The sequence below is a fragment of the Streptomyces sp. SID11385 genome, assembly GCF_010548245.1.
Taxonomy (GTDB): Bacteria; Actinomycetota; Actinomycetes; order Streptomycetales; family Streptomycetaceae; genus Streptomyces.
In genome coordinates, this window is the sequence record NZ_JAAGLR010000592.1 from 1 (window position 1) to 46,228 (window position 46,228).

Annotated in this window: 44 protein-coding genes, 5 tRNA genes and 1 pseudogene; 12 read left to right on the forward strand and 38 right to left on the reverse strand. The window is 72.2% G+C overall.

Annotated elements, in window-relative coordinates; genetic code table 11:
* The 7 genes and pseudogenes from G3I42_RS17825 to rpsD form a co-directional block, all read right to left on the reverse strand.
* Positions 1 to 522, reverse strand: a pseudogene (locus G3I42_RS17825) (shikimate dehydrogenase); the annotation flags it as partial.
* On the reverse strand, positions 500 to 2,425 hold the full coding sequence (gene mltG, locus G3I42_RS17830) for an endolytic transglycosylase MltG (protein ID WP_164287144.1): 1,926 nt from the start codon (positions 2,423 to 2,425) through the stop codon (positions 500 to 502). The pseudogene G3I42_RS17825 and the gene mltG, both read right to left, overlap by 23 nt.
* Before the next feature lie 176 nt (positions 2,426 to 2,601).
* Positions 2,602 to 3,066, reverse strand: coding sequence for a Holliday junction resolvase RuvX (gene ruvX, locus G3I42_RS17835; protein ID WP_164287146.1), 465 nt, complete (start codon positions 3,064 to 3,066; stop codon positions 2,602 to 2,604).
* Positions 3,067 to 3,071: 5 nt separating this feature from the next.
* Positions 3,072 to 5,741 (reverse strand): alanine--tRNA ligase, encoded by a 2,670-nt coding sequence (gene alaS / locus G3I42_RS17840; RefSeq protein WP_164287148.1) that lies wholly within the window; start codon positions 5,739 to 5,741, stop codon positions 3,072 to 3,074.
* Entirely contained in the window at positions 5,741 to 6,127 is a 387-nt protein-coding gene (locus tag G3I42_RS17845) for a hypothetical protein (protein WP_164287150.1), read from the reverse strand. Before G3I42_RS17845 ends, alaS begins: the two co-directional genes overlap by 1 nt.
* A gap of 43 nt (positions 6,128 to 6,170) precedes the next feature.
* On the reverse strand, positions 6,171 to 6,590 hold the full coding sequence (locus G3I42_RS17850; protein ID WP_343244577.1) for a DUF948 domain-containing protein: 420 nt from the start codon (positions 6,588 to 6,590) through the stop codon (positions 6,171 to 6,173).
* Between the two features lie 235 nt (positions 6,591 to 6,825).
* Entirely contained in the window at positions 6,826 to 7,440 is a 615-nt protein-coding gene (rpsD, locus tag G3I42_RS17855; RefSeq protein ID WP_007829289.1) for a 30S ribosomal protein S4, read from the reverse strand.
* Between the two features lie 245 nt (positions 7,441 to 7,685).
* On the opposite strand from rpsD, the gene G3I42_RS17860 reads away from it, so the two are divergent.
* Positions 7,686 to 8,444, forward strand: coding sequence for a DUF2470 domain-containing protein (locus tag G3I42_RS17860; protein WP_164287152.1), 759 nt, complete (start codon positions 7,686 to 7,688; stop codon positions 8,442 to 8,444).
* A gap of 97 nt (positions 8,445 to 8,541) precedes the next feature.
* Here the strand turns inward: G3I42_RS17860 and G3I42_RS17865 are convergent, their stop codons facing one another.
* The 5 genes from G3I42_RS17865 to G3I42_RS17885 all read right to left on the reverse strand — a co-directional run bounded on the left by G3I42_RS17865 (position 8,542) and on the right by G3I42_RS17885 (position 13,374).
* On the reverse strand, positions 8,542 to 9,003 hold the full coding sequence (locus G3I42_RS17865; RefSeq protein ID WP_164287154.1) for an SRPBCC family protein: 462 nt from the start codon (positions 9,001 to 9,003) through the stop codon (positions 8,542 to 8,544).
* A gap of 5 nt (positions 9,004 to 9,008) precedes the next feature.
* On the reverse strand, positions 9,009 to 10,364 hold the full coding sequence (locus G3I42_RS17870) for a replication-associated recombination protein A (RefSeq protein WP_164287156.1): 1,356 nt from the start codon (positions 10,362 to 10,364) through the stop codon (positions 9,009 to 9,011).
* A gap of 77 nt (positions 10,365 to 10,441) precedes the next feature.
* Positions 10,442 to 11,080 (reverse strand): vitamin K epoxide reductase family protein, encoded by a 639-nt coding sequence (locus G3I42_RS17875; protein WP_164287217.1) that lies wholly within the window; start codon positions 11,078 to 11,080, stop codon positions 10,442 to 10,444.
* A gap of 305 nt (positions 11,081 to 11,385) precedes the next feature.
* Positions 11,386 to 12,648 carry a histidine--tRNA ligase gene (gene hisS / locus G3I42_RS17880; RefSeq protein ID WP_164287157.1) on the reverse strand — a complete coding sequence of 421 codons (1,263 nt, stop codon included), beginning with the start codon at positions 12,646 to 12,648 and terminating at the stop codon, positions 11,386 to 11,388.
* A 12-nt stretch (positions 12,649 to 12,660) separates the two neighbouring features.
* Positions 12,661 to 13,374 (reverse strand): MBL fold metallo-hydrolase, encoded by a 714-nt coding sequence (locus G3I42_RS17885; RefSeq protein WP_164287159.1) that lies wholly within the window; start codon positions 13,372 to 13,374, stop codon positions 12,661 to 12,663.
* Between the two features lie 164 nt (positions 13,375 to 13,538).
* On the opposite strand from G3I42_RS17885, the gene G3I42_RS17890 reads away from it, so the two are divergent.
* Positions 13,539 to 14,384 carry a peptidylprolyl isomerase gene (locus G3I42_RS17890; protein WP_164287161.1) on the forward strand — a complete coding sequence of 282 codons (846 nt, stop codon included), beginning with the start codon at positions 13,539 to 13,541 and terminating at the stop codon, positions 14,382 to 14,384.
* Positions 14,385 to 14,538: 154 nt separating this feature from the next.
* A complete protein-coding gene (locus G3I42_RS17895; protein WP_164287163.1) occupies positions 14,539 to 15,768 on the forward strand; it encodes a DUF349 domain-containing protein in 1,230 nt (409 codons plus the stop codon).
* 66 nt (positions 15,769 to 15,834) lie between these two features.
* Here G3I42_RS17895 and G3I42_RS17900 read toward each other — a convergent pair whose 3' ends face one another.
* The 15 genes from G3I42_RS17900 to pgsA form a co-directional block, all read right to left on the reverse strand.
* On the reverse strand, positions 15,835 to 18,297 hold the full coding sequence (locus G3I42_RS17900; RefSeq protein WP_164287165.1) for a bifunctional (p)ppGpp synthetase/guanosine-3',5'-bis(diphosphate) 3'-pyrophosphohydrolase: 2,463 nt from the start codon (positions 18,295 to 18,297) through the stop codon (positions 15,835 to 15,837).
* A 309-nt stretch (positions 18,298 to 18,606) separates the two neighbouring features.
* Positions 18,607 to 19,146, reverse strand: coding sequence for an adenine phosphoribosyltransferase (locus G3I42_RS17905; RefSeq protein ID WP_164287167.1), 540 nt, complete (start codon positions 19,144 to 19,146; stop codon positions 18,607 to 18,609).
* Positions 19,143 to 20,264 carry a protein translocase subunit SecF gene (secF, locus tag G3I42_RS17910; RefSeq protein ID WP_164287169.1) on the reverse strand — a complete coding sequence of 374 codons (1,122 nt, stop codon included), beginning with the start codon at positions 20,262 to 20,264 and terminating at the stop codon, positions 19,143 to 19,145. The genes G3I42_RS17905 and secF overlap by 4 nt, the downstream gene beginning before the upstream one ends.
* A gap of 1 nt (position 20,265) precedes the next feature.
* The gene (gene secD, locus G3I42_RS17915) at positions 20,266 to 21,975 is read right to left on the reverse strand and encodes a protein translocase subunit SecD (RefSeq protein WP_239096526.1); all 1,710 of its coding nucleotides are present in this window, start codon (positions 21,973 to 21,975) and stop codon (positions 20,266 to 20,268) included.
* A 319-nt stretch (positions 21,976 to 22,294) separates the two neighbouring features.
* Positions 22,295 to 22,759: a preprotein translocase subunit YajC gene (gene yajC, locus G3I42_RS17920; RefSeq protein WP_164287173.1), complete on the reverse strand. Its 465-nt coding sequence runs from the start codon at positions 22,757 to 22,759 to the stop codon at positions 22,295 to 22,297.
* A 206-nt stretch (positions 22,760 to 22,965) separates the two neighbouring features.
* Complete coding sequence (gene ruvB, locus G3I42_RS17925; protein WP_164287175.1) at positions 22,966 to 24,036, reverse strand: Holliday junction branch migration DNA helicase RuvB; 1,071 nt, start codon at positions 24,034 to 24,036, stop codon at positions 22,966 to 22,968.
* A 174-nt stretch (positions 24,037 to 24,210) separates the two neighbouring features.
* Complete coding sequence (gene ruvA / locus G3I42_RS17930; RefSeq protein ID WP_164287177.1) at positions 24,211 to 24,831, reverse strand: Holliday junction branch migration protein RuvA; 621 nt, start codon at positions 24,829 to 24,831, stop codon at positions 24,211 to 24,213.
* A gap of 52 nt (positions 24,832 to 24,883) precedes the next feature.
* The gene (gene ruvC, locus G3I42_RS17935; protein WP_164287179.1) at positions 24,884 to 25,438 is read right to left on the reverse strand and encodes a crossover junction endodeoxyribonuclease RuvC; all 555 of its coding nucleotides are present in this window, start codon (positions 25,436 to 25,438) and stop codon (positions 24,884 to 24,886) included.
* Between the two features lie 146 nt (positions 25,439 to 25,584).
* Positions 25,585 to 26,337 (reverse strand): YebC/PmpR family DNA-binding transcriptional regulator, encoded by a 753-nt coding sequence (locus G3I42_RS17940; protein ID WP_164287181.1) that lies wholly within the window; start codon positions 26,335 to 26,337, stop codon positions 25,585 to 25,587.
* A gap of 48 nt (positions 26,338 to 26,385) precedes the next feature.
* On the reverse strand, positions 26,386 to 27,006 hold the full coding sequence (gene pdxT, locus G3I42_RS17945) for a pyridoxal 5'-phosphate synthase glutaminase subunit PdxT (RefSeq protein ID WP_164287183.1): 621 nt from the start codon (positions 27,004 to 27,006) through the stop codon (positions 26,386 to 26,388).
* A complete protein-coding gene (pdxS, locus tag G3I42_RS17950; RefSeq protein WP_164287185.1) occupies positions 26,996 to 27,901 on the reverse strand; it encodes a pyridoxal 5'-phosphate synthase lyase subunit PdxS in 906 nt (301 codons plus the stop codon). The genes pdxT and pdxS overlap by 11 nt, the downstream gene beginning before the upstream one ends.
* 163 nt (positions 27,902 to 28,064) lie before the next feature.
* Positions 28,065 to 28,610, reverse strand: a complete 546-nt coding sequence (locus G3I42_RS17955) for a LemA family protein (RefSeq protein WP_164287187.1) — start codon at positions 28,608 to 28,610, stop codon at positions 28,065 to 28,067.
* A 100-nt stretch (positions 28,611 to 28,710) separates the two neighbouring features.
* Complete coding sequence (locus G3I42_RS17960) at positions 28,711 to 29,871, reverse strand: glycosyltransferase family 4 protein (protein ID WP_164287189.1); 1,161 nt, start codon at positions 29,869 to 29,871, stop codon at positions 28,711 to 28,713.
* Positions 29,868 to 30,851 carry a phosphatidylinositol mannoside acyltransferase gene (locus G3I42_RS17965; RefSeq protein WP_164287219.1) on the reverse strand — a complete coding sequence of 328 codons (984 nt, stop codon included), beginning with the start codon at positions 30,849 to 30,851 and terminating at the stop codon, positions 29,868 to 29,870. The genes G3I42_RS17960 and G3I42_RS17965 overlap by 4 nt, the downstream gene beginning before the upstream one ends.
* Before the next feature lie 29 nt (positions 30,852 to 30,880).
* Positions 30,881 to 31,552, reverse strand: a complete 672-nt coding sequence (gene pgsA, locus G3I42_RS17970) for a phosphatidylinositol phosphate synthase (RefSeq protein ID WP_164287191.1) — start codon at positions 31,550 to 31,552, stop codon at positions 30,881 to 30,883.
* Between the two features lie 323 nt (positions 31,553 to 31,875).
* On the opposite strand from pgsA, the gene G3I42_RS17975 reads away from it, so the two are divergent.
* Positions 31,876 to 33,525: a hypothetical protein gene (locus tag G3I42_RS17975; RefSeq protein ID WP_164287193.1), complete on the forward strand. Its 1,650-nt coding sequence runs from the start codon at positions 31,876 to 31,878 to the stop codon at positions 33,523 to 33,525.
* Positions 33,526 to 33,568: 43 nt separating this feature from the next.
* Here G3I42_RS17975 and G3I42_RS17980 read toward each other — a convergent pair whose 3' ends face one another.
* Positions 33,569 to 34,138 carry an HIT domain-containing protein gene (locus G3I42_RS17980; RefSeq protein ID WP_203606953.1) on the reverse strand — a complete coding sequence of 190 codons (570 nt, stop codon included), beginning with the start codon at positions 34,136 to 34,138 and terminating at the stop codon, positions 33,569 to 33,571.
* Between the two features lie 67 nt (positions 34,139 to 34,205).
* On the opposite strand from G3I42_RS17980, the gene G3I42_RS17985 reads away from it, so the two are divergent.
* The gene (locus G3I42_RS17985; protein WP_343244578.1) at positions 34,206 to 34,859 is read left to right on the forward strand and encodes a potassium channel family protein; all 654 of its coding nucleotides are present in this window, start codon (positions 34,206 to 34,208) and stop codon (positions 34,857 to 34,859) included.
* A 54-nt stretch (positions 34,860 to 34,913) separates the two neighbouring features.
* On the opposite strand, the gene thrS is transcribed toward G3I42_RS17985, so the two are convergent.
* Positions 34,914 to 36,890 carry a threonine--tRNA ligase gene (gene thrS / locus G3I42_RS17990; protein ID WP_164287198.1) on the reverse strand — a complete coding sequence of 659 codons (1,977 nt, stop codon included), beginning with the start codon at positions 36,888 to 36,890 and terminating at the stop codon, positions 34,914 to 34,916.
* Between the two features lie 285 nt (positions 36,891 to 37,175).
* On the opposite strand from thrS, the gene G3I42_RS17995 reads away from it, so the two are divergent.
* Positions 37,176 to 37,895 (forward strand): 3'-5' exonuclease, encoded by a 720-nt coding sequence (locus G3I42_RS17995; RefSeq protein WP_164287200.1) that lies wholly within the window; start codon positions 37,176 to 37,178, stop codon positions 37,893 to 37,895.
* Positions 37,896 to 37,948: 53 nt separating this feature from the next.
* Here G3I42_RS17995 and G3I42_RS18000 read toward each other — a convergent pair.
* The 4 genes from G3I42_RS18000 to G3I42_RS18015 form a co-directional block, all read right to left on the reverse strand.
* A tRNA-Val gene (locus tag G3I42_RS18000) sits at positions 37,949 to 38,020 on the reverse strand.
* A 38-nt stretch (positions 38,021 to 38,058) separates the two neighbouring features.
* Entirely contained in the window at positions 38,059 to 38,559 is a 501-nt protein-coding gene (locus G3I42_RS18005; protein ID WP_164287201.1) for an SRPBCC family protein, read from the reverse strand.
* Between the two features lie 178 nt (positions 38,560 to 38,737).
* Positions 38,738 to 38,809, reverse strand: a tRNA-Val gene (locus tag G3I42_RS18010).
* Positions 38,810 to 38,881: 72 nt separating this feature from the next.
* The gene (locus G3I42_RS18015; protein ID WP_203606955.1) at positions 38,882 to 39,331 is read right to left on the reverse strand and encodes a TIGR02611 family protein; all 450 of its coding nucleotides are present in this window, start codon (positions 39,329 to 39,331) and stop codon (positions 38,882 to 38,884) included.
* A gap of 228 nt (positions 39,332 to 39,559) precedes the next feature.
* Between G3I42_RS18015 and G3I42_RS18020 the strand changes: the two genes are divergently transcribed.
* Together G3I42_RS18020 and G3I42_RS18025 are read left to right on the forward strand one after the other, a co-directional pair.
* Positions 39,560 to 39,973, forward strand: coding sequence for an SsgA family sporulation/cell division regulator (locus tag G3I42_RS18020; protein ID WP_003959770.1), 414 nt, complete (start codon positions 39,560 to 39,562; stop codon positions 39,971 to 39,973).
* Between the two features lie 246 nt (positions 39,974 to 40,219).
* The gene (locus G3I42_RS18025) at positions 40,220 to 40,795 is read left to right on the forward strand and encodes a CGNR zinc finger domain-containing protein (protein ID WP_164287203.1); all 576 of its coding nucleotides are present in this window, start codon (positions 40,220 to 40,222) and stop codon (positions 40,793 to 40,795) included.
* 129 nt (positions 40,796 to 40,924) lie between these two features.
* Here the strand turns inward: G3I42_RS18025 and G3I42_RS18030 are convergent, their stop codons facing one another.
* Together G3I42_RS18030 and G3I42_RS18035 are read right to left on the reverse strand one after the other, a co-directional pair.
* Entirely contained in the window at positions 40,925 to 41,266 is a 342-nt protein-coding gene (locus G3I42_RS18030; RefSeq protein WP_164287143.1) for a hypothetical protein, read from the reverse strand.
* 192 nt (positions 41,267 to 41,458) lie between these two features.
* Entirely contained in the window at positions 41,459 to 41,926 is a 468-nt protein-coding gene (locus G3I42_RS18035) for a hypothetical protein (protein WP_164287205.1), read from the reverse strand.
* A gap of 302 nt (positions 41,927 to 42,228) precedes the next feature.
* Between G3I42_RS18035 and G3I42_RS18040 the strand changes: the two genes are divergently transcribed.
* The gene (locus G3I42_RS18040) at positions 42,229 to 42,750 is read left to right on the forward strand and encodes a DsbA family protein (protein WP_164287207.1); all 522 of its coding nucleotides are present in this window, start codon (positions 42,229 to 42,231) and stop codon (positions 42,748 to 42,750) included.
* Between the two features lie 104 nt (positions 42,751 to 42,854).
* Here the strand turns inward: G3I42_RS18040 and G3I42_RS18045 are convergent, their stop codons facing one another.
* From G3I42_RS18045 to G3I42_RS18055, 3 genes are read right to left on the reverse strand one after another with little or no spacing between them, the layout of a single operon-like run.
* Positions 42,855 to 43,676, reverse strand: coding sequence for a GNAT family N-acetyltransferase (locus G3I42_RS18045; RefSeq protein WP_164287209.1), 822 nt, complete (start codon positions 43,674 to 43,676; stop codon positions 42,855 to 42,857).
* Between the two features lie 43 nt (positions 43,677 to 43,719).
* Positions 43,720 to 44,553, reverse strand: coding sequence for an aminodeoxychorismate lyase (locus G3I42_RS18050; protein ID WP_164287211.1), 834 nt, complete (start codon positions 44,551 to 44,553; stop codon positions 43,720 to 43,722).
* Positions 44,550 to 45,689, reverse strand: coding sequence for a chorismate-binding protein (locus G3I42_RS18055; RefSeq protein WP_164287213.1), 1,140 nt, complete (start codon positions 45,687 to 45,689; stop codon positions 44,550 to 44,552). The genes G3I42_RS18050 and G3I42_RS18055 overlap by 4 nt, the downstream gene beginning before the upstream one ends.
* A 180-nt stretch (positions 45,690 to 45,869) precedes the next feature.
* On the opposite strand from G3I42_RS18055, the gene G3I42_RS18060 reads away from it, so the two are divergent.
* From G3I42_RS18060 to G3I42_RS18070, 3 genes are all read left to right on the forward strand, one after another.
* Positions 45,870 to 45,942 (forward strand) — tRNA-Gly (locus G3I42_RS18060).
* Between the two features lie 36 nt (positions 45,943 to 45,978).
* Positions 45,979 to 46,052, forward strand: a tRNA-Cys gene (locus tag G3I42_RS18065).
* 1 nt (position 46,053) lies between these two features.
* Positions 46,054 to 46,125: transfer RNA gene (locus tag G3I42_RS18070), tRNA-Val, on the forward strand.
* The last annotated feature ends 103 nt before the right edge of the window (positions 46,126 to 46,228 follow it).

Sequence of the window (46,228 nt, forward strand, 5' to 3'; positions counted from 1 at the left end):
TCCCCAGCCGCGCATCTCGGCGGCGCGCGCCGCGCTGCGCACGTAGGCGACGACCTCGCCGTCGCAGACGCGCGCGAGCGCGGCGAGCGCAGAGGAGGCGGTGGCGCCCGCGCCGAGGATCGCGGCGCCGGGGACGCGCGTGACGCCGCGCTCGGCGAGCGCCGCGAGCAGCCCCGGGATGTCGGTGTTGTCACCGCTGCGGCTGCCGTCGGCCTCGAAGACGACCGTGTTGACGGCGTCCACCGAGGCCGCGGTGTCGCTGATCCGGTCGAGCAGCGGCAGCACGGCCCGTTTGAGCGGCATGGTCAGCGAGAGCCCGGCCCACTCGGGCCCGAGCCCTTCGACGAAGCCGGGCAGGGCGGCCTCGCCGGTCTCGATCCGCTCGTACGTCCAGCCGCGCAGGCCGAGCGCGCGGTAGGCGGCGAGGTGGAGCTGCGGGGAGAGCGAGTGCGCGACGGGCGAGCCGAGCACGGCGGCGCGGCGCGCTTCCCCCGGGTGGTCATCGCCCGGCGTCGGACGCATTGAACTTGGCCTCCAGCTTCTTGAACTCCGGCAGCGTCTTGGCGAACTGGGTGTCTTCCTTGCCGTCCACGGCGACGAAGTACAGCCAGCCGTCCTTCGTCGGGTTGAGGGCGGCGGCGAACGCCTCTTCGCCGGGATTTCCGATCGGCCCGGGCGGCAGGCCCTTGTGGTAATAGGTGTTGTACGGGTCGGGATCGCTGTTGATCTCTCTCGTGGAGATCTTGATCTCACTGCGCCCGGTGAGGTAGTTGTAGGTCGAATCGAACTGGATCTTGCCGTTCGTCTCGGTGTTGCCCGGCTTGAGCCTGTTGTAGATGACCTCCGCCATCTTGCGGAAGTCGTCGTGCGTCTTGCCCTCCGCGTTGACCATGCTCGCGACCGTGACGAGATCGAGCGGACTGTCGAGGTCGAGTTTCTTGGCCTGCCCGACGACGTCGATCTTCTCGTACTGCTTATTGGCCTGGGCGATCATTTTCCGGAGCACGTCCGCAGGCTTCTGGCCCTTGCTGACGGAATACGTCGAAGGATAGAGAAAACCCTCCAGCGGGTCCTTTATGTCCTTGTCGTCATTGGCCCACTTCGGCAGCCCGAGCTTTTTGCTGTCGCTCTTCGCGACGTCGGCCGTGGTGCCCTTCTTGAGGCCGAGGCGGCCGTCGATCTGGGCGTAGATCCAGGAGTTGCGGTACCCCTCGGGAATGACGAGGGTTTTGCGGCTCTTGGGGTCCAGCATGAGTTCCACGGCGCTTTTGCCGGACATGCCCTTGTGGAGGGTGTAGAAGCCGGACTGGAGCGTCGTGCCCTTGTCGCTCGCCTTCTGCGCCGCCGTGAACGCCTCGACGCTCTTCACGACGCCCTTGTCCTTGAGCAGGTTGCCCATCGCGATGCCGCTGGACCCGTCGGGGACCTCGACCACGACGGTGCCGCTGCCCTCGCCCGCGTAGTCCGGCGGCGGACCGAAGCGGTCCTGGTAGAGCCCGTAGCCGTAGTACGCGGCCCCGCCGCCTCCGCCGACCAGGACGACGGCGACCACGAGGCAGGCGCAGCCGCCCCGGCGCTTCTTCGGGGTCTCGCCGCCGCGCCGCCCCGTGCGTCCGTTCCCTTCGCCGTCCTCGTCGTCCTCGTCGTCGGCGAGGTCGTCGCGGTCGTCGTCGCGGCCCTTGGTCCGGCGTCCGGTGGCGCGGCCCGCGTCGCCGTCGCTCGCGAAGAAGGGGTGCTCGGGCTCGTCTGGGTCGGGGTCCCACTCCCCGCGCTCGGGCGCGGGGGCGGGGGCCTGCTCCTGGACCTGCGGGTCCTGGGGTGCCTGGGTCCGCGGTGCCTGGGGTCCGCGGTCGCCCGGCGGCTGCGGCGGCGGGTACGCCTCGGGGGTCGCGTAGGGGTCCTGGGCCTGGGGATAGGCGGGCTGCGGCACCGCGCCGTAGGGGTCATGGGGGTCGGCCCCGTAGGGCACCTGCTGCTGCCCGGTGTCCCAGCCGTTGCCGTAGGACTGCGGTCCCTGCTGCTGCGGGTAGCCCTGCTGCTCGTACCCCTGCGGCTGGACGGGCTGCTGCGGCTGGCCCGGGTAGCCGGGCTGCCCGCCGTACTGCTGCTGCTCGTAGCCCTGCTGCTGCCCGTACGTCTGCTGTTCGTAGCCCTGCGGGGGCTGCTGCTGCCCCTGGGGGTCTTGCTGTCCGTACCCCGCCTGCGGATACTGCTGCCCGTAGCCCTGCTGGGGTGCTTGCGGGATCGGCCGGCCCCAGGCGTCGTACTGCTGCTGAGGCTGGGGCGGAGTGGGCTGCTGCGGGGGATACTGCTGTCCCTCGGGGCCGTAGGGGGGCTGCTCCTGCTGCCCCCAGCCCTGGTCCCCGTACAAGGGGTCCTCCGGGTGCCAGGGCTCCTGGCCCTGGCCACGCCCATACTCAGTCATCGGTCCCCTAGGGCCTGTCCGACAGTGACGCCGCGTCCAGGGTCCCGAGACACGGAACCGGGCGGCCGCGGAACGGAGTCCCGGCGGTCGCCCGGTGGCGTCTTCACGGTCTCCGTCCCCGCTGTGCGTCCGCTGTTCGAATGCGAGCGCACCGCGGGAACGTTACCGTACCGCCATCAGCCCGAGGCCACGACGTCTTCCCCCGGGGGCAGCCCCGTGCGCTGTTCGGATTCGAGCGCGGTCTGAAGGATGATGACCGCTGCTGCCTGATCGATGACGGACCTGCCCTTTTTGGTGTTGACGCCCGAGGCCCGCAGGCCCTGACCGGCTGTCACCGTGGTCATCCGCTCATCGACCAATCTCACCGGAACGGGCGCGACCAGCTGAGCCAGGCCGCCCGCGAAGGCGCGTACCTTCTTGGCGGCCGGGCCCTCGCCGCCGCGCAGCGAACGCGGCAGCCCGACGACCAGCTCGATCGGCTCGTACTCCGCCACGAGCGCCTTGATCCTGCGCTGCGCGGCGGGCACGTCCCGGCCGGGGACGGTCTCGACCGGGGTCGCGAGAATCCCGTCGGGGTCGCAGGAGGCGACCCCGATCCGGGCGTCCCCGACGTCGATCGCGAGGCGGCGTCCTCGTCGCATCGGCGTCAGGCCGTCTCGGTGACGAGCCGCTCGACGGCGGCCACCGCCTCGGCCACGGCCTCGGGGTTCTGCCCGCCGCCCTGCGCCACGTCCGGCTTGCCGCCGCCCCCGCCGCCGAGCGTCTTGGCGGCGGTACGGACCAGGTCACCGGCCTTGAAGCCGCGCTCGCGCGCCGCCTCGTTGGTCGCGACGACGGTGACCGGGCGCCCGCCCGTGACGGCGAAGAGCGCGACGACCGCCGGGCGGTCGCCGGGGATGCGGCCCCGCACGTCGAGGACGAGCTTGCGCAGGTCGTCGGCGGTCGTGCCGTCGGGGACCTGCCCGGTCACGAGCGCGGTCCCGTGCACGTCCTTGGCGCCCGCGGCGAGCCCGGCGGCGGCCTGGAGCACCTTCTCGGCGCGGAACTTCTCGATCTCCTTCTCGGCGTCCTTGAGCTTGCCGAGCATGCCCGCGATCTTCTCGGGCAGTTCCTCGGGACGGCCCTTGACCAGCTCCTGGAGCTGCGAGACGACCGTGTGCTCCCGGGCGAGGAAGTTGTACGCGTCGACGCCGACGAGCGCCTCGATACGGCGCACGCCCGAGCCGATGGAGGACTCGCCGAGCAGCTTCACGAGGCCGAGCTGGGCGGTGTTGCGCACGTGCGTGCCGCCGCACAGCTCCTTGGAGAAGTCCCCGATCGTCACGACGCGGACCCGCTCGCCGTACTTCTCGCCGAACTCGGCGATGGCGCCCTGCTTCTTCGCCTCGTCGAGGGACATGACCTCGGCCTGGACGTCCATCTCGTGCGCGAGGACCTCGTTGATGCGCTGCTCGACATCCGTCATGACGGCGGTCGGGACGGCCGCCGGGGAGCCGAAGTCGAAGCGGAAGCGGCCGGGCTGGTTCTCGGAACCGGCCTGGGCGGCGGTCGGGCCGAGCGCGTCGCGCAGCGCCTGGTGGGTCAGGTGGGTCGCCGAGTGGGCGCGCGCGATGGCGCGGCGGCGGCCCTGGTCGATCGCGGCCCACACGGGGGCGTCGACGGTGACCTCGCCGACCTGGACGCGGCCCTTGTGGACGTGCACCCCGGGGACGGGCTTCTGCACGTCGCGGATCTCGACGATCGCGCCGTTGTCGAGCCGGATGCGGCCGGTGTCGCCGATCTGGCCGCCGCCCTCGGCGTAGAAGGGGGTGCGGTCGAGGACGACCTCGACCTCGTCGCCCTCGCTCGCCGCGGGCGAGGGGACGCCGTCGACGAGCAGGCCGACGATGCGGGCCTCGCCTTCGAGCTGGACGTAGCCGGTGAAGTCGGTGGCGCCCGCCGCGTCGGCGATCTCGCGGTAGGCGTGCAGGTCGGCGTGGCCGGTCTTCTTCGCCTGCGAGTCGGCCTTGGCGCGCTCGCGCTGTTCCTTCATGAGCCGCCGGAAGCCGTCCTCGTCCACGGAGAGGCCCTGTTCGGCGGCCATCTCCAGGGTGAGGTCGATCGGGAAGCCCCACGTGTCGTGGAGGAGGAACGCCTTGTCGCCGGGGAGCACGGTCGAGCCGGTCGCGCGGGTCTCGGTGACGGCGGTGTCGAGGATGTTCGTGCCGGCCTTGAGGGTCTTGAGGAAGGCGGCCTCCTCGGCGAGCGCGACGGTCTCGATGCGCTTGCGGTCGGTGATCAGCTCGGGGTACTGCTCGCCCATCGTGTCGATCACGACGTCCACGAGGTCCTGGACGACGGGTTCGGTGGCGCCGAGCAGGCGCATGTTGCGGATGGCGCGGCGCATGATGCGGCGCAGCACGTAGCCGCGGCCCTCGTTGCCGGGGGTGACGCCGTCGCCGATGAGCATGACGGAGGTGCGCATGTGGTCGGAGACGACGCGCAGCGAGACGTCGCTCGCGCCCGCCGCGCCGTAGGCGACGCCGGTCAGCTCGGTGGCCTTGTCGATGACGACGCGCAGGGTGTCCGTCTCGTACATGTTGTGGACGCCCTGGAGGATCATCGCGAGGCGTTCCAGGCCGAGGCCGGTGTCGATGTTCTGGCTCGGGAGGTCGCCGAGGATCTCGAAGTCGTCCTTGCCGCGCCCGGCGCCGCGCTCGAACTGCATGAAGACCAGGTTCCAGATCTCCACGTAGCGCTCGTCGTTGACGGCCGGGCCGCCCTCGACGCCGAACTCGGGGCCGCGGTCGTAGTTGATCTCGGAGCAGGGGCCGCAGGGTCCGGGGACGCCCATGGACCAGAAGTTGTCGGCCTTGCCGAGGCGCTGGATGCGCTCGGCGGGGACGCCGACGACGTCGCGCCAGATCTGCTCGGCCTCGTCGTCGTCCTGGTAGACGGTGATCCACAGCCGCTCGGCCTCCAGGCCGAAGCCGCCGTCGGCGACGGAGGAGGTCAGCAGCTCCCACGCGTACTTGATGGCCCCTTCCTTGAAGTAGTCGCCGAAGGAGAAGTTCCCGCACATCTGGAAGAAGGTCCCGTGCCGGGTGGTCTTGCCGACCTCCTCGATGTCGGGCGTGCGCACGCACTTCTGCACGCTCGTGGCGCGCGGGGCGGGCGGCTTGACCTCGCCGAGGAAGTACGGCTTGAAGGGGACCATGCCCGCGGGGACGAGCAGCAGCGTCGGGTCGTCCGCGATCAGCGACGCCGACGGCACGACCTTGTGCCCGCGCTCCTCGAAGAAGCGCAGCCAGCGGCGGCGGATTTCAGCCGACTCCATCAGTGGTCCTCATTCCGGTTGTTCGGGGTGGTGGGGTGCGGGTGCTTCGGGTCCCCGGGGCGTCCGGGGTCCGCGGGCTCGACGCGGCCCTCGATGACACGGGCGGCACCGCGCCCTGCCTCGAGTGCGGGGCGGCGCGGGGCGGGAAGGGCGGGCGGCTCGCTCGTGAGGCCGAGTGCCTCGTCGAGTTCGGCCTCGCGCACGGCCATGCCGTCGCGCACGTCGGCGGCGAAGGCGCGGAGCCTGCCGCCGGCTTCGACGGCGCGGTCCGCGGCCTGGGCCACGAGGGACTCGGGGGCCAGTTTGCGGAGCTTGGCGTGCGCCTTGGAGGTGGCCCAGACCCCCGCGGCCGCTCCGGCGGTGAACCAGAACGTACGGCGGAACATCGCGGCAGCGGTCCTTCCGGTGGTGGTACGGGGCGGGCGGGCGTCAGTCGCCCTTGCGCCGGGGGCGGCGCCTGCCCTTGACGGTGCGGCCGACGACGGTGCGCGGCGGCGGTGGTTCGGCGCGGCGGCCGAGGGCGCGGCGCACTCCGTAGCCGAAGGCCGCGACCTTGACGAGGGGGCCGCCGAAGGTGGAGGCGACGGTGGTGGAGAGCGCGGAGGCGTTCGAGGTGACTTCCTGGACGTCCGAGGCGATCGCGTCGACCCGGTCGAGCTGGGTCTGCGCCGAGCGCACGGTCGCGGAGGCGTCCGTGAGCAAGGGGACGGCCTGCTCGGTGACTTCGGCGACCATCTTCGTCGTGGCCCTGAGCGTCTGCGCGAGCCGCGCGAGCGCGACCGCGAGGAAGGAGACGAGAATCGCCCAGAACACGGCCACCAGGAGCCCTGCCACCTCTCCTCCGGACACTGCGCACCGCTCCTTCCGCTCGTTCGTGCGACGCGTTCGCGCGAGCGCACAGTCGTGGCACCGAGCCTATCGCGACGCGGGGTCGCTCCCGTCCGCCCGGCCCCGCGCCCCTCCCCTCGCGCGGGCGGACGCGGGGGCCGGGCGCGAACGCGAGCGGCCCGCTCCCCCGGCCGTGCGGACACGGCGGGGAGGCGGGCCGGAGTGCTGCGCGCTGCGCGGCGATCCCGGGGGATCGTCAGCGGGCGTAGTACTCGACGACGAGCTGCTCGTCGCAGATGACCGGGATTTCCTTGCGGTTCGGGTCGCGGTCCAGGCGGAAGGCGAGGGCCTTCAGGTTGACCTGGAGGTAGCGCGGGGTCTCGCCGTCCGTGTCGTAGCCACCCTCACGGGCGACCTGGAACGGGTGCTTCGAGCGGCTGCGCTCGCGGACCATCACGACGTCGTCGGGACGGACACGGAAGGAGGGCTTGTCGACCTTCGTGCCGTTGACCTCGATGTGGCCGTGGACGACCATCTGGCGGGCCTGGTAGATGGTGCGGGCGATGCCCGAACGCAGGACCAGGGCGTCGAGGCGACGCTCCAGCTCGATGACCAGGGCCTCGCCGGTCTTGCCCTCGGCCTTGCGGGCGCGGTCGTAGGCGCGGGCCATCTGGCGCTCGGAGATGTCGTACTGCGCGCGCAGACGCTGCTTCTCCAGCAGACGGACCTTGTAGTCGCTGTTCTGCTTGCGGCCACGGCCGTGCTCACCCGGCGGGTAGGGACGGGCCTCGAAGTACTTGACGGCCTTCGGCGTCAGCGCGATGCCGAGCGCACGGGACTTCTTGACCTTGGGACGCGACTGGTTAGGCACGTTCTCCAGACCTCCGAAATAGGTTAGGTTAGGCTCACCTTACTCAAGGAGATCGCATGTCTCGCCCTGGGAACACCACGCGCATCACGAACGCCCGTCGCGCTCGAAAAGGCGACGCATCGACGGAGGTCCGATCAGATCGTGGTCAGCCGCGTCCCCGCCCTGACAGCCACGGCGGCCAGGACGCCCACGACGGAAGTCCTGAGGGGGACTCCCAAGGGGAAAGGGGGCTTGAATCCACCCGGATGCCGTCAGCAGCCGAGCGCACACGAACTCTCGTACAGGGTACATGCTCGGCGGTGCTGCTCCTGCCGGGCCCCGAGGCCGCCGGCTCGCTCCCGCTCGTGCCCGAACTGCGCACCGTGACGGCCGAGGGCGACATCCACCTCGTCTACTCCGCCACGGCCCCCGTCGTACGGGCCGCCTCGCGCGCCCGCGGCGACGAACTGCCCGTCGTCCTGGAGCTGACCGACGTCGCTCCCGTCTCGGTCCCCCACCGGGTACGGGGCCGGGCCTGGGTCTCCGGCTGGCTCACCCGGCTGCCCGACGACGCGCCCGAGGCCCACGCGGTCGCGGGACCGGCCGGGCCCGGAGGCCCCGCGTGGGCCACGCTGCGCCTGGAGCCGTACGAGATCCGCGTGGACGACCTGTGGGACGTCGCCCGCGTCGAGATCGAGGAGTTCGCCGCCGCCGCGCCCGACCCGCTGCGCGCGTACGAGGCCGAACTCCTCCAGCACCTGCACGCCGCGCACGCGCCCCAGGTGCGGCAGCTGCGCGGCCTGCTCGGCGAGCGGGCCGCGGCCGACTGCCCCGCGGTGGTGCCGCTCGCGCTCGACCGCTTCGGGCTGCGGGTGCGCTTCACCGGCGTGCGCTGCTTCGACGCGCGCTTCGACTTCCCCGAGCCGGTCGCCGACGTGCACGGGCTGCGCCGCGCGATGGCCGCGCTCTTCGACGCGGCGGAGGACTTCGCCGCCGCGGACGACTCCGACAAGCCCCGCGGCTGAGCGACGCCTCAGGAGCCCGTGCGGACGGGACCACGGCCTCGGGGAGGAGCCGCCGTCCGAGGGGGGACGGGCCGGAGGCCGGACGAGTGGGTACGGCTCAGGCCCGCCCGCGCTCCGCCGCCTCGCGCACGTACACGTTGCGCGCCCGGATCAGCCGGGGCATGTACCGCCCGAGCGCGACCCGTTCGGCGATCCGGCCGAGCGGTCCGAGGGGCGCGGCGAAGTCGACGACGTCCCGCATGACGGTGCCGCCCGCGCCGTCCGGCGCGAAGTGGTGGGCGTGGTGCCAGCGCGCGAAGGGGCCGCGCACCTGCTCGTCCACGAAGTACCCGGGCCGCTCGTACGCGCTGATCCGTGAGGTCATCCGCCAGCGCACGCCGTAGTGCCGGGCCCGCCAGGTCACGGTGTCCCCCGGGCCCATGCGCCCGGACGTCACCCCCGCGACGGCCCGTTCACCCGATCCGGCCATGGACGCCTGGTGCAGATCGACGTCGAGCGAGACGTCGAAGACCACTTCGGGCGGCGCCGCGATCCGGGTCGTCAGCTCGAAGTGCTCCACCGCCGCTACTCCCGTGTCCCGCGCAGGCGCTCCCGCACCATTTCCACGACGTCCGCGTACCGCGCCTCGGTGCCGTACCGCGTCGGCGTGTAGTACTGCCGGTCCTTGAGCGCGTCCGGGGCGTACTGCTGGGCGGCGATCGCGCCCGGGACGTCGTGCGGGTACACGTACCCCTGTGCGTGGCCGAGTTTCTGGGCGCCCTTGTAGTGGCCGTCGCGCAGGTGCGGCGGGACGGGCCCCGCGAGGCCCTTGCGGACGTCTTCGAGCGCGGCGCCGATCGCGAGGGTCGCCGCGTTGGACTTGGGCGCGAGCGCGAGCGCGATGGTCGCGTGGCTGAGGGTGAGCGCGGCCTCGGGGAAGCCGATCATGGCGACGGCCTGCGCGGCGGCGACGGCGGTGGGGAGCGCGGTCGGGTCGGCCAGCCCGATGTCCTCGCTCGCGGAGATCATGAGGCGCCGGGCGATGAAGCGCGGGTCCTCGCCGGCCTCGATCATGCGTGCCAGGTAGTGCAGCGCCGCGTCCACGTCCGAGCCGCGGATCGACTTGATGAGGGCGCTCGCGACGTCGTAGTGCTGGTCGCCGTCGCGGTCGTACTTCAGCGCCGCCTTGTTGACCGTCTCCTCCAGGGTCTGGAGGGTGATCGCGGGCTCCTTCTTGGCGAGCGCGGCCCCGGCACCCGCCTCCAGAGCGGTCAGCGCGCGGCGCGCGTCCCCTCCGGCGACCCGCAGCAGGTGCTCCTCGGCGTCGTCGGGGAGCGTGACCGCTCCCTTGAGCCCCCGCTCGTCGGTGAGCGCGCGGCGCAGCAGGGCACGGATGTCCTCATCCGTGAGCGGTTCGAGGGTCAGGAGCAGGGAGCGCGACAGGAGCGGGGAGATCACGGAGAAGTACGGGTTCTCCGTCGTCGCCGCGATGAGGGTGACCCAGCGGTTCTCGACGGCGGGCAGCAGGGAGTCCTGCTGGGCCTTGCTGAAGCGGTGGATCTCGTCGAGGAAGAGGACCGTGTCCTTGCCGTAGCCGCCGCTCGCCCTGCGGGCGCCGTCGATGACCGTGCGCACCTCCTTGACCCCGGCGGTGATCGCGGACAGTTCGACGAAGCGGGCGTTGGTCGCCTTGCTGACGACGTACGCGAGCGTCGTCTTGCCCGTCCCCGGCGGGCCCCACAGGATCACCGAGGAGGCACCGGCCGGGCCGCCGTTCGCCTCGCCCACGAGCCGCCGCAGCGGGGAGCCCGCCCCGAGCAGGTGCTGCTGGCCGACCACCTCGTCCAGGGTGCGCGGGCGCATCCGGACGGCGAGCGGGCTGTTGCTCGGGTCCTTCTCCTGGCGCTCTTCGGCGGCGGCGGTGAACAAGTCGGGTTCCACGCCGAAAGCCTAAAGGACGGCACCGACAACGCGTCGCGCGCGCTCGGCACCGTCCTCACCAGGCCGTACGGACCGGCTCAGCTGGTCCAGAAGTCCCACCAGCGCAGCAGGATGAGCAGGCCGATGATCCCGAGGTGCAGGACCGGCAGCACCCAGGGGAACTCGCCGAAGAAGCCGCGCGCCCAGCGGGGGGCCGGAAGGTAGCCGTTGCGGACGTTGTGCGCGGTGACGTACCAGAACATGATGATCGTCGCGACCCAGGCGAGGCAGCACCACAGGCACAGGGCGTTGATGTTGTACAGCGACTGGTACTGGAGCCAGGTGACGAAGCCGGCGCCGAAGAGCGTGCCGAAGTTGAAGGTGAGCCAGTACCAGCGCGGCATCCGGGCCCCGGCGAGCAGGGTCATGCCGACGCAGATCACCACGGAGTACGTGGCGAGCCCGAGCATCGGGTTCGGGAAGCCGAAGGCCGCCGCCTGCTCGCTCTTCATGACGCTGCCGCAGGAGACGACCGGGTTAAGGCTGCACCCGGGGGTGAAGCTCGGGTCCTCCAGGAGCTTGAACTTGTCGAGCGTGATGACCCAGGCGGCGAGCAGGCCCGCCGCGCCCGTGAGCACCAGCATCACGGCGAAGGCACGCGAAGCGCCGAGCCGGGAGACCGGGCCCTCGGGGTGCCGGGGGTCGTGCTCGTGGCCGAGCTCGTCGCTGACTTCCATCGTGTCGCTCATCACGCCGTTTCCGTCGCTCGGTTGCTGGGGGCCTCTGCATTGTGCCCCACCCGCCTGAGAACGGGAGGGCCCAAAGGGGTACCGGAAACGCCACCGCCCCGCCGGACAGCCCGAGTTCACCCCCGCCGCACGTGAGGCAATCCACTCCGGCGAGTGGTTTCGGAGGTCGCCCGTTGACGGATACGGGCAGGTACGGGACGGATACGCGCCGCAGGCGCACGGGACGGGGCGGCACCCCGGCCGTGCCCCGCCGGCGTACCGCCCGTACCGTCGCTCCCCGCTCGGCCCAGCGGTCAGCCCAGCAGGCGCTGGATCTCCGCGACCGCCTGTGCGAGCGGCACCGCGTGCTGCTCGCCGGACTCCAGGTCCTTGAGCTGGACGCTGCCGTCGACGAGGTCCCGCTCGCCCGCGATGAGGGCGAGGCGGGCGCCCGAGCGGTTCGCGCTCTTCATCGCGCCCTTCAGGCCGCGACCGCCGAAGGAGAGGTCGGTCGCGATCCCGGCCCGGCGCAGCTCGGTGACCTTCTCGAAGAGCACCCGGCGGGCGGCCTCGCCGAGCGGGATCGCGTACACGCTGGTGACGGGCGGGAGGTCGAGCGTGACGCCCTCGGCCTCCAGGGCGAGGACCGTGCGGTCCACGCCGAGCGCCCAGCCGACCGAGGGCAGCGCGGGCCCGCCGAGCATCTCGGAGAGCCCGTCGTAGCGCCCGCCGCCGCCGACGGCCGACTGCGAACCGAGGCCGTCGTGGACGAACTCGAAGGTGGTGCGGGTGTAGTAGTCGAGACCCCGGACGAGCTTCGGGTCGTCCTCGTAGGCGACGCCCGCGCCGTCCAGGAGCGCGCGGACCTCCTCGTGGTACGCCTTGCAGGCGTCGCACAGGTAGTCGGCGAGGAGCGGGGCCCCGGTGAGCTGGTCCTGGACCTCGGCGCGCTTGTCGTCGAGGACGCGCAGCGGGTTGATCTCGACGCGGCGGCGGGTCTCCTCGTCGAGGTCCAGGGCGCGCAGGAAGTCCTGGAGCGCCGCGCGGTAGACGGGGCGGCAGGTGGTGTCGCCCAGCGAGTTGAGCAGGATGCGGTGCCCCGTGAGCCCGAGCGAGCGGTACGCCTGGTCGGCCAGGATGATCAGCTCGGCGTCGAGCAGCGGGTCCTCGGCGCCGATCGCCTCCGCGCCGACCTGCGAGAAGTGGCGGTAACGGCCCTTCTGCGGGCGCTCGTAGCGGTACTGCGAGCCCGAGTACCAGACCTTGACGGGCAGGTTCCCCGTCTTGTGGAGGTTCGACTCCAGGACCGCGCGCAGCACGGCGGCCGTGCCCTCGGGGCGCAGCGCCAGTTCGTCGCCGCCCTTGGTCGTGAAGACGTACATCTCCTTGCTCACGATGTCGGTGGACTCACCGACACCGCGCGCGAAGAGCCGTACGTCCTCGAATCCGGGCGTCTCGATGTAGCCGTATCCCGCGTCCCGCAGCGGGGCCGCGATGGCCTCGCGGACGGCGAGGAAGCGGCCCGAGTCGGGGGGCAGGAGGTCGTAGGTGCCCTTGGGTGCCTTGAAGGTGCTCACGGTTGTTCGCTGTCACATTCCTCGTCGGGGGAACGCCGTCGCGGCGCTCTCCTGGCCGGCCGCCACCTGCCGCAGATACGGGTTGGTGGCGCGTTCGCGGCCGATGGTCGTCTGGGGACCGTGTCCGGACAGGACCACGGTCGAGTCGTCGAGCGGCAGGCACACCCGGGCCAGCGAGCCGAGGATCTCGTCCGGGTCGCCGCCGGGCAGGTCGGTGCGTCCGATGGAGCCGGCGAAGAGCAGGTCCCCGGAGAAGAGCACGGACGGCAGGTCCGCGCCCTCGGGGGTCCTGAACGTCACCGACCCCTTGGTATGCCCGGGCGCGTGCGCGACGGAGAAGTCGAGCCCGGCGAGGCTCAGGCGGGCCCCGTCGCTCAGCTCCTCGACGTCGGAGGGCTCGCCGACCGTCAGCTCTCCCAGGAGCGGCATCCCGATGGAGCGGCCGATACCGGCCTCGGGGTCGCTCATCATGAAGCGGTCCGCGGGGTGGATCCAGGCGGGGACGTCGTGTGCCCCGCAGACCGGGACGACCGAGGCGACGTGGTCGATGTGGCCGTGGGTGAGGACGACGGCGACGGGCTTGAGCCGATGCTTCGCGAGCGTCTCCTCGACCCCCGCGGTGGCCTGGTGGCCCGGGTCGATGATCACGCATTCCTCACCGGCGGCGGGGGCGACCACGTAGCAGTTGGTCCCCCAGGCCCCGGCGGCGAAACCGGCAATGAGCACGTTCGTCCTTTGTGTCCACGGGTGGGCGGGGCCGCAGCGGGCGCGCGGCCGGGTTCGAGACTACCGGCGGTGCCGATTCCACAGCCAACCCGTATACGGTACGGGGCACACACGGCCCCCGTCCGAACAGCGTTGCGGACGAGTAGACGACGAGGAGACACCCGGTGGTCAGCAACGATCAGCGGCGGCGCCAGCTCGCCCGGGAGAAGTTCTTGCGCCAGCAGGAGCGGCGGCAGACGGCACGGCGGCGCGCCCGCCGGCGCAACGCGGTCATCGCTTCGACCGTCGTGGTGGTGCTCGCGGCGGGCGGCGGCGCCTGGGCCGCCGGAGCCTTCGACAAGGACAGCTCGAAGGACGACGGCAAGAAGACCGAGGCCGCCGCGACACCGAGCGCGAGCCCGAGTAAGGCGCCCGACCCCTGCGACAAGCCCGCGGCCGGCGCGGTCAAGAAGCTGTCGTACAAGAAGGAACCGGCGCTCACGGTCGACAAGTCGGCCGACTACACGATGACGCTCGCGACGACGTGCGGCGACATCGGCGTCGCGCTGGACGCGAAGAACGCCCCGCACACCGTGAACTCCTTCGACTACCTCGCGGGCAAGGGCTACTTCGACCACACGAAGTGCCACCGCCTGACGACGGCGGGGATCTACGTCCTCCAGTGCGGCGACCCCTCGGGCAACGGCACCGGCGGGCCCGGCTACACGCTCCCGGACGAGAACCTGAAGTCCAAGAAGCTCAAGGGCAACGTGTACCCGGCGGGCACCGTCGCGATGGCCAACCAGTACAACGCGCAGACGAAGGAGGGGCGGCACACCGGCGGCAGCCAGTTCTTCCTCGTCTACCAGGACAGCCAGCTGCCGCCCGACTACACGCCCTTCGGCACCATCTCGGCGGACGGCATGAAGGTGCTCAAGAAGATCGCGGACGCGGGCGAGAACACCGGGCAGGGCGACGGGGCGCCGAACGCGACCGTGGTGATCGACAAGGCCACGGTGCGCAAGTCCTGATCACCGGGGGCGGCTTTGCCGTGCGTGCGGGCAAGTCCGCCGCTCAAGAATGCGGACAGCCGCCCCACAGGTCGCCTATGTTGGCCGTGACGAAAATGTGGACGATGCCGAGGGCCCCCCACCAGGGGCCCGGCATCATGTGGATGGAGGCGCTGTGAGCAGCGACCCGTGGGGCCGAGTCGACGAGACCGGGACCGTGTACGTGCGGACCGCCGAGGGTGAGCGGGAGGTCGGTTCCTGGCAGGCCGGTTCGCCCGCCGAGGCCCTCGCGTACTTCGAGCGCAAGTACGAGGGACTCGTCGTCGAGATCGGGCTGTTGGAGCGCCGTGTGCGGACGACGGATCTCTCGGCGAAGGACGCCCAGGCCGCCGTGGAGCACCTGCGCGATCAGGTGCGCGGCGCGAACGCGGTGGGTGATCTCGAAGCGCTCGACAAGCGGCTCGACAAGCTCCTGTCGACGGTCCAGGAGCGCCAGGAGGTACGCAAGGCCGAGCGCGCCAAGCAGAGCGAGGAGAGCCGCAAGGCCAAGGAGGAGCTGGTCGCCGAGGCCGAGCAGCTCGCCGGGAGCGAGCAGTGGCGGGTCGCCGGGGAGCGCCTGCGGGCCCTCGTGGACATCTGGAAGGGGCTGCCGCGTCTGGACCGCAAGTCCGACGACGAGCTGTGGCACCGCTTCTCGCACGCCCGCTCCGCGTTCTCCAAGCGGCGCAAGGCGCACTTCGCGGCGCTCGACGCGCAGCGCGAGGACGCCCGCAAGGTGAAGGAGGGCCTGGTCACCGAGGCGGAAGCGCTCTCGGGGTCGACCGAGTGGGGCCCGACGGCCGCGCGCTACCGCGAGCTGATGACGCGCTGGAAGGCGGCCGGGCGCGCGCAGCGCGAGGCGGAGGACGAGCTGTGGACCCGCTTCCGGGCCGCGCAGGACGTCTTCTTCTCGGCGCGCAACGAGCTGTTCGCCGAGCGGGACGTGGAGCAGGGCGAGAACCTCAAGCTCAAGGAGGCGCTCGCCGACGAGGCCGAGAAGCTGCTGCCGGTCAAGGACCTCAAGGCGGTCCGGGCCGCGTTCCGGGGCATCAACGAGCGCTGGGAGGCCATCGGGCACGTGCCGCGCGACGCGCGGCCGAAGGTCGAGGGCCGGCTGCACGCCGTGGAGCGGGCGATCCAGGAGGCCGAGGAGACCGAGTGGCGCCGTACCAACCCCGAGGCCCGCGCCCGTGCCGCCGGTCTCACCGGTCAGCTCCAGGGCGCCGTCGACAAGCTGCGCGCGCGGATCGCGCAGGCGGAGTCGGCGGGCAACGCGACGAAGGCCGCGAAGCTGCGCGGTGAGCTGGAGCGCGCCCAGGAACTGCTCGACCAGGCGCTGAAGGGCCTGGAGGAGTTCGGGGGCTGAGCGGCTCCGTACAGGTACGGGGAGGGGCCCGCCGGAACGTTCCGGCGGGCCCCTCCCCGTAACCCGCTACGGCCTGCGGGCCGAGGTCACGCGGTACACGTCGTACACGCCCTCCACGCCCCGCACCGCCTTGAGGACGTGCCCGAGGTGCTTGGGGTCGCCCATCTCGAAGGTGAACCGCGAGGTCGCGACCCGGTCGCGCGAGGTCTGCACCGCCGCCGACAGGATGTTGACGTGCTGGTCGGACAGGATGCGTGTGACGTCCGAGAGGAGCCGCGAGCGGTCGAGCGCCTCGACCTGGATGGCGACGAGGAAGACCGAGGACTGGGTCGGGGCCCACTCGACGTCGAGCATCCGCTCCGGCTGCTGCGAGAGCGAGTCCACGTTGACGCAGTCCTTGCGGTGCACCGAGACACCGTTGCCGCGCGTCACGAAGCCCACGATCGGGTCGCCGGGGACGGGCGTGCAGCAGCGCGCGAGCTTGACCCACACGTCCTCGACGCCCTTGACGATGACGCCGGGGTCGGACTTGGCGCGCCGCTTGCGCCGGGCGCGCGAGGGCGGCTGTGACTCGGCGAGGTCGTCCTTGGTCTCCTCCTCGCCGCCGTAGGACTGGACGAGCTTCTGGAGCACGGTCTGCGCGGGCACGTGGCCCTCGCCGATCGCCGCGTAGAGCGAGGAGATGTCCGCGTACCGCATCTCGTGCGCGAGCGTGACGAGGCTGTCGCTCGTCAGGACGCGGTGGATCGGCAGGTTCTGCTTGCGCATCGCGCGGACGATGGCGTCCTTGCCCTGCTCGATCGCCTCCTCGCGCCGCTCCTTGGAGAAGTGGCCGCGGATCTTGTTGCGCGCGCGGGGCGATTTGACGAAGCCGAGCCAGTCGCGCGAGGGGCCCGCGCCCGCCGCCTTGGAGGTGAAGACCTCGACGACGTCGCCGTTGTCGAGCGTCGACTCCAGGGGGACGAGGCGGCCGTTGACGCGCGCCCCGATCGTGCGGTTGCCGACCTCGGTGTGCACGGCGTACGCGAAGTCGACGGGCGTCGCCCCGGCCGGCAGCGCGATGACGTCGCCCTTGGGCGTGAAGACGAAGACCTCGTTGCGCGAGAGGTCGAAGCGCAGCGACTCCAGGAACTCGCCGGGGTCCTCGGTCTCCTTCTGCCAGTCGAGCAACTGCCGCAGCCACGCCATGTCGTTGATCGCGCCGTCGTCCTTGCCGGACTTCTTCGGCGCGTCGGTGCGCACCTTGGAGGCGCCCGCGACGGCTTCCTGCTTGTACTTCCAGTGCGCGGCGATGCCGTACTCGGCGCGGCGGTGCATGTCGAAGGTGCGGATCTGGAGTTCGACGGGCTTGCCGCCGGGCCCGATGACCGTCGTGTGCAGCGACTGGTACATGTTGAACTTGGGCATCGCGATGTAGTCCTTGAACCGGCCGGGGACCGGGTTCCATCGCGCGTGCACGGTGCCGAGTGCCGCGTAGCAGTCGCGGACGGTGTCCACGAGGACGCGGATGCCGACGAGGTCGTAGATCTCCGCGAAGTCGCGGCCTCGTACGATCATCTTCTGGTAGACGCTGTAGTAGTGCTTCGGGCGGCCCGTGACGGTCGCCTTGATGCGGGCCGCGCGCAGGTCGGACTGCACCTCGTCGGTGACGACCGCGAGGTACTCGTCGCGCTTGGGGGCGCGCTCGGCGACGAGGCGGACGATCTCGTCGTACATCTTGGGGTAGAGGATCGCGAAGGCGAGGTCCTCCAGTTCCCACTTGATGGTGTTCATGCCCAGCCGGTGGGCGAGCGGGGCGTAGATCTCCAGGGTCTCGCGGGCCTTCTTCTCCTGCTTCTCGCGCTTGAGGTAGCGCATCGTGCGCATGTTGTGCAGGCGGTCGGCGAGCTTGATGACGAGGACGCGCGGGTCCTTGGCCATCGCGACGACCATCTTGCGGACCGTCTCGGCCTGCGCGGCCTCGCCGAACTTGACCTTGTCGAGCTTGGTGACGCCGTCGACGAGGAGCGCGACGGTGTCGCCGAAGTCCTCACGGAGCGTGTCGAGTCCGTACTCGGTGTCCTCGACGGTGTCGTGGAGCAGCCCGGCCATGAGGGTCGCGGGGTCCATGCCGAGTTCGGCGAGGATCGTGGTGACGGCGAGCGGGTGCGTGATGTACGGGTCGCCGCTCTTGCGCTTCTGCCCGCGGTGCCAGCGCTCGGCGACCTGGTAGGCGTGCTCGATCTGGCGCAGGGTCGCCGTCTCGATCTTCGGGTCGTTGCCGCGCACGGTGCGCAGCAGGGGCTCCAGGACCGGGTTGTACGGATTGGAGCGCTGTACGCCGAGGCGGGCGAGGCGGGCGCGGACGCGGTTGGAGGAGCCGCCGCGGTGCGTCACGGGCGGCGCGGGACGCGGCTGAGCGCCCGAGGGGCGCCCGGAGGCGCCCTGGGCGGCGCTGCCCGGCGCCGGCTTCTTGGCGGGCGGGGCGGGCTTCGGCGCGGCCTCGGGGTCCTGGGCGCCGGTGGTGAGTGACTGGGCCTCGTCTGGCAAGAGCGCTCCTCCTGTAGGCCCCTGGCGACCTGCCCGTGGGCGCGAGCGCGTGGTGCGTGCGTCCCGGACGTGGTCCGGAGGCTGCCATCGTAGCGAGAGCCGGGCGCGCTGCCGCGCGTGCGGGCGGCTCAGCGGGCGGTACAGGGCCACTGCACCGCTTGCGGGGGAAACATCCCCTTCGGGGGCTTTATTTCACTTTCGCCACGACGTCCATGGTCGATCGCCGGGGGGTCGTGGTCAAGCGGTGCGGCGAAGGGGCCGGTCCGCCGCGGCGGCGGACCGGCCCCTTCGTGTGTCGCTGGGTGCCGCTCAGACCTGGAGCAGCGCCTCCAGGGGTGCCCCGTCGAGTACGGGGGCGAGCCGCGCGCGCCCGTCGAGGAAGCCGAGCTCCATGAGCACGGCGACCCCGGCGACCTGCGCTCCCGCGCGGCGGATGAGGCCGAGGGATGCCTCGGCCGTGCCGCCGGTGGCGAGGACGTCGTCGATGATCATGACCCGGTCGTCCGGGCCGAGATCCTCGGCGTGCACCTCGATCTCGGCGCTGCCGTACTCCAGCTCGTACCGCTGCGAGAGCGTGGCCCCCGGGAGCTTGCCTGCCTTGCGGACCGGCACGAAGCCGAGGCCGGCCCGGACGGCGGCGGGGGCGCCGAGGATGAACCCCCGGGCCTCCAGCCCGACGACCTTCGTCGCGCCGTGCTTCTGGCACAGCTCGGCGAGGGTCTGGGTGAGGGCGGCGAAGGCGTCCGGATCGGCCAGGAGCGGGGTGATGTCCTTGAACACCACACCCTGCTCCGGGTAATCCGGGACGTCTCTGATACGGCTGAGCAACAGCTCGCTGATGTCGGTCATCGGCGCTTTCCGGTCGTACGTCCGCCCCGGCCGTCACGGCCTCGGGCGGGGGCGCTGCCCCGGGCGGGGGCGACGACCGGGCCGGCGGCCGCGGTGGCCCCCTGCGGTCCGTCCCCGTCCCGCGGGCCGTCGCCGAGGGCTTCGCCCCGCTCGGCGGCGGCACGCTTGGCGAGCACCCGCTTGGTGAGGGCCTTCATCTGCGGCTCGTGGCTCTTGAGGTCGGAGACGAGCGGGGTCGCGATGAAGATCGAGGAGTAGGCGCCGGCCGCGAGGCCCACGAACAGCGACAGGGAGATGTCGTTGAGCATGCCGGCGCCGAGGAAGCCGCCCCCGATGAAGAGCAGCCCGGCGACCGGGAGGAGCGCGACGACCGTGGTGTTGATCGAGCGCACCAGGGTGCCGTTGATGCTCTGGTTGGCGACTTCCGCGTAGGTGAACCTCGTCTGCTTCGTGATGCCCTTCGACTGTTCCTTGAGGCTGTCGAAGACCACGACGGTGTCGTAGAGGGAGTACCCGAGGATGGTGAGCAGACCGATCACGGTGCCCGGGGTGACCTCGAAGCCGACGAGGGCGTACACCCCGACCGTGATGGTGATGTCGTGGATCAGGGCGACGAGGGCCGCGACGGCCATGCGCCACTCGAAGGCGATCGCCAGGTAGATGACCACGAGCACCATGAAGATGCCGAGGCCCGTCCACGCCTTGTTGGCGACCTGCTCGCCCCAGGAGGGGCCGACGAGGTCGGCGTTGATGTCCGCGGCCTTGACGTCGAGGTCCTTGGCGAGCTGGGTCCTGATCTCGTCGGACTTGCTCGTGTCGATGTCGCTGATCTGGACGCGCATCCCGCCATTGCCCAGCTCCTGCACGATCGCGTCGTGCCCGGAGGAGTCCTCCGCGGACTGCTCGGCGACGCTCACCGAGGCGCTGGTCTTCGGCGTCGTGAAGACGGCGCCGCCCTCGAACTCGATGCCCAGGTGCAGGCCGCGCACGGAGAGCCCCACGATCGCGGTGATCGTGATGAGGATGGAGATGCCGTACCAGATCTTGCGCTTGCCGATGAAGTCGTACCCGATTTCACCGCGGACGAGCCGGGCGCCGAGAGTACCGAGTCGCGACATGTCACGCCTCCTTGGGGTGATCGGCGTGGACGCGAGGGGTGCGCGTGCGGCGCAGCGGCGGCTTGGCGCCGAGCCGCTTGGGGTCGAACCCGGACCAGGGATGGCCCTGGCTGAAGAACTTCCGGCGGGCCAGGAGCGTCAGGAGCGGCTTCGTGAAGAGGAAGACGACCACGACGTCGAGGACCGTGGTGAGCCCCAGGGTGAAGGCGAAGCCCTGGACCTTGCCGACCGTGACCACGAAGAGCACGGCCGAGGCGAGGAAGGAGACGAAGTCGGAGACGAGGATGGTGCGCCGGGCGCGCGGCCAGCCGCGCTCGACGGCGGGGCGCAGGCTGCGGCCCTCGCGCACCTCGTCCCGGACTCTCTCGAAGAAGACGATGAAGGAGTCCGCGGTGATACCGATCGCGACGATCGCTCCGCAGACGGCCGGGAGGTTGAGCGCGAAGCCGATGCCCGGGCCGAGGAGCGTCATGATCGTGTAGGCGAGGATGCCGGAGACCACGAGGGAGGCGACCGCGATGAGCGCGAGTCCCCGGTAGTAGACCACCAGGTAGATGATGACGAGCGCGAGGCCGACGGCGCCCGCGATGAGCCCGGCGTCCAGCTGCTCACCGCCGAGGGCGGCGGTCACCGTGGTGACGGTCTCCTCGTGGAAGGTGAGCGGGAGGGCGCCGTAGGAGAGGACGTTGGCGAGGTCCTTCGCCGATTCCTGGCTGAAGCTGCCGGAGATCTCGGCGCTGCCGCCGAGGCGCTCGCTGACGCTGGGCGCGGAGACGACGTCGCCGTCGAGGACGATGGCGAACTGGTTCATCGGGGACTGCTGCTGCGCGAGCTTGCCCGTGATCGAGGAGAACTTCTTCTTGCCCTCCCCGTTGAACTTCATCTGCACGATCCACTGGTTGCGCTGCGTGTCGAGCACCGCGTCGGCCTTGGACACGTTCTTGCCCTCGACCTCGGCCGGGCCGAGCAGGTACTTGGCCCACTGGCCGCCCTCGTTGCCGCAGGCGACCATCGACGCCGTGGGCTTGACGCCCGTGGTGGCCTTGACGCGCTGGGCCTTGTTGGAGCAGTCCAGGGTGCCGAAGAGCGCCGTCGTCTTGTCGTCGGGCGCGGCGGAGGCGCTGGGCGAGGGGCTCGCCGCGGCGTCGTCCTTCGTGTCGCTCTTGGCGCTCGGGGAGGGCGTGGAGTCCGCCTTGAGCGCCTGCGGGACGGCGCGGCCCTGCGGGGAGGCGTCACCCGAACCGGCGGAGGCGGTGGACCCCGCGCCGGAGGAGGCGCCCGCGTCCGGCGAGGCGCTGGAGCCGTCCGCGCCCGCGCTCGACTTCGGCGAGGGGCTGGTCTTGCCCGAGGGGCTCGACGTGGCGGAGGGGCTCTCGCTCGCCGAGGGATCGGCGGCCGGGGTGCCCGCGGCGACCTGGAGGACCGGGCGGAAGTAGAGCTGGGCGGTCGTACCGACCTGCTCCCTCGCCTGCTTCTCGTTGGTGCCGCGCGGGATGTTGACCACGATGTGGTCGTTGCCCTGGGTCTGGACCTCGGCCTCGGAGACACCGAGCCCGTTGACACGGCGGTTGATGATGTCGACCGCCGTGTCCATGTTGGTCTTGTTGACCGCGTTCTTCTGCCCCGGCTCGTTCTGGGCCTTGAGCGTGATGCTCGTGCCGCCCGCGAGGTCGATGCCGAGGCGGGGCGTCGTGTGCCCGGAGAGGAACATCCCGCCCGTGAGCGCCACGAGGGCGACCAGGATCAGAGCGAGTGCGCGGCCAGGCTTGGACTGGCTGCTGCTGCGCCCTCTGCTCTTGTTAGGTGCTGCCACCTTCTCGTTTCTCCCTGTCCAACCGCTCCGCACGGTGTGAACCACCGGCTGTGGCGGCCCTGAAGTGATGTGGGGAATCCGCGTCCGTCCGCCCCCGACCGGGCAAGGTCGTCATGGTCGTGGGCGTCCGGGTGCCACCGTCCGTGCAGGCCCGTGGGCCACGGCATGCCCCGGGGCCGCGCCCGGCCGCTCGCCCGGCGCGTGCCTCGGTCCGTGCCTACTTGCCCTCGGCCTCGCTGTCGGCCTTCTTGGCGGCAGTGTCCTCGGCCTTGTCGGCGAGCGCCTCGGCGGGGGCGGAGTCCTTGGACAGGTCGATGCGCGTGTCCTCGTCCTCGTGCTCGGCCGCCTCGCCCTCGGTGAGCGAGGACGCGTCGTCGGGGACGACGGCGTCGAAGTCCTCGCCGTCGTTCACGACGCGCTCCCACTCCTCGTCGCCGACGACCGCGCCGATGGCGTTCTTGGCGTAGCGGGCGTGGACGCCGGGGGCGACCTCCAGGAGCACGGTGTCCTCACCGACCTCCTTGACGAGCGCGTACATGCCGCCGATCGTGCGCACGCCGGAGCCGGGCTGCATCTCGCTGCGCATGTTCGTAGCGGCCTGCTGCTTCTTCTTCGCGGAGCGGGTCATCAGGAACATCGCCCCGATGATCAGGATGAAGGGGAGGAGGGAGACGAGAGACACGGTGGAGATTCCTTAGCACGACCGCGCGATGCTGCGGCCTGTCGGGATCGGAGGGCACGCCGGCCACAAGGGACGGCATCGGCGGAGTCTAGGCGAGTCTCCGCCGAGGGAACAACGTTCAGCATCGCACCGCAGTTCCTTGTGTGGCCACACTCGTGCGGCTCGGGCCGTGATCTCACAGGGCCCGGGGCGACGACGCGCGCGGCTCACGCCGGGAAGAGACCGGCTTGTCCTGGTGCGCCCTTCGGTGGCGCGAGCCCGAGGTGGGCCCAGGCCGCCGGGGTGGCGACCCGGCCGCGTGGCGTGCGGGCGAGCAGGCCCTCGCGCACCAGGAAGGGCTCCGCCACTTCCTCCACCGTCTCACGTTCCTCACCGACGGCGACAGAGAGAGTGGAAAGGCCCACAGGTCCGCCGGAGAAGAGCTTGAGCAGCGCTTCGAGCACGGCGCGGTCGAGGCGGTCGAGCCCGCGCGCGTCGACCTCGTACACGCCGAGGGCCGCCGAAGCGATGTCCTCGGTGATGTGCCCGTCCGCCTTGACCTGCGCGTAGTCGCGTACGCGGCGCAGGAGCCGGTTGGCGATACGGGGTGTGCCGCGCGAGCGGCCGGCGATCTCGGCGGCGCCCGCCGGGTCGATCGCGACGTCGAGGAGCCGCGCCGAGCGATGGATCACACGTTCCAGCTCGGCGGGCGCGTAGAACTCCATGTGCGCGGTGAAGCCGAAGCGGTCGCGCAGCGGCGGGGGCAGCAGCCCGGCCCTGGTGGTGGCACCGACGAGGGTGAACGGCGGGAGTTCCAGCGGGATGGCGGTGGCCCCGGGGCCCTTGCCGACGATGACGTCGACGCGGAAGTCCTCCATCGCCATGTACAGCATCTCCTCGGCGGGCCGGGACATGCGGTGGATCTCGTCGAGGAAGAGGACCTCGCCCTCCTGGAGCGAGGAGAGGATCGCGGCGAGGTCGCCCGCGTGCTGGATCGCGGGGCCCGAGGTGATGCGGATGGGGGCGGCCATCTCGGCGGCGATGATCATGGAGAGGGTCGTCTTGCCGAGCCCGGGGGCACCGCTGAGCAGGACGTGGTCGGCGGTGGCGCCGCGCGCGCGGGCGGCCTTGAGGACGAGGTCGAGCTGTTCGCGCACCTTCTCCTGGCCGATGAACTCGTCCAGGTCCTTGGGGCGCAGGGCCGCCTCGACGGCGTTGTCCTCGGTGTCGGCCCCGGCGTCGACGAGCCGGGGGTCGGCGCCGACGGCGCTGTCCGGTGTCTCGTCGTCCCAGTTCACGGTGGCCTCTGTTTCTCTCGTCGGTGGGCGCGGGGTGCGCTTCGGTACAGGCGGGGTGCGCTTCGGTTCGCGCTAGGTGCGCTTCGGTCGGGGCCGTCACGCTGGTCGGTCGGCGCCCGGGGTCGCGTCGGTCGGCGCGTGGCGCACGCCGCTTCCGCGTGCGTCAGCGGCGCGTCACGTGGTGCGGTTGAGCGTTTGCAGGGCGGCGCGCAGCAGCGGGCCGATCTCGGGGACGCCCTCCTGTGTCTCGGCCTGCGGGGTGACCGCCTCGACGGCCTCCTCGGCCTCGCGCGGCTGGTAGCCGAGGCCCACGAGCGCGGTGTGCAGTTGCTCGGTCCAGGGGGGCGGGCCGGCCGCGGCGCGGCGCTGGGCGCCGAGGGTGCCGGTGCCGAGCGGCTGCCCGAGCCGGTCCTTCAGTTCGAGGATGAGTTTCTGGGCGCCCTTCTTGCCGATGCCCGGCACGGCGGTGAGGGCCTTCTCGTCGGCGGTGGAGACGGCGAGGCGCAGCGCGTCGGGCGAGAGCGTGGCGAGCATGGCCTGCGCGAGCCGGGGGCCCACGCCGCTGGCGGTCTGGAGCAGTTCGAAGGTCTGCCGCTCGTCGTCGTCGGCGAAGCCGTAGAGCGTGAGGGAGTCCTCGCGCACGACGAGCGAGGTGGCGATCCGGGCCTGCTCGCCGATCCGCAGCGTCGAGAGCGTGTGCGGGGTGCACTGCACGGCCATCCCGATCCCGCCGACCTCGACGACGGCGCTCGTGGGGCCGAGGGCGGCGACGGGGCCGCTGACGAAGGCGATCACCGGTCGGCCTCGCCGTGCGCCGCGCGCCGCGCGGGGCGGGGAGTGGGGGTGTTCATCGCACGACCTTTCGTACGGGGGGCGCGGTGCGGGCGGCGGAACGGGCCCGCTCGTGCGCCTCCTGGAGCCTGTTCTTGGTGGGAGCCCGCCAGATGTGGCAGATGGCGAGGGCGAGGGCGTCGGCCGCGTCGGCGGGCTTCGGCGGCTCGGCGAGCCGCAGCAGCCGTGTCACCATCGCGCCGACCTGCGCCTTGTCCGCGCGCCCGCTGCCCGTGACGGCGGCCTTGACCTCGCTCGGCGTGTGCAGCGCGACGGGCAGCCCGCGCCGCGCGGCGCACAGCATGGCGACGGCGCTGGCCTGCGCGGTGCCCATCACGGTGCGCACGTTGTGCTGGCTGAAGACCCGCTCGATCGCCACGTACTCGGGCCGGTGCGTATCGAGCCACTCCTCGATCCCGGCCTCGACGGCGAGCAGCCGCCGCGCCAGCTCCGCGTCGGCGGGGGTCCGTACGACACCGACGCCGACCATCGTCAGCGCCCGCCCCGGCACCCCCTCGACGACCCCGACCCCGCAGCGGGTCAGCCCCGGGTCCACCCCGAGCACGCGCACCGCGCCACCCCCTCGCTCACCGCTTCGAACGGCCCCTGTCACGTGCGGTGCACGCTACTGGCCGCCACCGACACTAGCCGCAACGACAAGACGCGGGCCCGGGGCGTGTCGCCCCCGGCCCGCGCCGTGCGCACCTCGTGCGCCGCTCAGGCGTCGACCTTCTCCATGACCTCGTCGGAGACGTCGAAGTTGGCGAAGACGTTCTGCACGTCGTCGCTGTCCTCCAGCGCGTCGATGAGCTTGAAGATCTTGCGGGCGCCGTCCTCGTCCAGCTCGACCTGCATGGTCGGGACGAAGTTGGCGTCGGCGGAGTCGTAGTCGATCCCGGCCTCCTGGAGCGCGGTGCGCACCGCGACCAGGTCGGTGGCCTCGCTCAGCACCTCGAAGCTGTCGCCGAGGTCGTTGACCTCCTCGGCGCCCGCGTCGAGCACCGCGCCGAGCACGTCGTCCTCGCTCAGTTCGCCCTTGGGGACGATGACGACGCCCTTGCGGTTGAAGAGGTAGGAGACGGAGCCCGGGTCGGCCATCGAGCCGCCGTTGCGGGTCATCGCGACGCGCACGTCGGAGGCGGCGCGGTTGCGGTTGTCGGTGAGGCACTCGATGAGGACCGCGACACCGTTGGGCCCGTACCCCTCGTACATGATCGTCTCGTAGTCGGCGCCACCGGCTTCGAGACCGGCGCCGCGCTTGAGCGCGGAGTCGATGTTCTTATTGGGGACCGACTGCTTCTTCGCCTTCTGCACGGCGTCGAAGAGCGTCGGGTTGCCGTCGATGTCGGCGCCGCCCATGCGCGCCGCGACCTCGATGTTCTTGATGAGCTTCGCGAAGAGCTTGCCGCGCTTGGCGTCGATCACGGCCTTCTTGTGCTTCGTCGTCGCCCATTTAGAGTGGCCGGACATCTGCCTGTCTCCTTCGCGTTACCCATCTACCTACGAACCCGAGAGATCCTACCGGGGCCCGCCACCGCTCCTCGCCCGCACCATGGCGGCGAAGAGCGCGTGCACCCGGTGGTCCCCGGTCAGCTCGGGGTGGAACGCGGTGGCGAGGGCGGTGCCCTGACGCACCGCGACGGGCCTTCCCTCGTACGTGGCGAGGACCTCGACCCGCGCGCCCGTCGACTCGGCCCACGGCGCCCGGATGAAGACCCCGTCGACGGGCGGACCTTCGACGCCGGCGACGGGCACGGGCGCCTCGAAGGACTCGTTCTGCCTGCCGAAGGCGTTGCGGCGCACGATCATGTCGATGCCGCCGATCGTCTCCTGGCCCGCGCGCGGATCGAGGATCTTGTCGGCGAGCAGGATCATGCCGGCGCAGGTCCCGTAGACGGGCAGGCCGTCGGCGACGGCCGCGCGCAGCGGTTCCAGGAGGCCGAAGAGGCGCGCGAGCTTGGAGATCGTCGTGGACTCGCCGCCGGGCAGGACGAGCCCGTCCACGGCGGCGAGTTCCGCCGGGGTGCGGACGGGGACGGGCCGCGCGCCCGCGGCGGTGAGCGCGGCCGTGTGCTCCCGTACGTCGCCCTGGAGGGCGAGGACCCCGATCAGCGGCCCGGCGGCGTGTTCACCAGCCACGGTTGGCGTACCGCTCGGTCTCGGGGAGCGTGTCGCAGTTGATGCCGACCATGGCCTCGCCCAGGTTGCGCGAGGCGTCGGCGATGACCTTGGGGTCGTCGTAGAACGTCGTGGCGCGGACGATCGCGGCGGCGCGCTTGGCGGGGTCGCCGGACTTGAAGATGCCGGAGCCGACGAAGACGCCCTCGGCGCCGAGCTGGCGCATGAGCGCGGCGTCGGCGGGGGTCGCGACGCCGCCCGCGGAGAAGAGCACGACGGGCAGCTTGCCGAGTTCCGCGACCTCCTTGACGAGTTCGTAGGGGGCGCGCAGCTCCTTCGCCGCCGCGTACAGCTCGTTGTTGTCGCAGCCGCGCAGCTTCGCGATCTCGCCCTTGATCTGCCGCAGGTGGCGCACGGCCTCGACGACGTTGCCGGTGCCCGCCTCGCCCTTGGAGCGGATCATCGCGGCGCCCTCGGCGATGCGGCGCAGGGCCTCGCCGAGGTTGGTGGCGCCGCACACGAAGGGGGTCGTGAAGGCGAACTTGTCGCTGTGGTTGACCTCGTCGGCCGGGGTGAGCACCTCGGACTCGTCGATGTAGTCGACGCCGAGCGCCTGGAGGACCTGCGCCTCGACGAAGTGGCCGATGCGGGACTTGGCCATGACGGGGATCGAGACGGCCTCGATGATGCCCTCGATCATGTCCGGGTCGGACATCCGGGCGACGCCGCCGTCCTTGCGGATGTCGGCGGGGACCCGCTCCAGGGCCATGACCGCGACGGCCCCGGCGTCCTCGGCGATCTTCGCCTGCTCGGGCGTGACGACGTCCATGATGACGCCGCCCTTGAGCTGCTCCGCCATCCCGCGCTTGACGCGCGCGGTACCGGTCACAGGGCTGGTCTCAGTAGTTTCGGGCACGACGAACCTCACAGGAAGAACCGCTGGTGGAAGACACCAGAAGCAAACTCCCGGCGACCGTGCGCGGACAAGAGCCAATCCCGAGGTCGTGGCCCGCCCCGCCCGCCCCTGCGCCGCCCCGCGCCCGAACCCGCCCTGCCCGAAGCCGCCCCGCGCGAGCCCGCTACGCCGCCACGCGCTCCGCCAGCGGCCCCGGCGGCTCGTCGTCCATCTCGAAGGCCATCGGGAACGGCGCGTGCCCCGCGAGCCGGAACCACCGCACGGTCCGGTGCCGGCGCAGGGACCGCGCCGCCCGTACGGCGTCGTTGTGGAAGCGCCGGGCCATGGGCACCCTGCGTACCGCCTCGGCGAGTTCCTGGAGCGCCGCCTCTCCCCCGGGCGCCTCGCGCACTGCGGCGACGTCCTCGGCGTCGCCGAGCACGGCCCGCAGCGCCTGGCTCAACTCGCTCTCGGCGACCTCCCGTTGCTCCTCCTCCGCCTGCCGCGCCGCGAAGGCGGCCTCGTAGAGCACGAGGGACGCCGCGGGGTCGAGCAGTCCGGAGGTGGCGAGTTCCTGGGCCACGGAGACGCGCCGCAGCAACTGCGCGTCGAGCCCGGCCCGGGTCGCGTCGATGCGCGCGTGCAGGCGGTCGAGCCGCCCCGCGGTCCAGCTCAGGTAGACGGCGATGAGCAGCAGCGCGATACCGGCCCACACGAAACTTGTGATCACCGCACCAGCCTAAGGGGAGGCGGCTGGGGGCAGGGGCGGCTTCGGGGAGCGGCTCCCGGCCCGTACGCCGCGCGGGCGGTCCACCGCTCCCCCGCCCCCGCTACTCCCGCGCCAGCCCGAACCGCCGTCGCAGGCCCCGCTGTTCCTCCGGCGCGACCGAGGCCGCGCCGTCCGTGACCGTCTCGTAGACCGCGAGGATGTCCGCGCCCACCGTGGACCAGTCGAAGCGCCGTACGTGCGCGGTCGCCGCCTCGCGCAGCGCGGCGCGCCGCTCCGGGTCGCCGAGGAGGCGGATCGCCGCGTCGGCGAGCGCTTCGGCGTCCTCGTTCGCGAACAGCTCGCCCGCCGCGCCCTGGTCGAGCACCTGCGCGAAGGCGTCGATGTCGCTCGCGAGGACGGGGGCACCGGCCGACATCGCCTCGACGAGGATGATCCCGAAGCTCTCGCCGCCGGTGTTGGGCGCCACGTACAGGTCGACGCTGCTCAGGAAGCGCGCCTTGTCCTCGTCGCTCACCATGCCGAGGAACTCGACGCGGTCGCGGTACGCGCGCGGCAGCGGTTCGAGGGCTTCCTCGGCGTCCCCGCGCCCGGCGACGAGCAGCCGGGTGTCCGGGCGGGCTTCGAGGATGCGGGGCAGGGCGCGCATGAGGACGGGCAGGCCCTTGCGGGGTTCGTCGATGCGCCCTATGAACCCGATCGTGCCGCCCTGCCACTCGGACTTCGGCTCGGCGTCGGCGAAGAAGGAGACGTCGACGCCGTTGGGGATGACGACCGCGTCGCCGCCGAGGTGTTCCACGAGGGTGCGCCGCGCGTACTCGCTCACGGCGATGCGCGCGCTGATCTTCTCCAGCGCGGCCTGGAGGATGCCGTACGCGGCCGTCATCGCGCGCGAGCGCGGGTTCGAGGTGTGGAAGGTGGCGACCATGGGGCCGCGCGCGGCCCAGCAGGTGAGCAGCCCGAGCGAGGGCGAGGAGGGCTCGTGGATGTGGATGACGTCGAAGCGGCCGTTCTGGATCCAGCGGCGGACCCGCGCGGCCGAGAGGATGCCGAAGTTGAGCCGGGCGACCGAGCCGTTGTACGGGACGGGCACGGCGCGGCCCGCCGAGACGACGTAGGGCGGGAGCGGGGTCTCGTCGTCGGCGGGCGCGAGCACCGAGACCTCGTGGCCGAGCCGGATGAGGTGCTCGGCGAGGTCCCTGATGTGGAACTGGACGCCGCCGGGCACGTCCCAGGAGTACGGGCAGACGATGCCGATCCTCACGGGCCCACCTCGGCGGGCGGGCCCTCGTCGGCGGGACGGGGCGCCTCGGACGCGCCCGCCCCCGTGCCCGCGCGGGCCGGGTCCTTCGCCGGGTCGAGGTCGGCGAGCCAGAACTTCTGGAGCATGTGCCAGTCCTGCGGGTGCGCGGCGACGCCGCCCGCGAAGACGTCGGCGAGCGCCTGCGTCATGACCGCGGTCTTCTCGGCCCGCGAGCCGGCCTCGGGCGGCGTGATCTCGGGGTGCACGCGCCCGCGCATGACCGGCGAGTCGTCGTACCAGAGGGTGACGGGCAGGAGCGCGGCCCCCGTGTGCTGCGCGAGCATCGCGGGCCCGGCGGGCATCCGGGTCGGCTCGCCGAGGAAGTCGACGGGGACCCCGGAGGCGGACAGGTCGCGGTCGGCGACGAGGCACACCATGCCGCCCGAGCGCAGGCGCCGCGCGAGGGTGCCGAAGGCCGCGCCGCCGGTGTGCGGCAGGACCTCCATGCCGAGGCCCTCGCGGTAGGCGACGAAGCGGTCGTAGAGCGACTCGGGCTTGAGCCGCTCGGCGACCGTGGTGAAGGGGATGCCCAGCTCGGTGGTGACCCAGGCGCCCGCGAGGTCCCAGTTGGCGAGGTGCGGGAGAGCCAGTATCACGCCGCGTCCCTCGGCGAGGGGCACGTCGAGGTGGTCGAGGCCGTCGGGCGCGAAGCCGAGCCTGACCCGCTCCTCGCTCCAGGCGGGCAGCCGGAAGGACTCCATCCAGTACCGCAGGTACGAGCGCATCCCGGCGCGCGAGAGCCGGGAGATCCGCTCGGGGCTCGCGTCCGGCACGACGCGGCGCAGGTTCGCCTCCAGCTGGCGCACCGCCTTGCCGTGCTTCTTCCAGGTCTGGTCGGCGATCGAGCAGCCGAGCGCGACGGCGGCGGGCTCGGGGAGGGTGCGTACCGTCGCCCAGCCCAGGCCGTAGAGCCGGTCGGCGACGTCGTCCTTGTCCGGCAGGCGGCGGGCGAGTCCGCTCGGCAGTCGGCTCACGAGGTGGCCTCACTCTCCTGGAGGTGCCGGGCGGCCTCGTCGGCCTCGGCCGACTCGCGGCGCACGGTGACGACCCGCTGGACGATGGTGACGAGGGACCCGGCGGCGACGACCCACAGCGCGATGGGCAGCAGGATGTCGATGTGCGGGACGCCGAAGGTGACGCGGAAGCCCGCGAGCCCGGCGAGGACGAGGGTGATGACGAGGCGCTCGGCGCGCTCGACGAGCCCGTTGACGGCGACGGGGAGGCCGATCGCCTCACCGCGCGCCTTCGTGTACGAGACGACCTGGCCGCTCGCGAGGCAGAAGATGGCGACGGCGGCGAGCATGTCGTTGTCGCCCTTGCCCGCGTACCAGAGCGCGAAGCCGCCGAAGATCGCGGCGTCGGCGACGCGGTCGAGCGTCGAGTCGAGGAACGCGCCCCAGCGGCTGGAGATCTTCGCCTGACGGGCCATGTTGCCGTCCACGAGGTCCGAGAAGACGAACAGCGTGATGACGATGGTGCCCCAGAAGAACTCACCGCGCGGGAAGAACACGAGGGCCCCCGCGACGACGCCCGCCGTGCCGATGAGGGTCACGGTGTCCGGGCTCACCCCCCGCCGGAGCAGGAACGCGGCGAACGGCGTGAGGACACGCGTGAAGAACGCACGCGCGTACTTGTTCAGCATGGCCTTTCCAGAGGGTTCGGGTGCCCTGCGGCCACCACGGCCACCGGCTGCCCCATCGTAGTCACGCCCGGCCCGTGCCGTGGGCGCGGACCCGGCCGCCGTCCCGCGGCGCTCCCTCCACCGTACGAAGAACCGACGGTCCTACCGGCGCGACCTGACAAGCCCCCGTGCGCCCCCCGGCGCCGCCTCCCGCTTCGCTGAATCGGTGACGTCCCCCGTACGGCCGGATACGCTGATGAACTGATCAACAGGTGTGCGGGCGGCGGGAGTCGGGAAGGCCCCGACGAGACGGGCCGGCACGGCGCCGCAGTGATGGGGGCAGGATGAGCAGCTTCGACTTCAGTCCGGGGGCGCAGGTGCCGCTCGCGGGCGGCGCGGGCCAGACCGCCCCGACCGGCGCGCTCGCCTCCGCCGCGTACCGCGACGGCCCGGTGGACGCGATACTCGCCGCCAACACCGAGTGGCACAAATGCGCCGTCTCGGCGCCGCGGGTCAAGCTGCTGCGACCCGATCTCGGTGAGGCGTTCGCGCACGCGGTGCAGACCCGGCTGCTCGGCGGCGGGCGCAAGCCGCTCATCCAGTCTTTCGGGATGGAGCCGCAGGTCGTCGTCGAGCACTGCCTGGCGGCGAACAGCATCCGGCGGGCCAGGGACACCCGGCTGACCGTGATCATGGTCGTGTTCGGGGTGCTGTTCCTGCCGGGTCTCCTTCTCTACCTGGGCGTCTTCGCGCTGCGCCGCAGCGTCGCCGACTCGGCGAACAAGCGCGCCGGTCTCCTCGTGACGCCGCTGCTCATCGCGCTGGGCGTGCTCGGGGTGCTCTTCCTCCTCAAGATGCCCTTCGGCGGCTTCTGGGCCTGGTACCTGCGGGCCTGCGTCGTCGCGCCGCCGGTCGGCTGGTGGTTCGCCAAGCGGGCCTGCGAGGCGACGGCGCGGGATCTGCGGGAGCGCTGGGAGGGGCTGCTCTCGGGCGGCGGCATCGGCGCGAAGATCCCCGAGGCGGTGCCGCGCGACCCGAACCAGAAGGCCGCGGAGGTGCTGCGCCAGTCGCTCGCGCGGCTGTCGGCCGAGCAGCGCTCCAACTCGGTCTTCTACGCCGGCCCCAAGGGCATCCTCGGCCTCGGCACCCGCTGGGGCAGCTGGCAGCTCGCCGAGGAACTCGTCCCGCGCGAGCCCGGCAGCGAGATCCACCCCTTCCGCAGCTACGACGTGGTCCGCGCGATCCACGACCAGCTCAAGCTCCTCGCCCGCGGCCCGCTGCACACCGGCGGCTTCCCCGAGCCGGACGTACGGCACTGGATCGTCACCCCGATCGGCGAGAACGCGGACTCCGTCTCGCGCCCGGAGGGCACCCACGTCGACGATTTCCAGATCCGCGACCACGAGGTCCAGCGGATCTGCAACGAGCAGCAGTTCGACGCCGGGGACCGGCACTACCTCGGCACCCAGTTCACGCTCTGGGACGGCCAGCTCGTCATCACGATGATGACCACCGTGACGGTGCTCCACGAGACGCTGCGCATCGAGGTCACCGGGCACGCGCTCGGCCCCGTGCACTCGCTCTTCATGGGCAAGCCCTCGCCGAAGAAGATCACCAAGCCGAAGGCGGTGCGGTTCTGGGAGACGAAGGACCACATGCTCCCGCTCGTCGACGCGAGCGAGGTCGTCCGGCTCGCGGCCCGTGCCCCGCTCACGTGGTACCCGCCGGTGCTCGACTTCCTCGGCGGCAAGCTCTCGCTGCCCGAGCCCTTCGGCCTGCGCCACGCCTGGGCCGCGCAGCCCTGGCGGCACCGCTTCATGGCGGACGACGCGCTGCGCACGGCGACCCCGGTGCTGCGCGTCGTGCACCAGGCGGCGCTGCGGGTGCTCGACGAGCACGGCGTGGACACGACGAAGTTCGGGGCCCGCTCCGGCGTCCTGAGCGGCGGCGTCCAGGAGGCGGCACCGCGCAAGGCGGACGTGTACGACGCCTGAGGAGGCGCGCGGCGGGGGCGGGGGCCAGGCCGGTCCCCGCCCGCTACGGCCGGGTCCGCCCCGGCCACGCCTGCGCGAGCATCCGCCGGGTCTCGCCCAGGAGTTGCGGCAGCACCTTCGTCTGGCCCACGACGGGCATGAAGTTCGTGTCCCCGCCCCAGCGCGGCACGATGTGCTGGTGCAGGTGCGCCGCGATGCCCGCGCCCGCCACGGTGCCCTGGTTGATCCCGATGTTGAAGCCGTGCGCCCCCGAGGCGACCCGCAGCGTCTCCATCGCCTGCTTCGTGTGCACGGCGAGTTCGTCCGTCTCCTGCGGCGTCAGCGCCGTGTAGTCGGCGACGTGCCGGTAGGGGACGGCCATGACGTGCCCGCCGTTGTACGGGTAGAGGTTGAGCACGGTGTAGACGTGCTCGCCGCGCGCGACGACGAGGCCGTCCTCGTCGGACTTGCCGGGGATCTCGCAGAAGGGGCAGCCGTCGCCCGCCGCCGGGCCGCTCGGTTTCCCCTCGCCCTGGATGTACGCCATCCGGTGCGGGGTCCACAGCCGCTGGAACGCGTCGGGCGTCCCCACTCCGATCTGCTGCTCCGGCTCACTCGTCATACGAAGCAGCATATGGCGTCACCCGCGCGGGGCGTGTCGGCCGGTCCCCACCCCCACGCCCCCGCGCGAAGCTGTGCCGGTGCCCTCCCCCGCCCCCGTCCCGCACCGCGAGGCACCGCTCAGCCTCGCCGCCCTTCTCTTCCTCGCGGCGTACGCGGTACGCGTGCTCGCCGAGGACCTGCCCGCCTGGGCGCAGGACGTCTGTCACGGCGCGATGGCTCTCGCCTGGGCCGTCGCCCTGCTCGATCTCGCGGTGCGCTGGCGCCGCTCACGCCTCGGACGCGCTTTCCCGCGCCACCACCCGCTCACGCTCGTGGTCGCGGTGCTCCCGCTGCTGCGCCCGCTCCAGTTCGTGCCGATCTACGAGGCGGTACGGCGCAGACGGCGCCGCCCCGCGCTCTCGGTACCGGCCCGCGTCATCACGTACACCGGGATCGCCGTGCTCATGACGGGCTTCTCGGCGGCCCTCACCGTGTACTGGCTGGAGCGGGACGCGCCCGGGGCCTCGATCCGTGGCTTCGGGACGGCGGTCTGGTGGACCTGCTCGACGCTCGCGACGGTCGGCTACGGGGACGCGGTGCCCGTCACGGTGTGGGGGCGGGTGGTGGCGGTGGCCCTCATGGCGTGCGGGGTCGCGCTGCTCGGCGCGGTGACGGGCGCCTTCTCCACGTACCTCCTGCGCGTCTTCGACAGCGAGCCGGAGGAGGAGCGGGACGGGGACGGGAACGGCTGAGCACGTGAGACGGCCGGCCCCCACCGGGGACCGGCCGTCTCACGTCGTGCCTGCTCAGACCTGGACGCGCCGCTCGACGACGTCGAGGAGCTTGGCGATCGCCTCGTCCTTCGGGATGCCGTTCTCCTGCGAGCCGTCGCGGTGGCGGAAGGAGACCGTGCCCGCGTTCATGTCGTCGTCGCCGACGATGACCATGAACGGCGTCTTCTGCTTCTGGTGGTTGCGGATCTTCTTCTGCATGCGGTCCGAGGAGGCGTCCACGTCGACGCGCAGGCCCTTCTTGCGCGCCTCGGCGGCGAACTCCTTGAGGTAGGGGACGTGCGCGTCGCCGACCGGGATGCCGACCGCCTGCACGGGGGCGAGCCAGGGCGGCATGGCGCCCGCGTAGTGCTCCAGGAGCACGGCGAAGAAGCGCTCGATGGAGCCGAAGAGCGCGCGGTGGATCATGACGGGCCGCTGCCGCGAGCCGTCGGCGGCGGTGTAGGAGAGGTCGAAGCGCTCGGGCAGGTTGAAGTCGAGCTGCACGGTCGACATCTGCCAGGTGCGGCCGATCGCGTCGCGCGCCTGCACGGAGATCTTCGGGCCGTAGAACGCGGCGCCGCCCGGGTCGGGCACGAGCGGCAGGCCCTGCTTCTCGGCGACCTGCTGGAGCGTCGCGGTCGCCTCCTCCCACGCCTCGTCGGAGCCGACGAACTTCTCCTCGTCCTTGGTGGACAGCTCCAGGTAGAAGTCGTCGAGGCCGTAGTCGCGGAGCAGGTTGAGGACGAAGGTGAGCGTCTTGTCCAGCTCCTCCGCCATCTGCTCCCTGGTGCAGTAGATGTGCGCGTCGTCCTGCGTGAAGCCGCGCGAGCGGGTCAGCCCGTGCACGACGCCGGACTTCTCGTACCGGTACACGGTCCCGAACTCGAAGAGGCGCAGCGGCAGCTCACGGTAGGAGCGCCCGCGCGCGTCGAAGATCAGGTTGTGCATCGGGCAGTTCATCGGCTTGAGGTAGTAGTCCACGCCCTCGTCGAGCTGCATGGGCGGGTACATGCCGTCCGCGTACCAGTCGAGGTGGCCGCTCTTCTGGAAGAGGGCGCCCTTGGTGGTGTGCGGGCTGTAGACGAACTCGTACCCCTCCTCCTCGTGCCGGCGGCGCGAGTAGTCCTCCATCGCCCGGCGGATGATGCCGCCCTTGGGGTGGAAGACGGCGAGCCCGGGGCCGACCTCCTCGGGGAAGGAGAAGAGGTCCAGCTCGTTGCCGAGCTTGCGGTGGTCGCGCTTCTCGGCCTCGGCGAGGAAGTCGAGGTGCGCCTTCAGCTCGTCCTTGGAGGGCCAGGCGGTCCCGTAGATGCGCTGGAGCATCGGGTTCTTCTCGCTGCCGCGCCAGTACGCGGCGGCGTTGCGCATGAGCTTGAAGGCGGGGATGAGGCGGGTCGTGGGCAGGTGCGGGCCCCGGCAGAGGTCCTTCCAGCACAGCTCGCCGGTCTTCGGGTCGAGGTTGTCGTAGATCGTCAGCTCGTTGCCGCCGACCTCGACGGAGGAGCCGTCCTCGCTCGTCGAGCCGCCCTTGAGGCCGATCAGCTCCAGCTTGTACGGCTCGTCGGCGAGTTCCTCGCGGGCGTCGTCCTCGCTCACGACGCGGCGCGAGAAGCGCTGGCCGCGCTTCTGGATCTCCTGCATCTTCTTCTCGACGGCCTTGAGGTCCTCCGGCGTGAAGGGCTTCTCGACGTCGAAGTCGTAGTAGAAGCCGTCCTTGACCGGCGGGCCGATGCCGAGCTTGGCCTCGGGGAAGATCTCCTGCACGGCCTGGGCCATGACGTGGGCGGTCGAGTGCCGCAGGATGTTGAGGCCGTCCTCGGAGGAGATCTCGACGGGCTCGACGGTCGCGCCCTCGCCCAGCACGTACGCGAGGTCCCTCAGCTCGCCGTCCACGCGGGCGGCGACGACGGTGCGCTCACCGGGGAAGAGGTCGGCGGCCGTCGTCCCCGTCGTCACCACACGCTCGTCCCGCTCGGAATCGCGCTGGATGATCACACGGACGTCTGACACCGGTCTCTCCTGACTGGAAGTGGACAACGTGCCGAGACACGCGGCACGCGTGGCCCCCCATGCTACCGGGCCCCCTCTTCCAGCCCCTCCGCCGCTTCACCCCCCGGGCACCTCCGGCGATTGAGGAGCGGGGCGTGGGGCGGAGCCCCACAAAGGGGCGCACACGCGCAAGGCCCCCACTCCCGCACAACGCCCCACCCCCCGACTGACCTCCCGGCGGAAAGGGTATTGATTCGTCGGCAACAGGGGCGCCAACCACCCACCCGCCAGGAGAGGTTGACAAGAATGAGCTGGTACGAGGGACCACTCGCCGCCTACACCGCAACCCCCACCGGCCCCCGCACCGCGAAGGACCGCATCCTCTCGGCGGCGGTCGTCGTGCAGGACCACGCGGACGCCCCGCCCCGGGTCGATCGCTGGCTCGTCTGCCCCGGCGTCCCGGTGCCGCGCCCCGCGCGGACGGCACTGGGGCTGAGCGAGGACCACATCCGCCGCAACGGCCGCTGGCCGGCCCCCGTGATGGACGAGGTGGCCCGCTCGCTGCACGAGCACGCGCTCACGGGCCGTCCCCTCGTCGTCCTCGACGCCCCCGCCACGCTCGCCCTGCTCGACCGCGAACTGCGCCGCCACCGGGCCACCTCGCTGACGGACCGGCTCGGCCCGAAGCCGCTGCGGGTCCTCGACCCGGGGCTGCTCGACACGGAACTGGATCGCTTCCGCAAAGGTGCTCGTGAGCTGGAGAGCCTGTGCTCGGTCTACCGGGTGCCGGGCGGCGATCCGCGCGACCCGGCGGCGCGCGCGCTGGCCGCGCTGCGTGTCGTACGGGCCCTGGGGCGCCGTTTCGCGGCCCGGCTCGGGCGACTCAACGCGGCCGAACTCCACGCGCTCCAGGCCACCTGGAGCACCCGCGGGCCCGCCGCGCCGTGGTTCGGGCTCCAGGCCACGCGCGCCCCGGGGCCGGAGGAGGGCTGGCCGCTCGGCACCGCGCTGACGGGCGCCGCGTAGCGGCCGGAAACGAAAGCAGCCGGTCCGTCAACTCGACGGACCGGCTTACCCGGTGGGCGATACTGGGTTCGAACCAGTGACCTCTTCGGTGTGAACGAAGCGCTCTTCCACTGAGCTAATCGCCCGGGACGCAAGGAACCATACAGGCCCCGGCACCCTTCGTTCAAACCGCTTCCCCGCGCCCCCGGGCACCGTCGTCCGCCCTGGTGAGCAGGGCCCGCAGCGCGCGCTGCCCCGCGCGCATCATGAGCCGGTGGTTGAGCCGCAGCAGCGGCCGGCCCGGCAGGGACAGGAGCCGCAGCAGCGGTGTCACCACCTCGACCCGCTGATCGAACTCGGCGAGCGTGCCCGCGCCCCAGGGACTCAGCCGCCATCCCAGCTCGCCGCGGATGTCCCCGTCGACGGCCGCCCGCAGCACCCCCACGCCGTCCTCCCCCGGCGCCTCTGACGGGCCCGGCAGTTCACGGATCGTGACGCGCAGGTCGTACGGGAGCACGGAGCGGATGCGCGCCGAGCCGCTGCGGCCGTCGGGGGCGGTGCGCGCGGCGCGGACCTGCGGCCACCAGCGCGGGTACTCCTCGGGCCGCGCGAGGACCGCGTACACGCGTCGCGGCTCGGCGGGGAGCAGCCAGCGGCTGTGGAAGCGGTAGCGGTACAGGCGCATGGCGTGAGTCTGCCCGCGCGGGGGCCGCGGGACGCCTCGGGGAGCGCGGTGGCGTGTGGCGCGGGCGCGCGAGCGATGCCGGGAGGCGGCGGCCGGGCGCGGGTACGGCCGGGGCATGGCGCCGTCCCGGACATGACTGCGGCCCGGAGGCTCTGGAGCCTCCGGGCCGGTCCCGGGGTGGGCGATACTGGGTTCGAACCAGTGACCTCTTCGGTGTGAACGAAGCGCTCTTCCACTGAGCTAATCGCCCGGACGCAGGGAGAACATTACCCCATGTCAGGGGGTGCTCAGCCCGTGCCCGTCACCGGGGGCCGCCGGGCGGTCACTCGTTTATGTTCCAGGGCAGCTCCAGGCCGAAGCGGACCACGTACACGAGGACGAGCGCCGCGATGATCACCAGGCCGATGCCGGTGAGGATGATGTTGCGGCGGCGGACCCTGGGGTCGAGGGCCTTGTGCGCGGCCTCGGTGACCTTCCGCTTGGTCCAGCGGAGCACGAGCTGGGCCCAGACGAACTCGGTGGCCCAGATCGCCATGCCGCCGAAGATCACCACCCAGCCGGGTCCGGGCAGGACGAGCATGAGGACCCCGGCCACCACGACCGCGAGCCCGACGACGAAGACGCCGACCTGCCAGCTCAGGTGCAGCGTGCGGCGCTCCTGGACGAAGCGCGGGGCGCGGGAGCCGAGGCCCTTCTCGGGCTCCCCCGGCGTCGAGCCCTCCGGCTCGGGCGTCTGATCCTGCACGTCAGGCACGTTCCTCGTCTCGCTCATGAACCCCGTCCCCCCACCCTTCGGGCCGCCCTCGCGGTGGCCCCGGACTCTACCCGAGTGGCACGTCGACCGGAATGGAGGTATGACGACAAAAAGGACTCACCCGTACGAGTGACGCAAAGCACAAGAAACCGCCCAGAGGGGTTTACAACGGCACCGTAGGAGGCATGTCGATTTCGCCGACGTGCGAATCCCCGAGCGCACACTGAGCGAAAGGCCCTGGCGCTTATGAACACCACGGTGAGCTGCGAGCTGCACCTGCGCCTCGTTGTGTCGAGCGAGTCGTCCCTGCCGGTCCCGGCAGGGCTGCGGTATGACACGGCCGATCCCTACGCCGTGCACGCCACCTTCCACACCGGAGCCGAGGAGACCGTCGAGTGGGTCTTCGCCCGCGATCTCCTCGCCGAGGGCCTGCACCGGCCCACGGGTACCGGCGATGTCCGCGTCTGGCCGTCCCGCAGCCACGGTCAGGGCGTCGTCTGTATCGCCCTCAGCTCGCCGGAGGGCGAGGCGCTGCTGGAGGCCCCCGCGCGGGCCCTGGAGTCCTTCCTCAAGCGGACCGACGCCGCGGTGCCGCCCGGCACGGAACACCGCCACTTCGACCTGGACACGGAGCTGTCGCACATCCTCGCCGAGAGCTGAGTCAGCCGGAGACGGCTGCCGCCGGCCGCCGGACGTCAGGAGGCACACTCGACGACCCGCACCGCCCGACTCGGGGCGGCGGTACGGGTCCCGCCCCGCCCACGGCCTTCGCCGTGGGAGGAGTACGGCACGGCCGCCGTTCCGGTACGACCGGGACGGCGGCCGTGTCGTGTCCGGACCCGGCCGGGACTAGCATCGGCCGTCACCGGCGGGCAGGGGGCCCGCCTCGGGGGCAGGGGGTCCACGGTGCTGATCACCCACGACACGCGGTGCGCGCTGGAGGCGGTGGTCGACCTGGTCAACAGCGCTCCTGCCGAGGGACGGGCCGAGACGCTCGCGTCGGTGGCCGAACTGGAGGAGTTCGTCCGGGCGCACCACCTCAGCGACACCGGGGTGCTGGACACCTCCGACCTTCAGGCGCTGCACGACGTGCGGGCCCGTTTCGCGGAGGTCTTCGCCGCCCCGGACAGCGCGAGCGCGGTACGGATCATCAACGAGCTGGTGGCGACCGCGGGGACCACGCCCCGGCTCACCGACCACGACGGCTACGACTGGCACGTCCACTACTTCGCGCCGGGCGCCTCGCTCGCCGACCACCTCGCCGCCGACTGCGGGATGGCGCTCGCCTTCTTCGTCGTCGCCGACGAGCGCGAGCGGCTGCGCCGCTGCCAGGCCCCGGACTGCGGGCGTGCCTTCGTCGACCTCTCGCGCAACCGCTCCCGCCGCTACTGCGACAGCCGCACGTGCGGAAACCGCCTCCACGTCGCCGCCTACCGTGCCCGGCGCCGGGAAGCGACCGTGAACGAAGGCTCCGCTCACTGACCCCGCACCTCACCGGGCCGAGCTCGGAGGAACACGGCAGCGAGGCCGCCGGGGCCCGAACGTACCGGGGCGACGCGCTCAGCGCCCCGGCCGACTCATCTCGGCGCGCTCGTGCCGCGCCGCGCGGTCTCAGCTCAGGTAGAGGTCGTGGACCGCGCCCATGAGCAGGAGCAGACCGACCACCGTCAGGAAGATCATCAGCGGGGGCTGGGAGAGGGCGAAGAGGCAGCCCACCTCCTTGCCGGTGGGTGTCCGGTGCCCCTGCGTGACGACCTCGGGCCGCTCCTCGGGGGCCGGGGCGGGCGCGGGCGCCATCGGTGCCGGCCGGGCGGGGGCGGGGGTCCCGGAGGCGGTCGGTGGGCGGGGAACGGGAACGGCGACGCCGGGGCACTCTGCGCGGTGCGACGGGACGGGCAGGGGCGGGACGGGGACCGCGGCCGCCTGCCCCTCGTCCAGGGAGGTCTCGGGCATGACGCAGCGATCATGACCCACCCGCCGCCGCCCGGCGGCCCGAAATACCCCTCACGCCGCGGAATTCACCGGTTCACGCGTACGAGTTCTATTGACGCAGAGTGACAGGACACCCCGAGCTGCCGCGTTCCCCCGGCGATTCGAACGGCCGTGTCTCACCCCTCGGAACGGCGGACGGGGCCCCGCGCGGGCTCAGATCCCGTGCTTCTTCAGGATCGCCTCGATGTCGCTGAAGTCCTCGTCCGGCTTGGCGGCCCGCGAGGAGCCCGTCGCCTGCCCCGCGCCGCCGGAGGCTGGTCGGGCGGGGGCGCGCCCGGGGAGGGCGGGGCCGGAGGCCGCGGGGGCCGTGGCCTCGTTCTCGCGGGCCGCGCGGGCCGCGGCGCGGCGTTCCTTGCGCGTCCCGTACTTGCGCCGCTCGACCGAGCGCGTCGCGAGGAAGAGCAGCCAGGCGGCGCCGAGCACGACGAAACCGGCCCAGGCGGTGGGGCTGAACGCGGTGTGCGCGAGCCACTTCACGACACCGGTCATGACCAGGCCGATGGGCACGAGCGAGTACGCGGCGATGCGCGCCGCGCTCAGGAAGCGCTTGCGGTAGGCGGTGACGGCGGCGATACCCAGGCCGGCCACCGATACGGCGGAACAAATCGTCTCGGCGAGCATCCGGGCCCCTCCAGGCAACTCCGTACGGCGTCCACCGGCTCCGCGCCCGCGCGCCTCACCGGTCCTCTTTCCCCTCCATCGTGCACCGTCGCGGACGCCGACGACATGGGGACAACCCCACCCCGGGCCGAAATGGGGGGCTTCTCAGGGTCGCGGCACGGAAAGGATCAGGGTTTTCTCAGGGTCGCGCCCGGGAACCGGGGCTGAGGCCGGGAAACCCGGCGGGGCGCGGGAAGCCCGGCGCGGGCCCGGCGGAGCCCGGCGTGAGCGCGCGCGGTCCGCGCCGATGGGAAACTGGTCCGATGAACGAACCCACGCCGCCCCCCGCCGCCCCCTCCCCCGTCGTCCTCGACGTCTGGTGCGAGCTCCAGTGCCCCGACTGCCGCTCCGCACTCGACGACCTGGACGCCCTGCGCGCGCGGTACGGCGACCGGCTGGAGATCCGGCTGCGGCACTTCCCGCTGGAGAAGCACAAGCACGCCTTCGCCGGGGCCCAGGCGGCGGAGGAGGCGTTCGCTCAGGGGCAGGGCTGGCCGTTCGTCGCCGCCGTGCTGCGCCGCGTCGAGGAGTTCGCCGCCGCGGGCGAGCCGTTCCTCGTCGAGATGGCCGGTGAACTGGGCCTGGACGCCGAAGAGTTCGACACCGCGCTGATCGACGGGCGGCACATCCTGACGGTGGACGCCGACCAGGCCGAGGGCAAGGCCCTGGGGGTCAAGGGCACGCCCACGTACGACATCGGTGGCACGCTTCTCGACGGCAGCAAGTCACAGGAAGGGTTGCGGGAGCGGATCGAGGAGATCGCGGACGCGCTGCTCGCCGCCTGAACGCGCGAGTCCGGTCTCCGCGCGGCGCCGCCGGCCTCCGCGCGGAACCCGGCCCAGGCACCGGGCCCCCGGTCCCCCGCCCCGCACCGCCCCCCTGCGCCCGCTCAGACCAGCGGTTTCACGAAGTGGTGCTGGAAGGGCCGGTAGCCGAGCGACTCGTAGAGCCGCAGCGCCGGGGTGTTGCGCGTGTGGACGTTGAGTTCGGCCGCGCGGTGGCCCTCCGCGAGCCCGTCGGCCTCGGTCCACCGCAGCAGCGCGCGCCCGTGTCCCCGGCCCCGGTGCTCCTCGGCGACCTCGACGCTCATCACGTAGACGTCCGTCTCGCGGTCGGTGACCCACAGTGTGCCGACCGCGACGCCCTCGTGCTCCAGGACCCACAGCCGCTGTCCGTGGCTGTGCGGGCCCTCGGGGAAGGCGGTGGCGAGGTCGTGCGCGGAGCGCGCCCCGGCCTGTTCCTCGCTCAGCCCGAGGTACTCGCCCAACACCCCCGCGTGCGAGAGCTGTTCGTGCTCCCGCCACGCGCCGAACTCCGCCTCGGTCATACGCCGCGCGACGGAGCCCTCGGGCAGTCCCGGCGCCCGTCCCGCGAGCACCTTGCGCAGGACGCGCGCGTCCTCCGCGTACCCGAGCGAGGCGGCCAGCCGCAGCCCCGCGCCGGAACCGGCCGGCACCACGCCCTCGGCGCGCCGGCAGCCCCAGCTCCGCAGGACCTCCTCGGCGGCGAGCACGGCGACGGCCGCGCGCCCCCTGCCCCGGTCGGGCTCGGCGACGCGCAGGCCGACTATGGACCCGAGCCCGTGCTCGGGGTGCGCGCCGAGGACGAGCCCGCCCACGGGACGGCTGTTGACACGGATCTCGTACGCACGGTGACGGGCCCCGCCGGGGTCGTGCTGAAGCGGCTCGGTCGGCCGCAGGGTCGTGGTCATCACGGCCTTTCTACCCCGGCGCCCGGCCGCCCCACCAGGGTGCTCAGGCGGGGTCCTGATCGGCGGCCGCGCGCTCGGCGAAGACGCGCATCGCCTTGGCCGTGACGGGGCCGGGGGCCTGCTCCAGGGTGCGGCCGTCGACGCGGTGCACGGCCTGGACGTCGCGTGTCGTGGAGGTGAGGAAGACCTCGTCGGCCCGTTCCAGGACGTCGAAGGGAAGGTCCCGCTCCTCCGCGCCCGTCCACTCCGTGACGAGAGCGCGGGTGATGCCCGCGAGGCAGCCGGAGGCGAGCGGCGGGGTGCAGAGCGTCCCGTCGAGCACGACGAAGACGTTGGAGCCCGTGCCCTCGCAGAGCTGTCCGACCGTGTTGGCGAACAGCGCCTCGGAGGCGCCCTGTTCGTGCGCGCGGGCGAGGGCGAGGACGTTCTCGCCGTACGAGGTCGTCTTGAGCCCGCTCAGCGCGCCGCGCTCGTTGCGCACCCACGGCACCGTGACGGCGGCGGTGGTGTCGGGCCGGGGCGCGAGGGCGCCGACGGCGACGATGAGGGTCGGCCCCTGCGTGCCCCGTTCGGAGCTGAGCGGCGAGACACCTCCCGTGTACGTGATGCGCAGCCGGCCGAACGCGACGGGCTCGGCCGCGAGCACGTCCGCGCACGCGCGCCGCACCTCGTCGAGGTCGGGCTCGGGCAGGCCGAGCCCGACGGCGGACCGGGCGAGCCGGTCGAGGTGGCGGCTGAGCGCGAACGGGGCTCCGTCGACCGCCTTGACGGTCTCGAAGACGCCGTCCCCCACGGTGATCCCGTGGTCGAGCGCGGAGACACGCGCGTCCTCGGCGTCACGCAGTCCGCCGTTGATCCAGATGGTGCGCACAGTCATCGCGGGCTTCCTTCGCTTTCGGCGGTTTCCACGGGGCGGGCCCCGGCCGGGGCCGCGCCCGGCGCGGGGGCGTTTCCCGGCGGGCGCTCCGGTCCTGGGGCGTCGTCGGAACCCGACGCTATCGCGAGCAGCCGGGCCGCCTTGAGCTCGGTCTCGCGCCACTCGCGCTCCGGGTCGGAGCCCCACGTGATCCCCGCCCCGGTGCCGAAGCGCACGACGGCCGCGCCCCGCTTCCCGCGTTCGATCCAGAAGGTGCGGATGCCCACGGCGAGTTGCCCCGTACCGCGGTCGGCGTCGACCCAGCCGATACCGCCGCAGTACGGGCCGCGGGGCGCGGTCTCCAGCGCGGCGATGAGGCGCAGGGCGCTCGACTTCGGCGCCCCGGTGACGGAGCCGGGCGGGAAGCTCGCCGCGAGCAGGCCGGGCCAGCCCACGCCGGGCGCGAGCTCGCCCCGTACCGTCGAGACGAGGTGCACGAGCCCCGGATGCCGCTCCACGGCGCACAGGTCGGGGACGGTGACGCTGCCGGTCGCGCAGGCCCGGCCGAGGTCGTTGCGGACGAGGTCCACGATCATCACGTTCTCGGCGTGGTCCTTCTCCAGAAGGTCGTCCGGGGTCCGCCCGGTGCCCTTGATGGGGCCCGACTCGACGGTGCGGCCCGCGCGGCGCAGGAAGAGCTCCGGTGACGCGCTCGCGATCTCGACGCCGTGCGCGGGCAGGCGGACGACGGAGGCGTACGGGGCGGGGTTGTCGCGGGCGAGGAGCGCGCCGAGCGCGTCGGCGTCGGCAGCGCCCGGATCGGGCAGCGGGGCGCTCAGGACGCGGCAGAGGTTCGCCTGGTAGACCTCGCCGCGCGCGATGCGGGCGCGTATCTCCCGTACCCCCGCCGTGTACGCGGCGTGGTCGAGCGAGGAGGTCCAGGCGTCCGCGCGCGGGCCGCGCCAGGCTCCCGGGCGCACGGGCGGGGCGGGGACACGGCGTACGTCGTCGAAGCGGGCGCAGACGAGGGCGCCGTCGAAGCCGGCGGCGACGGCCCAGAAACCGGAGCCGTCCAGCGCGGCCGGGTCGTCCGTGACGTCCCGCAGGCCGGTGGCGAGCAGGTCGCCGAAGCGGGCGAGGGGAGTCGGGGGGTGCACGCGGGGAGTGTAGGCAGCCGCCGGGGAGCGGGCTCCGCGCGGGGCGTGCGCCGTGGCCGTCCGCTCGCTCCCCGTGGCCGCGCACGCGCACGCTGCGCAAACGCGTTTTTGTACTGGCCCGGGAATCCGCTAGAGTTCCACTCGTCGCCGGGACGCGCCAAACGCCCCGGACACCGACAAGCGGACGTAGCTCAGTTGGTAGAGCGCAACCTTGCCAAGGTTGAGGTCGCCAGTTCGAACCTGGTCGTCCGCTCGATGATGAAGGACTTTCCCGAGTCCTTCATTACGGGGTGGAGTGGCCGAGAGGCGAGGCAACGGCCTGCAAAGCCGTCTACACGGGTTCAAATCCCGTCTCCACCTCCAAGGACGATTAGCTCAGCGGGAGAGCGCTTCCCTGACACGGAAGAGGTCACTGGTTCAATCCCAGTATCGTCCACCGAGACCGGGCCCCCGGGCCGCGGGTCTCATCCCGCGCGATTAGCTCAGCGGGAGAGCGCTTCCCTGACACGGAAGAGGTCACTGGTTCAATCCCAGTATCG

Coding starts and splice junctions, on each gene's coding strand:
- ruvX (WP_164287146.1), bottom strand. CDS start 3,066: ATGCGACGAGGACGCCGCCTCGCGATCGACGTCGGGGACGCCCGGATC.
- G3I42_RS17860 (WP_164287152.1), top strand. CDS start 7,686: ATGCCGTCAGCAGCCGAGCGCACACGAACTCTCGTACAGGGTACATGC.
- G3I42_RS17905 (WP_164287167.1), bottom strand. CDS start 19,146: ATGACCGACATCAGCGAGCTGTTGCTCAGCCGTATCAGAGACGTCCCG.
- alaS (WP_164287148.1), bottom strand. CDS start 5,741: ATGGAGTCGGCTGAAATCCGCCGCCGCTGGCTGCGCTTCTTCGAGGAG.
- G3I42_RS18045 (WP_164287209.1), bottom strand. CDS start 43,676: ATGACCACGACCCTGCGGCCGACCGAGCCGCTTCAGCACGACCCCGGC.
- secF (WP_164287169.1), bottom strand. CDS start 20,264: ATGTCGCGACTCGGTACTCTCGGCGCCCGGCTCGTCCGCGGTGAAATC.
- pgsA (WP_164287191.1), bottom strand. CDS start 31,552: ATGCTGAACAAGTACGCGCGTGCGTTCTTCACGCGTGTCCTCACGCCG.
- G3I42_RS18005 (WP_164287201.1), bottom strand. CDS start 38,559: ATGCGCCTGTACCGCTACCGCTTCCACAGCCGCTGGCTGCTCCCCGCC.
- G3I42_RS18035 (WP_164287205.1), bottom strand. CDS start 41,926: ATGCTCGCCGAGACGATTTGTTCCGCCGTATCGGTGGCCGGCCTGGGT.
- G3I42_RS17940 (WP_164287181.1), bottom strand. CDS start 26,337: ATGTCCGGCCACTCTAAATGGGCGACGACGAAGCACAAGAAGGCCGTG.
- G3I42_RS18015 (WP_203606955.1), bottom strand. CDS start 39,331: ATGAGCGAGACGAGGAACGTGCCTGACGTGCAGGATCAGACGCCCGAG.
- G3I42_RS17875 (WP_164287217.1), bottom strand. CDS start 11,080: ATGGAAGTCAGCGACGAGCTCGGCCACGAGCACGACCCCCGGCACCCC.
- G3I42_RS18040 (WP_164287207.1), top strand. CDS start 42,229: ATGAACGAACCCACGCCGCCCCCCGCCGCCCCCTCCCCCGTCGTCCTC.
- secD (WP_239096526.1), bottom strand. CDS start 21,975: ATGTTCCTCTCCGGGCACACGACGCCCCGCCTCGGCATCGACCTCGCG.
- G3I42_RS17995 (WP_164287200.1), top strand. CDS start 37,176: ATGAGCTGGTACGAGGGACCACTCGCCGCCTACACCGCAACCCCCACC.
- G3I42_RS18030 (WP_164287143.1), bottom strand. CDS start 41,266: ATGCCCGAGACCTCCCTGGACGAGGGGCAGGCGGCCGCGGTCCCCGTC.
- G3I42_RS17845 (WP_164287150.1), bottom strand. CDS start 6,127: ATGTTCCGCCGTACGTTCTGGTTCACCGCCGGAGCGGCCGCGGGGGTC.
- G3I42_RS17975 (WP_164287193.1), top strand. CDS start 31,876: ATGAGCAGCTTCGACTTCAGTCCGGGGGCGCAGGTGCCGCTCGCGGGC.
- G3I42_RS18020 (WP_003959770.1), top strand. CDS start 39,560: ATGAACACCACGGTGAGCTGCGAGCTGCACCTGCGCCTCGTTGTGTCG.
- G3I42_RS17980 (WP_203606953.1), bottom strand. CDS start 34,138: ATGCTGCTTCGTATGACGAGTGAGCCGGAGCAGCAGATCGGAGTGGGG.
- G3I42_RS18050 (WP_164287211.1), bottom strand. CDS start 44,553: ATGACTGTGCGCACCATCTGGATCAACGGCGGACTGCGTGACGCCGAG.
- mltG (WP_164287144.1), bottom strand. CDS start 2,425: ATGACTGAGTATGGGCGTGGCCAGGGCCAGGAGCCCTGGCACCCGGAG.